At 42.1% G+C, this 56,504-nt stretch carries 61 protein-coding genes, 9 tRNA genes, 1 other RNA gene and 1 other annotated feature (1 of these 72 running past the window's edge); of the genes, 14 read left to right on the top strand and 57 right to left on the bottom strand.

Annotation, left to right across the window (positions count from 1 at the left end; genetic code table 11):
- The 5 genes from rsmA to metG form a co-directional block, all read right to left on the bottom strand.
- A protein-coding gene (rsmA, locus tag ciss_RS00360) for a 16S rRNA (adenine(1518)-N(6)/adenine(1519)-N(6))-dimethyltransferase RsmA (protein ID WP_075864347.1) crosses the window boundary here: on the bottom strand, window positions 1-772 show its 5' portion. Its footprint begins 104 nt before the window's first position; the window shows 772 of its 876 coding nt (coding positions 1-772); its start codon is at window positions 770-772; its stop codon lies beyond the left edge, outside the window.
- Between the two features lie 135 nt (window positions 773-907).
- Window positions 908-1,915, bottom strand: coding sequence for a resuscitation-promoting factor (locus tag ciss_RS00355; RefSeq protein ID WP_077177370.1), 1,008 nt, complete (start codon window positions 1,913-1,915; stop codon window positions 908-910).
- Window positions 1,916-2,228: 313 nt separating this feature from the next.
- Entirely contained in the window at window positions 2,229-2,753 is a 525-nt protein-coding gene (gene cobO / locus ciss_RS00350) for a cob(I)yrinic acid a,c-diamide adenosyltransferase (RefSeq protein WP_075864346.1), read from the bottom strand.
- A gap of 63 nt (window positions 2,754-2,816) precedes the next feature.
- On the bottom strand, window positions 2,817-3,581 hold the full coding sequence (locus tag ciss_RS00345) for a TatD family hydrolase (protein WP_075864345.1): 765 nt from the start codon (window positions 3,579-3,581) through the stop codon (window positions 2,817-2,819).
- A 19-nt stretch (window positions 3,582-3,600) separates the two neighbouring features.
- The gene (metG, locus tag ciss_RS00340) at window positions 3,601-5,562 is read right to left on the bottom strand and encodes a methionine--tRNA ligase (RefSeq protein WP_075864344.1); all 1,962 of its coding nucleotides are present in this window, start codon (window positions 5,560-5,562) and stop codon (window positions 3,601-3,603) included.
- A 186-nt stretch (window positions 5,563-5,748) separates the two neighbouring features.
- Between metG and ciss_RS00335 the strand changes: the two genes are divergently transcribed.
- Entirely contained in the window at window positions 5,749-6,006 is a 258-nt protein-coding gene (locus tag ciss_RS00335; RefSeq protein ID WP_439951258.1) for an AbrB/MazE/SpoVT family DNA-binding domain-containing protein, read from the top strand.
- On the opposite strand, the gene ciss_RS00330 is transcribed toward ciss_RS00335, so the two are convergent.
- The 6 genes from ciss_RS00330 to scfA form a co-directional block, all read right to left on the bottom strand.
- Entirely contained in the window at window positions 5,954-6,787 is an 834-nt protein-coding gene (locus ciss_RS00330; RefSeq protein WP_075864342.1) for a gluzincin family metallopeptidase, read from the bottom strand. The two genes, ciss_RS00335 and ciss_RS00330, sit on opposite strands and share 53 nt — an antisense overlap.
- Window positions 6,788-6,868: 81 nt before the next feature.
- Window positions 6,869-7,456 carry a tetratricopeptide repeat protein gene (locus tag ciss_RS00325; protein WP_075864341.1) on the bottom strand — a complete coding sequence of 196 codons (588 nt, stop codon included), beginning with the start codon at window positions 7,454-7,456 and terminating at the stop codon, window positions 6,869-6,871.
- Window positions 7,457-7,657: 201 nt separating this feature from the next.
- Window positions 7,658-8,302 carry a M23 family metallopeptidase gene (locus tag ciss_RS00320; protein ID WP_075864340.1) on the bottom strand — a complete coding sequence of 215 codons (645 nt, stop codon included), beginning with the start codon at window positions 8,300-8,302 and terminating at the stop codon, window positions 7,658-7,660.
- Between the two features lie 95 nt (window positions 8,303-8,397).
- On the bottom strand, window positions 8,398-8,940 hold the full coding sequence (locus ciss_RS00315) for a hypothetical protein (protein WP_075864339.1): 543 nt from the start codon (window positions 8,938-8,940) through the stop codon (window positions 8,398-8,400).
- Between the two features lie 92 nt (window positions 8,941-9,032).
- On the bottom strand, window positions 9,033-10,409 hold the full coding sequence (gene scfB / locus ciss_RS00310) for a thioether cross-link-forming SCIFF peptide maturase (RefSeq protein ID WP_075864338.1): 1,377 nt from the start codon (window positions 10,407-10,409) through the stop codon (window positions 9,033-9,035).
- A 70-nt stretch (window positions 10,410-10,479) separates the two neighbouring features.
- Window positions 10,480-10,611, bottom strand: a complete 132-nt coding sequence (gene scfA / locus ciss_RS00305) for a six-cysteine ranthipeptide SCIFF (protein WP_011345494.1) — start codon at window positions 10,609-10,611, stop codon at window positions 10,480-10,482.
- A 233-nt stretch (window positions 10,612-10,844) separates the two neighbouring features.
- On the opposite strand from scfA, the gene ciss_RS00300 reads away from it, so the two are divergent.
- A complete protein-coding gene (locus ciss_RS00300; RefSeq protein WP_075864337.1) occupies window positions 10,845-11,174 on the top strand; it encodes a hypothetical protein in 330 nt (109 codons plus the stop codon).
- Between the two features lie 142 nt (window positions 11,175-11,316).
- On the opposite strand, the gene ciss_RS00295 is transcribed toward ciss_RS00300, so the two are convergent.
- The 11 genes from ciss_RS00295 to dnaX form a co-directional block, all read right to left on the bottom strand.
- A tRNA-Gly gene (locus ciss_RS00295) sits at window positions 11,317-11,391 on the bottom strand.
- A gap of 8 nt (window positions 11,392-11,399) precedes the next feature.
- A tRNA-Glu gene (locus ciss_RS00290) sits at window positions 11,400-11,474 on the bottom strand.
- Between the two features lie 9 nt (window positions 11,475-11,483).
- Window positions 11,484-11,559 (bottom strand) — tRNA-Lys (locus ciss_RS00285).
- Between the two features lie 77 nt (window positions 11,560-11,636).
- Window positions 11,637-12,107: an HAD family hydrolase gene (locus ciss_RS00280; protein ID WP_075864336.1), complete on the bottom strand. Its 471-nt coding sequence runs from the start codon at window positions 12,105-12,107 to the stop codon at window positions 11,637-11,639.
- A 1-nt stretch (window position 12,108) separates the two neighbouring features.
- Window positions 12,109-12,966 carry an aminotransferase class IV gene (locus ciss_RS00275; RefSeq protein ID WP_075864335.1) on the bottom strand — a complete coding sequence of 286 codons (858 nt, stop codon included), beginning with the start codon at window positions 12,964-12,966 and terminating at the stop codon, window positions 12,109-12,111.
- 1 nt (window position 12,967) lies between these two features.
- Entirely contained in the window at window positions 12,968-14,251 is a 1,284-nt protein-coding gene (locus ciss_RS00270) for an adenylosuccinate synthase (RefSeq protein ID WP_075864334.1), read from the bottom strand.
- A 14-nt stretch (window positions 14,252-14,265) separates the two neighbouring features.
- Window positions 14,266-15,651, bottom strand: coding sequence for an NAD(P)/FAD-dependent oxidoreductase (locus ciss_RS00265; protein ID WP_075864333.1), 1,386 nt, complete (start codon window positions 15,649-15,651; stop codon window positions 14,266-14,268).
- Window positions 15,652-15,753: 102 nt separating this feature from the next.
- Window positions 15,754-15,957: a pro-sigmaK processing inhibitor BofA family protein gene (locus ciss_RS00260; protein WP_075864332.1), complete on the bottom strand. Its 204-nt coding sequence runs from the start codon at window positions 15,955-15,957 to the stop codon at window positions 15,754-15,756.
- A gap of 41 nt (window positions 15,958-15,998) precedes the next feature.
- A complete protein-coding gene (gene recR, locus ciss_RS00255) occupies window positions 15,999-16,598 on the bottom strand; it encodes a recombination mediator RecR (protein ID WP_075864331.1) in 600 nt (199 codons plus the stop codon).
- A 15-nt stretch (window positions 16,599-16,613) separates the two neighbouring features.
- The gene (locus ciss_RS00250) at window positions 16,614-16,943 is read right to left on the bottom strand and encodes a YbaB/EbfC family nucleoid-associated protein (RefSeq protein WP_075864330.1); all 330 of its coding nucleotides are present in this window, start codon (window positions 16,941-16,943) and stop codon (window positions 16,614-16,616) included.
- A gap of 2 nt (window positions 16,944-16,945) precedes the next feature.
- Window positions 16,946-18,484 (bottom strand): DNA polymerase III subunit gamma/tau, encoded by a 1,539-nt coding sequence (gene dnaX, locus ciss_RS00245; RefSeq protein WP_075864329.1) that lies wholly within the window; start codon window positions 18,482-18,484, stop codon window positions 16,946-16,948.
- A 102-nt stretch (window positions 18,485-18,586) separates the two neighbouring features.
- On the opposite strand from dnaX, the gene ciss_RS00240 reads away from it, so the two are divergent.
- A complete protein-coding gene (locus ciss_RS00240; RefSeq protein ID WP_075864328.1) occupies window positions 18,587-18,868 on the top strand; it encodes a DUF503 domain-containing protein in 282 nt (93 codons plus the stop codon).
- Here ciss_RS00240 and ciss_RS00235 read toward each other — a convergent pair.
- From ciss_RS00235 to dnaA, 35 genes are all read right to left on the bottom strand, one after another.
- The gene (locus tag ciss_RS00235) at window positions 18,861-19,058 is read right to left on the bottom strand and encodes a hypothetical protein (RefSeq protein ID WP_075864327.1); all 198 of its coding nucleotides are present in this window, start codon (window positions 19,056-19,058) and stop codon (window positions 18,861-18,863) included. The genes ciss_RS00240 and ciss_RS00235 overlap by 8 nt on opposite strands.
- 18 nt (window positions 19,059-19,076) lie before the next feature.
- Window positions 19,077-19,619 (bottom strand): gamma carbonic anhydrase family protein, encoded by a 543-nt coding sequence (locus tag ciss_RS00230; protein WP_075864326.1) that lies wholly within the window; start codon window positions 19,617-19,619, stop codon window positions 19,077-19,079.
- 120 nt (window positions 19,620-19,739) lie between these two features.
- An RNA gene (gene ffs, locus ciss_RS00225) (signal recognition particle sRNA large type) lies at window positions 19,740-20,003 on the bottom strand.
- Between the two features lie 28 nt (window positions 20,004-20,031).
- Window positions 20,032-20,125, bottom strand: a tRNA-Ser gene (locus ciss_RS00220).
- A gap of 84 nt (window positions 20,126-20,209) precedes the next feature.
- Window positions 20,210-20,303 (bottom strand) — tRNA-Ser (locus ciss_RS00215).
- A 51-nt stretch (window positions 20,304-20,354) separates the two neighbouring features.
- Window positions 20,355-20,816, bottom strand: a complete 462-nt coding sequence (gene tadA, locus ciss_RS00210) for a tRNA adenosine(34) deaminase TadA (protein ID WP_075864325.1) — start codon at window positions 20,814-20,816, stop codon at window positions 20,355-20,357.
- Window positions 20,817-20,838: 22 nt separating this feature from the next.
- Window positions 20,839-20,915: transfer RNA gene (locus ciss_RS00205), tRNA-Arg, on the bottom strand.
- Window positions 20,916-21,003: 88 nt separating this feature from the next.
- Window positions 21,004-22,320 carry a YeiH family protein gene (locus tag ciss_RS00200; protein WP_077177369.1) on the bottom strand — a complete coding sequence of 439 codons (1,317 nt, stop codon included), beginning with the start codon at window positions 22,318-22,320 and terminating at the stop codon, window positions 21,004-21,006.
- 22 nt (window positions 22,321-22,342) lie between these two features.
- Window positions 22,343-23,533 carry an aminotransferase class I/II-fold pyridoxal phosphate-dependent enzyme gene (locus tag ciss_RS00195; protein ID WP_075864323.1) on the bottom strand — a complete coding sequence of 397 codons (1,191 nt, stop codon included), beginning with the start codon at window positions 23,531-23,533 and terminating at the stop codon, window positions 22,343-22,345.
- 15 nt (window positions 23,534-23,548) lie between these two features.
- A complete protein-coding gene (locus ciss_RS00190) occupies window positions 23,549-23,779 on the bottom strand; it encodes a sulfurtransferase TusA family protein (protein ID WP_075864322.1) in 231 nt (76 codons plus the stop codon).
- Entirely contained in the window at window positions 23,766-25,040 is a 1,275-nt protein-coding gene (locus tag ciss_RS00185; RefSeq protein WP_077177368.1) for a ferredoxin-like domain-containing protein, read from the bottom strand. The genes ciss_RS00190 and ciss_RS00185 overlap by 14 nt, the downstream gene beginning before the upstream one ends.
- A 1-nt stretch (window position 25,041) precedes the next feature.
- The gene (locus ciss_RS00175; RefSeq protein WP_075864321.1) at window positions 25,042-25,848 is read right to left on the bottom strand and encodes a HesA/MoeB/ThiF family protein; all 807 of its coding nucleotides are present in this window, start codon (window positions 25,846-25,848) and stop codon (window positions 25,042-25,044) included.
- Complete coding sequence (gene thiS / locus ciss_RS00170) at window positions 25,835-26,053, bottom strand: sulfur carrier protein ThiS (protein WP_075864320.1); 219 nt, start codon at window positions 26,051-26,053, stop codon at window positions 25,835-25,837. The genes ciss_RS00175 and thiS overlap by 14 nt, the downstream gene beginning before the upstream one ends.
- 19 nt (window positions 26,054-26,072) lie before the next feature.
- Window positions 26,073-27,218, bottom strand: coding sequence for a sulfate adenylyltransferase (gene sat / locus ciss_RS00165; protein WP_075864319.1), 1,146 nt, complete (start codon window positions 27,216-27,218; stop codon window positions 26,073-26,075).
- Window positions 27,219-27,220: 2 nt separating this feature from the next.
- Entirely contained in the window at window positions 27,221-27,490 is a 270-nt protein-coding gene (locus tag ciss_RS00160) for a 4Fe-4S dicluster domain-containing protein (RefSeq protein ID WP_075864318.1), read from the bottom strand.
- Complete coding sequence (locus ciss_RS00155) at window positions 27,471-29,057, bottom strand: adenylyl-sulfate reductase subunit alpha (RefSeq protein ID WP_075864317.1); 1,587 nt, start codon at window positions 29,055-29,057, stop codon at window positions 27,471-27,473. The genes ciss_RS00160 and ciss_RS00155 overlap by 20 nt, the downstream gene beginning before the upstream one ends.
- 17 nt (window positions 29,058-29,074) lie before the next feature.
- The gene (locus ciss_RS00150; protein WP_075864316.1) at window positions 29,075-29,821 is read right to left on the bottom strand and encodes a sulfite exporter TauE/SafE family protein; all 747 of its coding nucleotides are present in this window, start codon (window positions 29,819-29,821) and stop codon (window positions 29,075-29,077) included.
- Between the two features lie 49 nt (window positions 29,822-29,870).
- A complete protein-coding gene (gene cysC, locus ciss_RS00145) occupies window positions 29,871-30,464 on the bottom strand; it encodes an adenylyl-sulfate kinase (protein WP_075864315.1) in 594 nt (197 codons plus the stop codon).
- Between the two features lie 175 nt (window positions 30,465-30,639).
- Window positions 30,640-30,716, bottom strand: a tRNA-Arg gene (locus ciss_RS00140).
- A 15-nt stretch (window positions 30,717-30,731) separates the two neighbouring features.
- Window positions 30,732-30,826: transfer RNA gene (locus tag ciss_RS00135), tRNA-Ser, on the bottom strand.
- 15 nt (window positions 30,827-30,841) lie between these two features.
- A tRNA-Ser gene (locus ciss_RS00130) sits at window positions 30,842-30,931 on the bottom strand.
- Window positions 30,932-31,010: 79 nt separating this feature from the next.
- The gene (hepT, locus tag ciss_RS00125; protein ID WP_075864314.1) at window positions 31,011-31,439 is read right to left on the bottom strand and encodes a type VII toxin-antitoxin system HepT family RNase toxin; all 429 of its coding nucleotides are present in this window, start codon (window positions 31,437-31,439) and stop codon (window positions 31,011-31,013) included.
- A complete protein-coding gene (locus ciss_RS00120) occupies window positions 31,429-31,866 on the bottom strand; it encodes a nucleotidyltransferase domain-containing protein (RefSeq protein ID WP_075864313.1) in 438 nt (145 codons plus the stop codon). Before ciss_RS00120 ends, hepT begins: the two co-directional genes overlap by 11 nt.
- An 11-nt stretch (window positions 31,867-31,877) precedes the next feature.
- Window positions 31,878-33,152, bottom strand: a complete 1,275-nt coding sequence (gene serS / locus ciss_RS00115; RefSeq protein ID WP_075864312.1) for a serine--tRNA ligase — start codon at window positions 33,150-33,152, stop codon at window positions 31,878-31,880.
- Window positions 33,153-33,241: 89 nt separating this feature from the next.
- Complete coding sequence (gene serA / locus ciss_RS00110) at window positions 33,242-34,819, bottom strand: phosphoglycerate dehydrogenase (protein WP_075864311.1); 1,578 nt, start codon at window positions 34,817-34,819, stop codon at window positions 33,242-33,244.
- The gene (locus ciss_RS00105) at window positions 34,819-35,967 is read right to left on the bottom strand and encodes a pyridoxal-phosphate-dependent aminotransferase family protein (RefSeq protein WP_075864310.1); all 1,149 of its coding nucleotides are present in this window, start codon (window positions 35,965-35,967) and stop codon (window positions 34,819-34,821) included. Before ciss_RS00105 ends, serA begins: the two co-directional genes overlap by 1 nt.
- Before the next feature lie 141 nt (window positions 35,968-36,108).
- Window positions 36,109-36,321: a binding site (T-box leader), on the bottom strand.
- Between the two features lie 143 nt (window positions 36,322-36,464).
- Window positions 36,465-37,040: a pyridoxal 5'-phosphate synthase glutaminase subunit PdxT gene (gene pdxT / locus ciss_RS00100; RefSeq protein ID WP_075864309.1), complete on the bottom strand. Its 576-nt coding sequence runs from the start codon at window positions 37,038-37,040 to the stop codon at window positions 36,465-36,467.
- A gap of 52 nt (window positions 37,041-37,092) precedes the next feature.
- Entirely contained in the window at window positions 37,093-37,977 is an 885-nt protein-coding gene (pdxS, locus tag ciss_RS00095) for a pyridoxal 5'-phosphate synthase lyase subunit PdxS (protein WP_075864308.1), read from the bottom strand.
- A gap of 178 nt (window positions 37,978-38,155) precedes the next feature.
- Window positions 38,156-40,594 (bottom strand): DNA gyrase subunit A, encoded by a 2,439-nt coding sequence (gyrA, locus tag ciss_RS00090; protein WP_075864307.1) that lies wholly within the window; start codon window positions 40,592-40,594, stop codon window positions 38,156-38,158.
- A 24-nt stretch (window positions 40,595-40,618) separates the two neighbouring features.
- On the bottom strand, window positions 40,619-42,526 hold the full coding sequence (gene gyrB / locus ciss_RS00085; protein ID WP_075864306.1) for a DNA topoisomerase (ATP-hydrolyzing) subunit B: 1,908 nt from the start codon (window positions 42,524-42,526) through the stop codon (window positions 40,619-40,621).
- A gap of 92 nt (window positions 42,527-42,618) precedes the next feature.
- Window positions 42,619-42,885, bottom strand: coding sequence for an extracellular matrix regulator RemB (gene remB / locus ciss_RS00080; protein ID WP_075864305.1), 267 nt, complete (start codon window positions 42,883-42,885; stop codon window positions 42,619-42,621).
- A gap of 11 nt (window positions 42,886-42,896) precedes the next feature.
- The gene (recF, locus tag ciss_RS00075) at window positions 42,897-43,958 is read right to left on the bottom strand and encodes a DNA replication/repair protein RecF (RefSeq protein WP_075864304.1); all 1,062 of its coding nucleotides are present in this window, start codon (window positions 43,956-43,958) and stop codon (window positions 42,897-42,899) included.
- A gap of 1 nt (window position 43,959) precedes the next feature.
- Window positions 43,960-44,181: a S4 domain-containing protein YaaA gene (yaaA, locus tag ciss_RS00070; protein ID WP_075864303.1), complete on the bottom strand. Its 222-nt coding sequence runs from the start codon at window positions 44,179-44,181 to the stop codon at window positions 43,960-43,962.
- An 8-nt stretch (window positions 44,182-44,189) separates the two neighbouring features.
- On the bottom strand, window positions 44,190-45,305 hold the full coding sequence (dnaN, locus tag ciss_RS00065; RefSeq protein ID WP_075864302.1) for a DNA polymerase III subunit beta: 1,116 nt from the start codon (window positions 45,303-45,305) through the stop codon (window positions 44,190-44,192).
- Between the two features lie 204 nt (window positions 45,306-45,509).
- Window positions 45,510-46,871 carry a chromosomal replication initiator protein DnaA gene (gene dnaA, locus ciss_RS00060; protein ID WP_075864451.1) on the bottom strand — a complete coding sequence of 454 codons (1,362 nt, stop codon included), beginning with the start codon at window positions 46,869-46,871 and terminating at the stop codon, window positions 45,510-45,512.
- Window positions 46,872-47,319: 448 nt separating this feature from the next.
- Between dnaA and rpmH the strand changes: the two genes are divergently transcribed.
- The 11 genes from rpmH (at window position 47,320) to ciss_RS00005 (ending at window position 56,355) form a co-directional block, all read left to right on the top strand.
- Window positions 47,320-47,454 carry a 50S ribosomal protein L34 gene (gene rpmH / locus ciss_RS00055; RefSeq protein ID WP_075864301.1) on the top strand — a complete coding sequence of 45 codons (135 nt, stop codon included), beginning with the start codon at window positions 47,320-47,322 and terminating at the stop codon, window positions 47,452-47,454.
- A 66-nt stretch (window positions 47,455-47,520) separates the two neighbouring features.
- Window positions 47,521-47,871: a ribonuclease P protein component gene (gene rnpA, locus ciss_RS00050; protein ID WP_075864300.1), complete on the top strand. Its 351-nt coding sequence runs from the start codon at window positions 47,521-47,523 to the stop codon at window positions 47,869-47,871.
- Window positions 47,864-48,091 carry a membrane protein insertion efficiency factor YidD gene (yidD, locus tag ciss_RS00045; protein WP_075864299.1) on the top strand — a complete coding sequence of 76 codons (228 nt, stop codon included), beginning with the start codon at window positions 47,864-47,866 and terminating at the stop codon, window positions 48,089-48,091. Before rnpA ends, yidD begins: the two co-directional genes overlap by 8 nt.
- 7 nt (window positions 48,092-48,098) lie before the next feature.
- Window positions 48,099-48,755, top strand: a complete 657-nt coding sequence (locus tag ciss_RS00040) for a YidC/Oxa1 family membrane protein insertase (protein ID WP_075864298.1) — start codon at window positions 48,099-48,101, stop codon at window positions 48,753-48,755.
- A gap of 1 nt (window position 48,756) precedes the next feature.
- Window positions 48,757-49,377 carry an RNA-binding cell elongation regulator Jag/EloR gene (gene jag, locus ciss_RS00035; RefSeq protein WP_075864297.1) on the top strand — a complete coding sequence of 207 codons (621 nt, stop codon included), beginning with the start codon at window positions 48,757-48,759 and terminating at the stop codon, window positions 49,375-49,377.
- A gap of 76 nt (window positions 49,378-49,453) precedes the next feature.
- Window positions 49,454-50,839, top strand: coding sequence for a tRNA uridine-5-carboxymethylaminomethyl(34) synthesis GTPase MnmE (gene mnmE, locus ciss_RS00030; protein WP_075864296.1), 1,386 nt, complete (start codon window positions 49,454-49,456; stop codon window positions 50,837-50,839).
- Between the two features lie 9 nt (window positions 50,840-50,848).
- Entirely contained in the window at window positions 50,849-52,744 is a 1,896-nt protein-coding gene (gene mnmG / locus ciss_RS00025) for a tRNA uridine-5-carboxymethylaminomethyl(34) synthesis enzyme MnmG (protein ID WP_075864295.1), read from the top strand.
- Window positions 52,728-53,435 carry a 16S rRNA (guanine(527)-N(7))-methyltransferase RsmG gene (rsmG, locus tag ciss_RS00020; protein ID WP_166503954.1) on the top strand — a complete coding sequence of 236 codons (708 nt, stop codon included), beginning with the start codon at window positions 52,728-52,730 and terminating at the stop codon, window positions 53,433-53,435. The genes mnmG and rsmG overlap by 17 nt, the downstream gene beginning before the upstream one ends.
- Window positions 53,436-53,576: 141 nt before the next feature.
- Window positions 53,577-54,341, top strand: a complete 765-nt coding sequence (locus tag ciss_RS00015; protein ID WP_075864294.1) for a ParA family protein — start codon at window positions 53,577-53,579, stop codon at window positions 54,339-54,341.
- Complete coding sequence (locus tag ciss_RS00010) at window positions 54,331-55,191, top strand: ParB/RepB/Spo0J family partition protein (protein WP_075864293.1); 861 nt, start codon at window positions 54,331-54,333, stop codon at window positions 55,189-55,191. Before ciss_RS00015 ends, ciss_RS00010 begins: the two co-directional genes overlap by 11 nt.
- Before the next feature lie 12 nt (window positions 55,192-55,203).
- Window positions 55,204-56,355 (top strand): aminotransferase class V-fold PLP-dependent enzyme, encoded by a 1,152-nt coding sequence (locus ciss_RS00005; protein ID WP_075864292.1) that lies wholly within the window; start codon window positions 55,204-55,206, stop codon window positions 56,353-56,355.
- The last annotated feature ends 149 nt before the right edge of the window (window positions 56,356-56,504 follow it).

The raw sequence follows: 56,504 nt of genomic DNA, 5'->3' as shown, positions 1-56,504 counted from the left end.
CCTCCACATAATGCCGCTCTAAATTTAAGGCCCCGGCTAAAGATTTGGCAACAGTTTTCCGGCGGGTAGCAAACGCCGCCCGCACTACCCGGAAAAATCTTAGCCGTTCTTCGGAGCTAAGACAATTTTCTTTTAAAGTAAACCTTACCACCGCCGACTCCACTTCCGGCGGCGGAAAAAAGACCGTCCGCGGTACTTTTAATACGATTCTCGGTTCCGAAAAGTACTGGCAGGCCACCGATAAACTCCCGTAGGCCTTACTCCCCGGTTTTGCCGTTATCCTTTCCGCAACTTCCTTCTGCATCATTAAGGTCATGGAACTTACCCTGTAGCCTTCCTCAAACACCTTAAAAATTAAGGGACTGGTAGCGTAATAAGGCAAATTGGCCACAATTAAGTAGGGTTTCCCCTCAAAGCCAAATTCGCCGCCGGTTCGTTCCGTCATCACCCGGTCAAAATCAATCTCCCGGGCATCGGCATTTACTACCACTACATTCCCCAGGTCTCCGGTGGTTTCCGCCAGTACCGGCAGAAGCTTTTTGTCTATTTCAATCGCCACCACGTATTTAGCTGCTTGGGCTAACAGCCGGGTAAGCACCCCGGCGCCGGGACCGATCTCCAGTACGGCATTATCGGAATTAATTTCTGCTTTCTCCACTATTTTAGCTAAAATCCCAAAATCCGTCAAAAAATGCTGTCCTAACCCGTGGGACAGGGTTAGATTATGTTTTGCTAAAATTTCTTTTAAAGTAGTTGGCGACCAGAGATTCATGGCATACTCCTTTATACGTTTTTAGGTCTACGATAGTGGTGGTCAGTTGTCGGTCGTCGGTGACAACGACCAACCACGTACCACATATCACCTACTACCTTTTATTATAAACAAAAAAAAGGCAGTTTCCTGCCTTTATTCTAACACATATACGCGGGTATACCTTCGACCCCAGCTAATCGCTTCTCCGTAAGTATCAAAGAAGAGGTCAATCCTTGCTCCGCGGATAGCACTACCGGTATCCAAAGCAGTACCGTAACCGTAACCATCGATATAAAGCCTGGTACCGTAGGGTATAACGTCCGGGTCCACCGCCACCACTCCCCGGTGGGGATAAACACCGGTTGCCGTCCGGTAACCGGTATGGGTATAAGCAGTGGCCACAACATCAATTACCCGGGAAAATCTTATAATTTTTCCCCCCCGGGAAACGGTATTTTTGGTACCAACCAGTATTACTTCATCTACAGGCTTTTTTACCACTTCCTGCTTAACAACTTCTTTTTTCACTACTTTACCATCATAGTAAGTAATTTTATAGTAGGTGCGGGCAAGACCCGTCTTTCCTTTGGTTAAAACTTTAGTCCGGCCTTTAAAAAGGTTGCTGGAAGGCCTTTTAATTGTCCGGTAGGCAAGAACAACCTCCTCTGTTTTTTCTTCCACCTTAACCCGAATTATTTTTACTTCGGTATTTAACCCAACTAATTCCGCAGGAGAAGGCTCCACAATGTCCTGAGGATTTACGGTAACTCCCGCTTCTTTAATAGCATCGGCAATGGTTTTGGCCACCGTCAGGATTTCAATTTCCCGGCCATCTACTTTTATTTTTACCGGCTTCGCCCGGTTAATAACAATCTTTGTTCCTTCTTTTAACTTTGCGGTTAAGGGCATATTAATGGTATCCTTCAGCCCTAAAGTCCGTTTAGTTTCGGTTAAAAGTTCCTCTACAGTTGCTGCCTTTGTTTTTAAAACCACCGTTTTTCCGTCATCAATAATGGTAACTTCCTTAACAAGATAAAAATAATAACTCACACTTAAAACCAAGATTAAAATTAGCCCCAACGCCAACCACAGAACTCCGGTTTTTTTGCGGTACCGGGGAATAACTGCGGCTTTAACATCGGGTATATACCAATCTTTCATCGATTCACCACCTTATGTTAGAAGAGGTTGGAAATTTAGCACTCCTTTTAAATTATTCTTCTAACTGCCAATTAATTCCTGCTTTTGCAGGCAAAAAACCTTACTACATTATATGCCATTCTTTTCGGTTTTACAACCAAATATCTAACCACGTATGCAAAAGTATCAAGTAGCTTAACAATGTTAAAAAGCTTTTCTCAGGTGATTTTAGCAATTCACCTTGCAAAGAAGCCTTATTTCCTCCAAAATGCTGTTTTTTAAGCAAAAAAAATTTAACCCCTAAACCTTAAACATAAGGCTTAGGGGTTATCTTCTAAAACTCTATTCCTTTCTGGGCAGGAATACCCTTTTGGTAGGGATGCTTTATTTCCCTGATTTCCGATACTAAATCGGCAGCTTCAATTATCCGCTCCGAAGCATTCCTTCCGGTTAAAACCAGGTGCAGTTTTTCCGGTTTAATTTTTATTAAATCCAGCACCTGTTCTTCATCTACAAGGCCGTAGCCAATGGAGTAAATAATTTCATCAAGGATTATCATATCCCAGTTCCCCGACAAAATCTCTTTTTTTGCTTCCTCCAAAGCTTCCTGGGCAGCTCTACGGTGCTCGTCAAATTTTTCTTCGGATAAAAAGCCTTCCCCCATCTGGCGCATAACAAAGCGCTCGCCTAAAGCTTCGGCAGCTTTTAGTTCCCCGTATTTCCAGCCACCTTTAATAAACTGTAAAACTAAAATCCGCATTCCCTGACCCCAGGCCCTTAGAGCCATCCCGAGAGCCGAGGTGGTCTTCCCCTTACCATTTCCGGTAAAGACCAGGACAAGACCTTTTTCTTTCCCCATGTACCATCCATCCCCCCCAAATTAGAAGTTAGAAGTCAGAAGTTGGAAGTTAGTATAAAAACATTATAAATAAAATAACTTTACCGTGTTTTCGGTTAAAGCCCGGAAGGCTTCTTCTTTGGCAATGCCTTTAATCCGGGCGATTTCTTCGGCCACCAACGTTACCAAACCAGGCTCATTTCTCCTTCCCCGAAAGGGTTCCGGAGTAAGATAAGGGCAATCGGTTTCTACCAGTAGATACTCCAGTGGCACTTTTTTGGCAACTTCTTTACCTTTGACGTTGTTTTTAAAGGTAAGCGGTCCCGCCAAAGAAATGTAAAAGTTAAGCTCTTTAATATACCTTAGAGCAAGCTCTGCCGAACCGGAATAGCAGTGCATCACCCCGGAAAGCTCCAGGGCATGTTCTTTTAAAGTATCAAATACCTCCTGGTGAGCTTCCCGGTCGTGAATTATTACGGGCTTTCTTTTTTGCCGGGCAAGCTTTAGCTGGCGGATAAAGGCTTCTCGCTGTACCTCCCGGGGAGATAAATTCCGGTAAAAATCAAGGCCTATTTCCCCTAACGCTACTACCCGGGGATGGTCTAAAAGGGCCTCAAGACGCCCAAAAACTTTATCATTTAAAGTTTTGGCATCATGGGGATGAATGCCAACAGCAGCATAAATTTCCGGATATTTTTCCGAAAGTCTAACCGCTTCTTCCGAAGATGGAAGATCATAGCCCACGGTAATAATCTTTTCCACCCCGTTTTGCCGGGCGCGTTTTAATACTTCTTCTATATCATCTTTAAATTTGGGATCATTTAAATGAGCGTGGCTGTCTATAAGCATAAACCTCTTCCCCTGTTTTTTACTTTACTTTACTCCCCGGAGGAATCTGATCGTCAACAAATAATACCTGGAGATTGCCATTACCGGATGCTGCCAAAACCATCCCCTGGGACTCAATACCCCGAAGTTTTGCCGGTTTTAGGTTGGCAACAATCACTAACTGTTTGCCGACCAGCGCTTCCGGTTCGTAATACTGGGCAATGCCTGCCACAATCGTTCTCTCTTCGTCTCCGAGAGTAACCTTGAGTTTCATGAGCTTATCCGTCTTGGGTACCCGCTCGGCCTCAAGAACCCTGGCTACCCTTAAATCAATTTGGGAGAATTCCTCTATGGTAACGAGAGATTTTTCTTCCGCGTGTTCGGTCACGGTCTTTTCCTCCTTTTTGTCGGTAGCAGCCGATCCTGCATTAATAGTTGTCAGTGGCTGGTCGTCGGTGGTCTTTAATAAAATTTCCGGGTCCAGGCGGGGGAACAACGGCTCGCCTTTTTTGGTTTTTACCCCCGCCGGTAGTCGTCCCCAGTTGGAGAGCGACTCCCAGGTAAAGAGAGCTTCATCGTTAACTCCTAATTGAGCCGCTACTTTCGCAGGAAAGTTGGGCATTACCGGTTTTAATAGAACCGTAATAAACCGGTAGCCTTCCAACACGACATAAAGAACCGTTTTAAGCCGCTCAATTTTACCTTCTTTGTTTAAACTCCAGGGGGCTACTTCGTCAATATACTTATTAAGCCTGGTTACCAGCCGCCAGATATTAGCAAGAGCTCCGGCAAGGTCAAATTTATCCATTAATTTTTCGGTTTCTGCCGGCAAAGCCAATGCCAGTTCGATTACTTCCCGATCAATTTCCTCATATTCATAAGGAAGGGGTATCTCTCCGCCAAGGAACTTTTCTAACATAGACAAGGTTCGGTTTAAAAGGTTGCCCAGGTCATTGGCCAAATCAACATTTATCCGGTTGATTAACGCTTCTTCGGAATAAACCGCATCAAGACCCAGAGGCATTTCCCGAACCAAAAAGTAACGGACCGCATCCACTCCGTATTTTTCCACCAGCTTTACCGGGTCAACCACATTACCTTTGGATTTGGACATCTTGCCCCCTTCCAGAACAAACCAGCCGTGTCCCACTACTTTTTTGGGAAGCTCAACTCCTAAAGCAAGAAGAATTATAGGCCAAATAACGGTGTGGAAACGCACGATGTCTTTCCCAACTAAATGAACGTCCGCCGGCCAGTATTTCTGGAAAAGATGGTCATCATCGGTGCCGTAACCCAGAGCGGAAATGTAGTTGGTAAGGGCATCTACCCAAACATAGACCACATGCTTTTCATCAAAAGGCACAGGTATTCCCCAGTTAAAAGTGGTCCGGGAAACGCATAAGTCTTCTAACCCCTGCTTTATAAAATTTATCATTTCGTTACGCCGGGATTCGGGTACTATGAACTCCGGGTTTTCTTCAATATGTTTTAAAAGCCGGTCGGCATACCTGGACATTCTAAAAAAGTAGCTTTCTTCTCTGGTCCACTCTACCGGGCGCCCGCAGTCCGGACATTTGCCGTCAACAAGTTTGCCCTCGGTCCAGAAAGCTTCGCAGGGCGTGCAGTACCATCCTTCATAGGCAGACTTATAGATATCGCCCTGCTCGTAAAGTTTTTGAAAAATTGCCTGTACCACTTTTTTGTGCCGCTCTTCGGTGGTACGGATAAAGTCGTCATAACTTATATCTAAAAGCTTCCACAAATGTTTAAAACTATCGACGATGGGGTCAACGTATTCCTTGGGAGAAAGTCCCTGGCTTTTAGCCTTTCTTTCTATTTTCTGGCCGTGTTCGTCGGAGCCGGTTAAGAACCAGACATCATAACCGGTCATCCGCTTAAAGCGAGCCATCGTATCTGCCGCCACGGTGGTATACGCATGGCCAATATGTAGATTATCGCTGGGATAATAAATCGGTGTGGTTATATAAAAGCTTTTGCCCATTTAAAACACGCCTCCTGCCTTACCGGTACTTTTTGGTGATATCGTACCAAACTTAAAATTAACCGTCAACTGCTAAGAATTTTTTAAAAAAAATTGGACAAACCTTATTGACTATTAGAGTTAACTTTGGTAATATTTAGTTGAAAAAATTTTGTCGAAAATTGCAATAATAAAGGAGGAGAATTTATAATGAAATCTACCGGAATAGTCAGAAAAGTAGACGAGCTCGGCCGGGTAGTAATCCCCATTGAGCTGAGAAGGACTTTGGGCATCGAAGAAAAAGATGCTCTGGAAATTTACGTAGACAACGAAAAAATCATTCTCAAAAAGTATGAACCAGCGTGCATTTTCTGCGGTAATGCCGCAAACGTGCACCATTATAAAGGAAAGCTCATTTGCACCGATTGCTTAAAAGCAATTTCCGAGGAAGCAAAAGCCATTTAAAAAGCGGAGCTAATGCTCCGCTTTTAAACTTTTGGTACCACTTTAAGAACTTAGAAAAAATCTCTTCTTCTCTCTGGCCGTAAACTTTCATAAAGGCTTTTTCTTTCCCGCTTCGTTTTGTCTCCTCCAGAAAACGTAATATACCTTCTTTACCTTTTTTTGCTTCCAAAAACTTAACAAAATAATAACTCTGGCGATACGCTGCATACTGGTTTTCTTTATCATCAAGATTTTTTTCTAAGGCAGCAATACTGGAAAACACATCTACCTCACTCCCCCAAAAGGCCGGTACTCCCCCAAAGGCTACTTCCGCCCACTGGGCCAGTCCCTCGTGTAAATAGCGGGAAAGTTTCCCTCCGGTTTTAATGTCGATTAAAAGGTGGGATATCTCATGGGCTAAAGCCGGGCTTTCCAGATCGTTTGTAAGATAAATAACCCCTTCCCAGTAGTAGCCCTGGGAGGGCAGGGCCAAAAAGCTATTAGAATTAAGATTAGACGTTAATACAATTACCACCCGGCTCTTCCCTTGATAGGAAAAATATTTTTTCTCCTTCAAAAAAAGGTCGTTTGCTCCGGGTAAAAAACGCCGGGGAAGAGGGCTTTTACTTAATACCGTTACCTCTCGGTAGTTATAAACATTATATCCGAGTAACTTAAAGCCAAAAACCGCAAAACTCTGTTTTAACGAGTGTTTTGTTTCGAAAGGTATCTGGCTTAAAAAGAGTAACACCAGTAACAATAACCCAATTATTCTTTTTCGGGCAAAAAATAAAGCCCGCATGGGGATCTCCTCCTCTACGGGGCCTTTTTACTCAATTATAAAATATTTTAAATTTTAATTATAGTTTAAAATTCTGGTAATTTACTTTTTGTCAAGATTCTTTTTAAATTCTTCTATGATTTTTTTCGCATTTTGAGCATCTGCGGAAGTTGGACCCGCCAAAGCTATAGCTTTTTCCAGTTCAGCAATTCCCTCTTTGTATTTTTCTTTACCATAACCTAAAAAAATACCATAGTTAAAATGAGCTTTAACGTGATTTGGGTCAATTTTTAAGGCATCTTCTACCTGTTTTATCGCATCATCCACCTGGCCCAGATAAAAAAGCGCAATAGCCCGGTCCACCATTACCGGAACGTTGGTGCTATTGAGCTCTAAAATTTTCCCAAAGTAATACGCAGCTTTTAAGTAACCTTCGGGAGTACTTTTATCAAATAGGGTAACGGCCAGTTGATACATTTTATTAACATCGGTAGGATTTGCCAGAACCTCCGCCTCTAAAGCAAGCGCCGGATCTATTACCTGGTTATTTGGGAGTTGATTAAGATTTGAGCTATTACCAATTGTCCAGGCAACGGAAGAAGCTATCAGACCCAGACCAAGCACCACCGCAACGGTCCATAAAATTATTTTTTGCTGCCGCTTTTTAGCTCTTAATTGCAAAATACTCATATTATCTCCCCTTGCTTTGGCATTTTACTTATATAATTCTTTTTTCTTTTCGTTAATCCTGCAAGAAAAGTTAAAATTTTAACAAAGAAATAAATCAATCCGGCAGGAGCCGGCCATAATTGTCGTCAGTGGTTAGTGGTAAGTCGTCGGTAATTAAGAAATAAAAAAATATAACAGCCGGCTCTTGCCGGCCCATCGTTCTTAAGGTAAATATTTTAACGGATTTACCGGGTTCCCATTGATGAGGATTTCAAAGTGCAGGTGCGAACCGGTAGAACGGCCGGTACTGCCAATTAATCCAATTATCTCTCCCGCTTCTACTCTTTGGCCTTCGCGAACCAAAATTTTCGATAGGTGGCCGTACTTGGTTTTATAGGGTCCCGCATGGTCTAAGACAATAAGCTTACCATAACCGCTTTCCCAGCCGGCAAAAGTTACCACACCATCCCGGGAGGCCCGTACCGGATCACCGGTGGAGCCATCAATATCAATGCCTTCATGCATCCTGCCCCAGCGCTCGCCAAAGGGGGAGTTAATTCCTCCCCGGGCAGGCCAGATAAATCTTTCCGCTTCGTCCCGGGAAGCTATTAACCTGGATTTACGGGAAATTTTTTTGGGCTTTTGAACAACTGCTTTGGATTTTCGAGGAGAAGTCCTGGTTTTCAAGGTATTTTCTTTTACTTTAGTTACCAAAGTAAGCTTTGGCTCTATACTGGCCAACAACGCAGTGGAAAAACTATTTACTTTGGCTATTTCTCTATTTTCTTCAAAACTTAGTCCCAGGATAAATAAGCTAATTGTTATGATAAGTGCTGGCAAAAGTAAGCCTTTTCTTAAAAACTTCATTTATAACCTCCACTTGCCAAGAATCTTTTAATATTTTACCAAAAATTTTCGACTATGTCCAAGCAAAAAATGTAAAAGGCAGGGAAAACCCTGCCCTAAACACTTGATAAAACAAATTGTTTATGAAGAGCGGTATAAATTGCTACTACCTCCAGCGGTTGAAAATCTTTCAAGCAACTTACGGTTTTTGGAAGTTCGATCACCACAAAGCCTTTTAATAAAGTAACTGGCGGAAGAGTTTTTCCAGCAAGGAGATTATTTACAATATCGCTACAATCGATTTCCAGTGCAGCGTTGGGAAGTAATGTTTCTGTTATTTTATCCCCAATTATTGGATAATTGTGTGCTCCTTCCGGTAGTGCGATTACCGCCTTTTTAGTAAAGGTGACTGTATGATCGGTCAGGTTTATTACATTGATCGCCGTGGCATAATTTGCAGGCTTTAAAGGTGGCTCTTCACCCGGTGGTAATGTTGCCTCTGTAATTTCCGAAGGGTTTGGAATAAAGCCGCAAATAAATTTTACCGGATAAACTAAAATTCTCCGGCCGCTTAATATCTGTTCCCGGGGTTTAATGTATTCAACATCCAGGGAAAGTCCTGCACCAACTGAAATTGGGAGGGGATTCGAAATAACCAACTTTATTACCTCCTTTTTAAAAGAATTTAGTCTCACCTACTATTAAGTTATGAAATCAGCTCCAAAAAGGTTAAAGCCCCATTTCTGGGGCTTTAAATAAGACCTTCTTTTTTCAAGGTAAGATATAAAGCTATTTCTACCCTTTTTCTCATCATTTCACAGGAAGTTTTATAGGGCTTTAGAATGTCCCCGGTCATATTTAAATTATTGGCGTGACAGCCGCCGCTGCAGTAATACCGGGCCCAGCAGGAAGCACATTCGGTTTTATTATAGATATGAGCATTTTTAAAGGTTTCCGGAATATCCTTGCGAACTATACCTTCCTCCACATTACCCATGCGGAACTCTTCTTTACCCACGAACTGGTGACAGGGATAAATATCCCCTTCCGGTGAAACCGCCACATACTCAAAACCGGCACCGCAGCCGGAAAGCCGTTTATGAAGGCACGGCCCTTCGTAGGGATTTAAATTAAAGTGGAAAAACTCTACGTTTTTTCCTTCCTGCCAGAGCTTATAAAGATATTCTCCAAGTTCATCGTACTGCGCCTTTAAAACAGGTAAAAGTTCTTCTCTTAAGGCAAGGGGAGAAGAATCCGGTAATACCACCGGTTCTAACGAAATGGACTTAAAACCTTCCCGGGCTAAAGCCTTAAAGTCTTCGGCAAAGTCAGGATTTTGGGCAGTAAAGGTACCCCGAATATAATAAGGGCGTTCTCCCCACTTTTCCAGGAAATTTTTAATGTTGGTAAGAACCGTCTGGTACGATGCTTTCCCCCCGGGCAGCGGACGCATCCGGTCGTGAACTTCTTCCCGGCCATCTAAGCTTAAAACAATCCCCATATCGTGCTCCGCTAAAAACTCCTGGATTTCATCGGTAAGAAGGAGAGCATTGGTAGTAAGGGTAAAGCTAATATTTTTACCAAGAGCTTTAGCTTTATCTTTGCCGTATAAAACGGTAGCTTTAACCACTTCCCAGTTTAAAAGCGGCTCGCCTCCAAAAAAGTCCACCTCAAGGTTTTTCCGGTGCCCACTGTTTTCAATTAAAAAATCAATGGCTTTTTGAGCAATTGTAAGGGGCATAAGCCCCCGTTCATGCCCGTAACTTCCGGTACCAGCAAAACAGTAGCGACAGCGCATGTTGCAGTCATGGGCAATGTTTAAACACATGGCTTTTATTTCTGTTTTCGGAGGTTTATAATACTCTTTAAACTTATCCTCGGAAAAAAGCTGGCCTTCGGCAATCAAGGTTTTTATTTCCTCCAATGCTTCCATCACTTCGGCAGGGGAATAACGTCCTTCTAATTTTGGTAAAACTTTTTCCAAAGTAAGATCTTCTAATGGAGCTTTTCCCTGGTAGCCGTCATATTCTTTTAATATTTCGTAGGTAATTTCATCCAAAACATGGATTCCCCCGGAAAATTCGTCTACAGCAATATTAACTCCTTTATAGCGGTAAATGTGCATCATAGACCCTTCCTTTTTTATTTTAAATAAATAAAAAAATTAACCTAACCCAAAGGATTAGGTTAATCTCAGGTTAGTTCTTGCATACCTGATTTCCCACCGTGCAGGAAGTTTTGCAAGCCGACTGGCAGGATGCCTGGCAATTGCCACAGCCTTTACCTTCAAAATGACCAAGACTTCCTTTTAAAGATTTAATATGCTTCATTTTAAAACCCCCTTTGCCAAACTTTCCTTGATTATTATAGCTTAAATACTTTTGTAGCGTCAAATTTTTATTTTTTTACGACATTTCTATTTTAAACCAGTACTATTTTATGATAAGATTTTATTAAAGATAATTTTAAAGCCAAACCTCATAGCCAAATCAAAGGACTAACCATAAAAAACTCGCTTAAGTCTATTGGAAGAAGAAAATAACTACCGGTAGGTGATGATTACATGGATATTACCAAAACCGAAGCCCGCTTAGATCAAATTACGGACATGCTCACTGAATTAATCCGCATAGTCGGCAATACCAACGCCGTAGTAGAAGGGCTTAGAAAAGATGTAGAAGGGCTTGGAAAAGAGGTAGAAGGGCTTAGAAAAGATGTAGAAGGACTTAGAAAAGATGTAGAAGTGCTTAGAAAAGATGTAGATGAACTTAAAAATGATATGAAAGAAGTTAAACAAACACTTAAAGAACACACAGAAAAGTTAGATTACGTCCTGTTTAAACTTGCCCATCACGATGCCGATATATTCAATCTCAAGCGTATTAAACCATAAAGCGATATTTACTCGCAGGTTACCCTTGAGGTTAAAAAAACTACTACCGCCAAAATAGATAAGGCATTAAAAAATGACACCAAAATGGCATCAAAAAAGGGTTCCGGCACCAACTAAAAGTTCCGGAACCCTTTCCTTCTTCTGGAGCGGGAAACGGGATTCGAACCCGCGACCCTCGGCTTGGGAAGCCGATGCTCTACCCCTGAGCTACTCCCGCAAAATAAATGGTGACCCCACCGGGATTCGAACCCGGGTTACCGCCTTGAAAGGGCGGTGTCTTAACCACTTGACCATGGGGCCAAAATAAAATGGTGAGCCATGGAGGACTCGAACCTCCGACACCCTGATTAAAAGTCAGGTGCTCTACCAACTGAGCTAATGGCTCATCCGTGCAGAAATTATATTACAATAAATCCTTCACAGTGTCAACAACTTTTTATTAAGAATTTATACTGTTAATTATTAACAACGAAGAGTAGCCACCAACCGGTCTTTATTCGTTAATAACTTTAAAGCATCTATCGGCGATTTTACTACGATATCCGCATTAAGTAATGCCTCAATATTTGCTCCTTCTTCTTCAATGACTAAAATCCCTAAAGCCGCTTCCTTTAACATCAGTCGGTCATTGTAACCATTACCAATAGCCACCGTCTTTTCCGCCCCAAGTTTTTTTATAAACTCAAGTTTTTCTTGGGCACCGGGCTCTCCTACTATCACCACTTCCACATAAGGAAGAAAAGATAGCTCTTCCTTTACCTTACCAAAGGTATCGCGGGTTAAAACGTAAATTTTTAAGTACTTACTAAGTTTTTCCAAAAGCTCTATCACCCCGGGCAATAGCTTTCCGTCCACGGCAATAGTACCATTATAGTCCAGTACCAAATACGCAAAATTTAATGTAAATCTTCCCGGAATCTCGATAGTTAACATTTTATTCTTCGCTCCCGTTTTCCAGTATGTATTTTTCTAAATAAGCTTCATAAAGAGCCCATAATCGATTAGTTACCGAATAGTCATGGAATTCCCGCTGGTCGAACTGACCTACGGGAATAATCCCCCGCACCGAATTGGTAAAAAATATTTCCGTTGCCCCTAATATTTCTTCGGCAGGATATTTACCTTCAGATACCGGAATGCCGGCAACTCGGGCCAGTTCTAAAATAAGTTCCCGGGCAATTCCGGGTAAAACCAGATTTTTCTCCGGGGTTTTCAACACCCCATTTTTAACCCAGAAAAGATTCGCCATACTGCCTTCAGCCAAATAACCTTCCACAGTAAGCCGGATACCTTCCACAATACCTTTTTTCTGACATTCTTTAGCCGCCAACACCTGGGGAAGCTGGTTTAAAGTTTTAATCTGTCCTATAACCAGTTTAGGCGGCAGTACCGGTACCGAAAGAAAAGAAGTTTTTATGGGCTTAAATTCCCGTGGAGGCAGGGGAGATAAACTCATTAAAACCGTTGGCTCTAAATCTTTAGCCGGCAAAAGACCCCGCTCGCCTATGCCGCGGCTTACGATAATTTTTAAAACTCCGTTAACCACTTTATTTTCGTTAAGATACTCCCCTATCTTCAATATCAATTGTTCTTTACTGTAAGGTAGCTTTATTTCTAATAACTGCAGCCCCAGAAATAGCCTTTGGAGATGCTTTTCCAGTAAAAACGGTACTCCGGAAAAAACGCCAATAGTCTCGAAAACTCCATCACCATAGGAAAATCCCCGGTCAAAAGGGGAGATAACCGCCTTTTCCCGGGGAAGAATTTTACCGTTAATAAATACCTTATCCATTTTAAAAAACCTGGTCCAAAATAATAGTTTGATCCCTACGGGTTCCCACCGAAATAATTTTAATGGGAACACCGGTAATCTCTTCAATTTTTCTTAAATAGTTTCTGGCGTTTTCCGGAAGGTCGGTAAGTTTCCTGGCCCCGGTAATATCCTCACTCCACCCGGGAAGCTCCTCATAAACCGGTTCACACCGGGACAACTCTTTTAAACTGGCAGGAAATTCATTTATGACCTTTCCATTGAACCGGTACCCTACCGCTACTTTTATAGTTTCAAGCCCGGTTAAAACATCAAGCTTGGTAACCGCAAGGCCGGATAAACCGTTAACCCGGGCGGCATAGCGAGCAATTACCCCGTCAAACCAGCCGCAGCGGCGGGGCCGTCCGGTGGTAGTGCCAAATTCGTACCCCTGTTTTCTTAAAAACTCGCCGGTTTCATCTAAAAGCTCGGTAGGAAAGGGACCACTTCCTACCCGCGTGGTATAGGCCTTTACCACCCCAATTACTTTATGGATTTTTGTTGGTCCAATACCGGCACCAATACAAGCAGCTCCAGCCACCGGATGGCTGGAAGTAACATAGGGATAGGTTCCGTGATCTAAATCTAAAAGGGTCCCCTGAGCTCCTTCAAAGAGAACTTTTTGACCCCCTTCAATGGCATCGTTAATCAACCGGGAAGTATCGGTAGCGTAAGGTCTAATAACTTCCGCATATTCTAAATACTCGTGGTAAAGTTCATCATAGGAAAACCCTTCCACTCCATAAATTTTTTCCAAAAGATTATTTTTTTCTTTTAAATTTAAAGCCAATTTCTCCGCAAATAGTTCCTTATCTAAAAGGTCACATACCCTGATCCCTGTCCTTGCTGCTTTATCCCGATAAGCGGGACCAATACCCCGTTTGGTTGTACCTATTTTGTTTTCTCCTTTATCTTCCTCTTCCAGCTCATCAAGTTTCTTGTGGTAGGGCATAATAAGATGAGCCCGCAAGCTTATCTTTAAATTATCAGTAGCAATCCCCCGTTCTCTTAAGTATTCCAGTTCTTCTTTTAAAACCTTAGGGTCAATTACCACTCCATTGCCGATAACGCAAATTTTGTCGGGGTACAAAATCCCTGATGGTATAAGATGAAGCTTAAAAGAATTTTCCCCTACCACTACCGTGTGTCCGGCATTATTTCCTCCCTGGTAACGAACCACCAGGTCAGCTTTTTCTGCCAGAAAGTCAGTAATCTTTCCTTTCCCTTCGTCCCCCCACTGGGTTCCAATTAAAACTACAGTTGTCAATTATAAACTCCCCCTTAAAAGCGTTTTGCCAGCTCACGGCCTATAAGTACTCCCGAAGCGGAAGCCTGAATAAGTCCCCGGGTTACCCCTGCACCGTCGCCGGCAGCAAAAAGATTTTGAATTTTAGTTTCCAAAACCGGACTCAACTCCAAGCGGGAAGAGTAAAACTTTACTTCCACCCCGTAAAGCAAGGTATTTCTATTAAACACCCCGGGAGCAATTTTGTCTAAAGCCTGGAGCATTTCAACCAGAGCCATTAAATGGCGGTAGGGAAAGACCAAACTTAAGTCTCCCGGAGTAGCATCTTCCAGAGTCGGCCGCACCAAACCTTTTTTAAGCCGTTCCTCGGTAGTCCGGCGACCGTCCATTAAATCCCCCAGCCGTTGTACTAATACCCCACCTCCTAATAAGTTAGCAAGCCGGGCAATGTACTTGCCGTAGGCAATAGGTTCTTTAAAGGGATGGGTAAAGGTTTTGCTAACAAGCAGGGCAAAGTTGGTGTTTTCCGTTTTCTTATGGGCATGAGAATGACCGTTAACGGTAATAATCCCATCGTTGTTTTCCTGTACCACTTCGCCGTAAGGATTCATGCAAAAAGTCCTTACTTTATCTTCGAAAGTCTTCGAGTAGTAAATAAACTTCGATTCATAAACTACTCTGGTAATTGGCTCCAATACCACAGCGGGTAGCTCAACCCGCACCCCGATATCCACGGGGTTAACGGCCGTTTTAAGCCCAAGCTTTAAAGACTCTTTTAAAAGCCATTCAGCCCCTTCCCGGCCAGGAGCAACTATGACTGCCTCACCTTCATAATATTCGCCGGAAGTGGTCTGAACTCCTTTTACTTTCCCGCGATCAGCAATAATTTCTGCCACCGGAGTATTGGTAGCTATATCCACCCCCCGCCGCAAAAGCTCTTCTTTCATTGCGGCAACTATTTCCAAAGCGCGACCGGTTCCCAGGTGGCGAATAGGCGCCGGAACCAACCTTAAATCGGCTAAAATCGCTCTCTTTTGAATTTCCCGGATTTCCTCTTCCCGATCAACACCATAAACCTCGTTCGGAGCGCCAAATTTAAGATATATATTATCAACGTATTTTATGAGCTCGTTTAATTCCTTTTCGCCAATGTACTCACCCAGATGTCCCCCCACTTCGGTGGACAGGGTAAGCTTACCATCGGAAACCGCTCCAGCCCCGCCCCAACCGGTTACAATCGCGCAGGGCTTACAATTAATACACGGTATGCCTCTTTCTTTTGAGGGACAAATCCTTCTATTGACGTCAGGACCTTTTTCCAAAATAAGCACTTTAGCTTCGGGCTTCAGCGAGGTAATCTCCAGGGCGGCAAAAATTCCCGCCGGACCTGCCCCGACAACTATCACATCATATTTTTTCATCAAAAATACACCTCCTTAAAAACCCAGTTTATGATAGCAGGTAGGTATCAATGTGTCAAGAAAAAAAAGGGCTTCTAAAGCCCCTTTTTACATGTATACTTTTTAAAAAACAGTTACAAGATACCTAAATGCTGTTAATAATATTATTCCCGGTAAATCCAAAACCCCAACAATCACCACAGTTACCGGATTTATCGGTATATGCCAGCCAATCTTATCACCAATTAAATTAAATACTCCAAGTAAAATAAAGCCAATAACAAACCAAAAAAGGATTTTTTTAAGCACCAAACCCAAAAGCTCCACCGGATATCCCCCCGGTAATACTTATGAAGCTTTTGGACAACTTATTCCAAAACTCTTCGACCTTCCAAGGCTTTTCGGATAGTTAATTCATCGGCATACTCAATATCGCTTCCCACCGGTAAACCGTGGGCAATTCTCGTTACTTTAAAATTTAAGGGTTTTAAAAGGGATGCTAAATACATGGCCGTTGCTTCCCCTTCAACCGTCGGATTGGTGGCAATTATTATTTCTTCCACCGGCTCCCGGGAAAGCCTCAATAACAACTCTCTTACTTTTAAATCTTCCGGCCCTATTCCTTTTATTGGCGATAAAACTCCGTGAAGAACATGATATATCCCGTTAAAGCTTCCGGTTCGTTCCATAGCTGCCACATCTTTTGGTTCTTCTACCACCATTAAAAGCCGGTGATTGCGACCGGGATTTTGGCAAATGGCACAGGGGTCAGTATCGGTCAGGTTAAAACAAACGGAGCAGTATTTGGTATTTTTCCGGGCAGTTATTATCGCTTCCGCTAAAGCCCGTGCTTCTTCTTCAGGAATTTCTAAAAGATAGAGAGCTAATTTTTGTGCTGTTTTTGGACCAATCCCCGGAAGTTTACCAAGATGTTCGATTAGTTTTGCTACCGGTTCTGCAAAATACAATTTCCCGCTTCCCCCTTAAAACAATCCGGGAAGGTTTAAATTAAGGCCGCCGGTAATCTTATTCATCTCTTCCGCTACCATATCTTTTGATTTTCTCAAAGCTTCGTTCACGGCAGCGGTAATCATATCCACCAGCATTTCCACATCTTCCGGATCTACCGCCTGGGGATTGATGGTTAAGGATACCAATTCCTGTTTGCCGTTCACCACGGCCTTAACCATACCACCACCGGAGGTAGCTTCAACGGTTTTTTCATTTAGTTCTTCCTGAAGCTTAGCCATATCCTGCTGCATTTTCTGTACCTGCTTTAACATTTTTTGCATATTACCCATGTTACCAAACATCTTTATTCCTCCTCTTTATTGATAATGACAACTTTATCTTCACCAAAAAGCTCTTTCGCTTTAGTAAGAGCTTTTGGTTCATCCGTTTTTTCTTCTACAGAATGTTTTTTTACGTTAAAGGTAATTTTTAAACCTTCCCCCAGCGCTTCGGTAAAAACTTCTTTAATTATCGCTTTGACCTGAGAACCTTTTTTATAGTGAATAATCCAGTTTAAGGGTTCTTCGTCGGTAAAAACTATTTTTATGCTATCGGCAGTTTTAAAGGGAATACCTTTACTTAAGTGAATAGCAAGAGAGGGAGAAATTTCCCGGGTTTTTTGTAAAACTTCCTGCCATTCGGGAGTCTTTAAAAGATTGATGGCACCAACGGTGGTTTTTTCTTCACTTGTTTTTTTGCTTTCCTTTTTATTTTCCTCTTTATTTTCCTTTACCGGCTTTAGAATATTTGCAACCTTTAATGGTTTTAATTCCAAATTTCTTGCCACTTTTAAAAGTCCTACTTCCGCCCAGATCCGGGGGAAACTTGCATAACGGATTTCCCGCTCAAGACGAGCTATATCATCCCATAAGTGAAAAAGTTTATCTTCCTCCCAAAAGGTAGCTTCCTCTTTTAATTTTTCCTGTATTTCAGGCATTAGTTCTTCAACTTCTATACCGTTTTTTAGTAAATTCAAATAACGAACATACTGTAAAATTTGCTGAACAAAAAGCTTGACATCAAGCCCCCGATCCACCACTTCCGCTATTTCGTTGATTATTTTTACTTGGTTATTTTCCCTGATAGCAGAAATAAGTTCTAATATTTTCCTCCAGCTGACAAACCCCAGGACTTTTAAGGTATCTTCCACCGTAATTTTCGGATTAAACACCAGCACCTGGTCCATTAAGCTTAAAGCATCCCTGAGCCCACCTTCCGAAGCTTCGGCAATTAAATGTAGGGCTTCCGCTTCATACTGAAGCTTTTCTTTTTCCGCAATATTCTTTAAATGCTCCCAGATTGTTTTGGTGCTGATTCTTTTAAAATCAAAGCGCTGGCAGCGGGAAACAATGGTTACCGGCACCTTGTTAAACTCGGTGGTTGCTAAAATAAAAATAACATGTTCCGGCGGTTCTTCCAAGGTTTTTAAAAGGGCGTTAAACGCTTCATTAGTCAGCATATGTACTTCATCAATGATGTATACTTTATATTTACCCTGAGCCGGAACTAATTTGATAGATTCCCGCAATTCCCGGATTTCATCGATCCCCCGGTTGGAAGCGGCATCTATTTCAAAGACATTTAAAAGGCTCTGGTTGTTAATCCCTATGCACGAAGGACATTGGTTACACGGTTCTCCATCTACAGGGCGTTCGCAGTTTACCGCCTTAGCTAAAACCTTGGCGGTAGTGGTTTTCCCCGTTCCCCGGGGACCGGAGAAAAGGTAAGCATGGGCCACCTGCATTGTGGCCACCGCATTTTTTAAGATTTTCACAATGGTTTCCTGTCCGACAATCTCCGAAAAGGTTTTGGGCCGCCATTTGCGGTATAACGCTAAATACATAACTTTCCCCCGAAAAATTTAGTCTATAGCTAAAACCTTAACTCTTCACTATAATATTATTGTAAAAAGCTTGACTTTGGCTGTAACGCAAAGGAGACTACCATGATTATCGGCGTCCTTACTTTAGAGCTTTACATCCCTCAATCCCAATCGTTAAAAGAAAAGCGGATGGTCTTAAAAAGTATCACCGAAAAAATAAAACATAATTACAACGTTTCCATCGCCGAAGTAGGAAATCAAAACCTCTGGCAGAGGTCTACCCTGGCTTTAGCAGCGGTATCTTTAAAAAAAGACGATTTAGAAAAGGTTTTTGCGAAGATCGAAAACATCATCGAACAAAACGGCAACGTCTTAATTACCGAAAGAGTCAAAGAGTTTATTTAAGTTTGGGTCGAATAAAAATAAGATAAACTATTATTCCCAGGGGAAAGGTAACAAATAAAAGAACAGTGGCAATTAATCCTAAAAAAAAGCCTTTTTTATTGCGAACCCCTAAACCAATGTAGAGGGCAATAAAAAAGTTTAACAGAATAATCCAGGGATTAGACCACAAAATAAGGTATTTCGTTAACATTTTTCCACCTTTGCTTTCTTAGCGTTTTAAAGTTAAATACCCATTAGCCAAAAGGACGTTCATTTGCTGAACTTTTTTAATAAAGTCCTTTTGTTCTCCTGTTAATTCAGGTAAGAATGATTCTTTGGTTACAACCAAGCCAGCAGGAATAAATTTTTCCACTTTAATTTCCATATCCTGAACAATCGCTCTATGGCCTACAAAAACCCATTCATTTAATACCGCTTTAAATACCACCGCCCCAAAACCAATAAAGCAGTTTTCCCTGATATCTACCGGGCCATGAATAATTGCACCGTGGGCTATTGATACGTTACTGCTAATTTTTACTTCCGTTCCCGCTAAAGCATGGATTATGACCCCATCCTGAACATTTACATTATTACCAATTGTAATCGGGCTTACTTTGCCGTTTTCGGGCTCATCGGCCCGGATAACCGCGTTGGGACCGATAAAACAATTGTCCCCGATTATCACCTTACCAATTATTTGAGCCGAGGGATGAATATAAGTATTTTGCCCAATCACCGGAAAATCGCCAAAGGGGTTAGAATATAACACTCAAACCCTCTCCCTTCTATGTTTATATATATTTTAATATTTTTCGGTAAAAAAAAATAGCCTTTAAGCTTAAAATTAAAAGGAGGTACCGCCATCCGATACCTCCTTTTAATTTTAATGCCGTGCAACTGCCGTCGAGTTTATCGTACGAGCGTTACCCCGGTAGTTGGCTCGATTCAGGCACCCTTGCGGCACCCGGAGGGATTTCCCTTAGTGCTGCTTCCTTCCGGACCTGACACGGTTCGGGAGTCTCCGCTGCGCAAGACCCAAATCTCATTGCTACTTGCCGGGGCCGGTCCTCACAAGGTAAACCCTCGGGCAGTCTTCGGCCCCGCTATAGCGGATTGCGGGTACAGGGCACCGCTACCTCCCCGCCTAGCACGGCAAATTTTAACATCTTTAATTAAATTAATGGCGGAGAGGGCGGGATTTGAACCCGCGAGACAGGGATTGACCCGTCTACTCGCTCTCCAGGCGAGCGCCTTCAACCACTCAGCCACCTCTCCGCGTGCTTGAACCTAAAAAAATATTTAATTCCATGCAGAAGATATTATACAACTATTTTAATCCTCAGGCAAGAGGAATTAAACTGGCGGAGAGAGTGGGATTTGAACCCACGAGGCGGGTTTTGGCCCGCCTACTCGATTTCGAGTCGAGCGCCTTCGACCTCTCGGCCATCTCTCCGCACTTTTTATGCTTAATTATTTTAGCATAATTTTACCTGATGGACAATAATTAAAATTTTCCTCTGTTCCTTTTTTCCCTGAAAAAGTCTGTTATTATTTTACTCGCCTCAGCAGCAAGTACCCCGGATATCACCTCTACCCGGTGGTTTAAACGAGGATTTCGCACTAAATCGAATAAGGTATCCACCGCTCCCGCTTTAAGGTCAGGAGCTCCGTATACCAGGGTTTTAATTCTGGCCTGGTAAATCGCTCCGGCACACATGGGACACGGTTCTACGGTAACATAAAGGGCACAGTCCTTTAACTGCCAGTTTTTAAGTTTACCGGCAGCTTCTCTTAAAGCTACTATTTCCGCATGGGCAGTTGGGTCAGAAAGGGCCTCCCGGAGATTGTGCCCCCGCCCAATGATTTCCCCCTTATATACCACAACGGCGCCCACCGGGACTTCCCCTTGGAGCGCCGCTTTCTCTGCTTCCTTTAAAGCTTCAGCCATAAACTTTTCATGGTCCATGGAATCACCTGAAGAAATAAAATGGTGCGCCCGGGAGGACTCGAACCACCGACACGCGGTTTAGGAAACCGCTGCTCTATCCACCTGAGCTACGGGCGCACTTTATTTGCAAAAAATATTTTATGTCAAACTAAAATGACTGTCAAGTTGGTAAAATTTGCAAAGTTATAGCAAATCAGCGATGTATTTAAAGTTTATTCCAGTAATCTCCAAAAATCTTTACCGAGAAAGTATAACCCAGGATAACATTGACAATAACTCCAATTAAAAATGCACCCAACGGTCTCCAGCTAAAAGTTAACAATTCCCTCACTCGAGTAGTAAAACCAATACTTAAAAAACAAAAAGTAAAAACCCAGGTGCGTAAAGTTTTAATCGGTTTTATTACCAAAGGAGTTAATATTTCTTTTGAAGTTTGAGCTGAGAGATTTGCATCAACAAGGCTTATGATTATTGTTGCAAGAAAAAATCCAACTACAAATTTTGGAAAACGCACCCATATTTCTTTTAATGAAACCGAAGCTTCGTGGGAACGTTTTTCCCACTTGGTTGCTGCCACTAACGATAAAATAAGACACCAAATCCCTATCCAGATATCCCGGCCAATAACTTTCACTAGCGTAAACGCTTTAATTGCCATTTCATCTCCAATCGTCGAAGCAGCTGCAAGTCCTGCTGCATCGGCAAACTCCGAGGATCCAATCCAGGCACCGGCCTGCCCTGCTGGTAAGCCGAGAGCTTTGCTGGCAAACGGTAGAACAAAAATCATAATTACTGCAAAAAAAGTAACCAGTGCAATAGAAAGGGATACATGTTCTTTTTTGGCATTAACCGCCCCACCCACCGCAATTGATGCGGAAACACCACAAATTGAACCGCCAGCTCCAAGTGTAGCCCCAAAGGTTTTTTCTAACCCAAAAAGTCGGGTTGCCGTATAAAAAATCGTCAGCCAGGTAAGCACCGAAATAACTGTCGCCTGGAAAAGTGCAATTGGGCCAGCTTTTAGAATTAACGTAAAGGGCAGGGTAGCACCAAGTAAGACAATACCTGTTTTAATGTAAAATTCCGTCCTAAAACTAGTATCTAACCATTTAGGAAGTTTAAAAAAGTTGCTGACTATTAAACCCAGCAACAGAGCTAAAAGTGGAGGCTCAAGATTATACTTTTCTGAAACTTTAGACGAGCCCAAAACCATTACAACTATGGTGATTAGGTAAAGAATGGAAAAACCTTTAACAAATTCAGTTATCTCAAATCCCATAAACTTAATGCTTATGCTAAATAATACTAAAAACAGCAAGTAAAGATACACATACTTTAAACCATTTCCAGCAAAGTAGTCAATTACTTCCGAAAACGACTCCCATTTTGGGGGCGATACGGCAATAAAGTTAATTGAAAGTCCCATTTTGTATAAAATAAGTGCCACCAAAACAAGCCCTATTCCAATATATACTGCCCACCAGTCTTCTTTTTTGAGAAATTCTAAGTTACTGTTACTCATCATACCCCTCCTCCTTTTTACCTCATTTAATACTTTTTACAAAATCTTCTTTTAAATCTTCAATATTCTCAATCCCCACGCTAACCCGCACCTGACTGTCTGTTATGTTAAGAATTTTCTTTTCATCCGGCGGTATCTTTTGGTAAATGGTAGAATCCAGATGACAAACCAGGGTCCTGACATCGCCGATGTTGGTGGCAAGCCGCGCTATGTTAAGTTTTTTTATAAAATTAAAAGCCGTTTCTTTATCTTTAAAACTTAATACAATTAAATTTCCGCCCTTGCCGCCAAGGTATTTATGGCAATTTTGCCATTCCGGACTATCTTCAAACCCAGGATAATTAACTTTTATTGCTGCAAAACTTTTTAAGTACCTGGCAAGCTCCCGGGCATTTTCCACCATACGTTCCATTCTTAAAGCCAAAGTTTCACTTCCAATTAATACCTGCCAGGCGGCAAAAGGAGATAAACACATCCCTATGTCGGTTGCTAATTCCTTTTTTACATAAGCCGAAAAGGCAAGGGGTCCAGCTTCCCGCACTAAAGGATAAAGATTCTGGAAGCGTTCGTCCCATTCAAAGTTTCCGCCATCGACAATACACCCACCAATAACCGTTCCCTGACCGGATATATATTTCGATAAGGAATGAATAACAATATTGGCCCCCAAAGAAAGGGGTTTCACCAAAAGAGGGGCTACAGTATTGTCCACCACCAGAGGTATTCTGTGCGCCTTTAAAAGAGAAGCCAATCCCGCAAAGTCCGGTACTTTCAGGGTAGGGTTGCCAATAGATTCCACAAATACCAGGCGAGTACGGGGGGTTAAATGCTTTTCTATTAATCCGGGGTCAGGAGAAGGCAACAGTTTATAGGTTAGTCCACAGGTTTTAGCTAAGCTTCTTAATAAATTTAATGTCCCGCCAAATAAACCAGCACACACCAAAAATTCGGCCCCGGGCTGGGCAAAGGCCATAAAGGTAAGGGTTAGGGCCGCCATCCCGGAAGAAGTGGCCGTCGCCATTATTCCCCCCTCGAGCCGGGCAATCTTTTCTTCTAAAGCTGCCACGGTAGGGTTTGCAACCCGGCTATAAAAAAAGCCGGGGGCTTTTCCTTTAAATATTTGTTCAAGCTTTTCCGGTTCGGTGTAAAAATAAGCAGTCTGTAAGCTCGGACCTTCCACCGCCCGGTTTACCAGAAAAGTTTCAATGTGCACTTTTCCCCAACCCCCTTATTTCACCGTAATAATGATTTTATAAATTTCCTCTCCTTCTTCCTCAATCTTCTCTACCCGGTAGCCATCCATTTTAAGGCTTTTGGTAACATCCGCTAAAGTGTTTTTCCCTGCCAAAATTACTGCAATTTTATCCCCGGAATTTAAATAAGCAATTTCCGCTTGCAGGATTACGTACGTCATCGGGCAAACGTATTCCCTTAAATCAATAGTTTTAATTACCTCCATTTTCCCTTTCCCCTTCGCGCAAATATTGTTCTAACTTAGCAAAACCTACCCTCTCCAAAGTTTTATAAAACCGTTCGCCTGTTTTTCCTTCCTTCCGGTAAAACTCCAGGGTTTTATCAAAAATGGTAAACATTTTTTCTTTTGAACTTATAAACGGAATTAATTTTTTCCCAATATTAATTTTCCGGCCAAAGCTTCCCCCAAAGCTTAAACTGTAACCGTATTCTCCTTTATAAGCTTCAAAGGGACAGGCTTTAACGCAATCGCCACAACCGATACATACCTCATAATCAACACTTATTTCCTGCTGGTTTAAGGTAATGGCATTAACCGGGCAAATTTTAGTACAAAGCCCACAGGCAGTGCAGTTATCCTTTAGCCAGAGCGGCCTGCAAACCCCTTTTATCCCCAGGTCGTTTTCCTCGGCCTTTAAACAGTTGTTGGCACAGCCGGTAATGCCAAATTTAAATTTATGGGGAAGAGTTTGGCCGTAATAGCGGGCAGCAATTTCCCGGGCCAATTCCTGGGTTTCAATACAGCCGTTGGGGCAAATACTTCGTCCCTGGCAGGCGGTAACCGTCCTGACCCTTGGCCCACAGGCTCCCAGTTCTAAGCCATAGCTTTTAAGTTTCTCAATCACTTCTTCTAAATCGGCAATATGGATATAAGGTATCTCAACCCCCTGCCGGGCGGTTAAATGAAGAGTACCGTTTCCGTACCGGGAAGCTACCTCTTCTAATCCCTTTAACTGTTCAATACTTAAATTTCCTCCCGTTATCTTTAGCCGGACCGCAAAATACCCATCTTCCGTCTGCCGCATGATGCCGCCGCTTTTTAACGTTTTATAATCAACTTTTTTTACCGTAATCTCTTCTTCACTAACCTCTCCCCGGGAAACTTTAAACCCTTTGAAAGTTGGGGGATTGTCTTTCAAAGAAAAAATTACATAAACCAAATTAGGGTCTAACATCAATTCCCTGTCCTCAGCAGAAGGTCTTGCCGGAGTCTTTGGATGACTGTGAAAATTCCCTAAAAGCACCTCGTTTTTCGCCCGCATTTTTTTAATAATTTCGTACTGTTCTTTGGCCTCAATATCAAAACGGCTTTCCGATTGGGCAATATTTCTGGCAAAATAAACCGATTTTACAATCTTAACTCCGTTTTCAATCTTTCCTCCAAGTAAACCGCAGGCCTCAATGGGATACTGTTCCCGGCAGAATTTAACAATTTTTTCTATTTGAAATTCAAAAAATACCAGCATTTTAATTTTCCCCCTTTAAGTCGCATACCGGCTGGCTGTAATCTAACAAAATAATCTGTTCGGGGTCTTTTGCACAAAGACAACTCTGTCTTTTCTTTAATGGAATTTTGTTAAATTCCATTGATTTTAAATCAACAAACAATAAATTCCCAGCTAAAGTATCCATTCCTAAAAGATACTTGATACACTCCGTAACCTGAAGAGAGCCAATAACTCCCGCTACCGCTCCAATAACCCCCGCTTCTTTACAACTGGGTACGCTCCCCGGGGGCGGTGGTTCTTTAAAAGCACAGCGGTAACAGGGTGTTTTCCCGTCGGGACGATAGGTCAAAGTCTGGCCCCAGAACCGCAAAATTCCACCATGGGAAAAAGGTTTTTTAGCTTTAACACAGGCATCGTTAATCAAAAACTTGGCGGGGAAATTATCGGTGCCATCGATAATAAAATCATACTGCTCGATAATACTTAAAATATTTGCGGAAGTTATCGGTTCATTATAGGTAATCACCTGTACCTCCGGATTAAGAGCTTCAATTTTACTTTTTGCCGATAAAACTTTTTCGGTCCCCACATCCCGGGTAAAGTGAATTATCTGACGCTGCAGGTTGGTCAAGTCCACTACATCGTAGTCGGCAATACCGATGGTCCCTATCCCGGCCGCTGCCAGATACAGGGCCACCGGTGCCCCAAGTCCCCCGGCCCCTATTACCAGAACTTTAGAATTTAAAAGTTTTTCCTGCCCTTTTACCCCTACTTCCGGCAAAAGAATATTGCGGGAATAGCGGAACAGCTGTTCACGCGAAAGCATATCCGCCACCTCCCATGAAATACATCCATTCTATTTCGTCTCCTTCGGAAACTTTTACGCTACTAAACTCTTCACGCTTTACAAACTCTCCATTTAGGACCACCGAAACATAATTGGGCATCTCCACCTGAAAGTACTCTAAAAGTTCCGCAATTGTAAAGCTTTGGGGAATCTCTTTTTCCACTCCATTTACCACTATCTTCATAGCCTACCTCTCCTTTCCTTTAAAGACTTTGATAATAACGACTTAAAACTTCCGCTACCTCCGGACGGGTAAACTCATCCGGAAGGGATTTGCCTTCTTTAAGCATTTCCCGGACTTTAGTACCGCTTAAGTTTAAATGATGTTCAGGACCGTGAGGGCAGGTTTTTTTCGTAGCCATTTGTCCGCATTTATAGCAGTAAAAAGCGTTATCAAATTTTACAATCTTAATTTCCAAAGCATTTTCTGGTAAAGTGTTAAAAATCTCCTGCGCTTCAAAGGGACCGTAAAAATTCCCCACCCCGGCATGGTCCCGGCCGACAATAAAATGGGTGCAACCGTAATTTTGCCGGATAATCGCGTGGTGAACCGCTTCCCTGGGTCCCGCATAACGCATAGGTGCAGGTAACGTAGCAAAGACAAACCGGTCTTTAGGATAATAGTTGTTCAGTAAAGCTTCATAACACTTAAGCCGAACATCGGCAGGAATATCATCCCCCTTGGTTTCACCCACCAGAGGATTAACAAAAAGCCCGTCAAAAATCTCCAGAGCGATTTTTTGCAAATATTCATGGGCCCGGTGGATGGGGTTTCTTGTTTGAAAGCCAACTACCGTCTTGTAATTCCTGCTTTTAAATATTTCCCGGGTTTTCTGGGGGAAAAGAGAGAGATTTAAATCAATCTCCCTGAAAGCCGGCGGATAAATTTTAACCTTACCGGCAACTGCCCATTTGTTCTCTCCGAGAATTTTTTGCACTCCCGGATGCTCAGGGGAAGAAGTTTTAAATACTTTTTCCACTTCTAAAATTTTATTTAACTTAAACGCCCGGGGACTTTCCAAAAGACCTAAAAGCTCACCGTTTGCAGCAGTTAGTAAAATTTTTTCTCTGCCGTCGTAAAGCCGGGCTTCTTCTTCACTGACCCTTAAGACTATGGGAATCGACCATAAAACCCCGGAACTTAAGGTAAACTGTTCTAAAGTTGAATAATAATCGTCTTCATCCATAAACCCTTCTAAGGGAGCATAAAGCCCAACCCCCAAAAGAAATAAATCAAAATATTCGGTTTTTGAAACCGATAGCTTTAAAAAGTTTTGCCCTTTTAGCTCTTCATATTCTTCTGACGTTAAGATATTACTTACTTCTTTTCGCCCGTGATAATTAACCATAGTTACTCCTCCTCCAGATCTTTAAATTTAAACCCTTTATCGTAAAACAATTCTGCATTAACCAGGGCTACCGAAGGATGCAAAGCAAGGGATATAGCTTTTTGAGGGCACTTTTTGACGCATGCCGCACAGTCGTAGCAAAAAGCTTCATGATAAATAAACACTTCACCCCTATCTCGATAAAGTAAGTTTAAAGGACAAATCGCTTCGCAGGGAGCTACTTTTGCTTTAGGGCAACCGTTACACCGCTCCTTATAAAAGCGCGGAGGCATTTAACTTCCTCCTTTCCACAACAGGCCTGCCCTCTTCTAATTTGGAGATAAGAAGGTAGTCTTCCGGCGCTTTACCGGGGTAGTCCACCCGCTCCTGATAACAGGGCAAACGGCTTTCAGTCCTAAAAGCCATATGTTTAATAAGAAAAGTCGCCAGTAATATTTGATTTTTTACCTCAAAAAATTGCAGTAAATCAAAATCACCGGTAATTTTTGCAAGTCCTAATTTTTCCTTTAAAGAGTAAAGCTTTTCTTCTCCAATTTCTAAACTTCGAGCGGTATACCGGTAATTAGTTTTCTTACCACCGGCATACTCTTCCATGATTACGTTTAAGCCGTACTTTAAAGATAACGGAGTAACCAAACCTTTAAAGTTACTGGTAAGGTTAAAGACAATTTCCTGAATCTCAAGTCGACCTCCACCTTCTTTCCCCGCTACGTCCTCTGCCGCAATTAATCCTTCAGCCATAGCTCCGGTAACGTATTTCTTGGGTGAACCGGCGGCAATATCCCCGCAAGCCCAGAGGTTTTCCACCGCAGTTTTCCGGTTTTTATCTACCATGACTCCTGAAAGCCCATGTCCACCGTTAATCAGGGGTTCAAAACCATCTACCTCCAGGTAAATTTTTTCGCCTTTATCTTCCCGTAAAAGTAAAGCTGCACCGGGACGCATATCAAAATAAGCCCTTATGAGTTCATCCCGGTAAACACCCTCAACCACAAAAACCGGAACTTCCCCGGCCTGCCTTTCCTCTATAACAGCTTTAAGCCGTTCGGCGGTATTGGCCGGTTGATGTTTTGTTTTTAACTCTTCACCTTTTTGATTAACAAGCTTGCCTTTAACATTCATAGCCAAAGTTCCGGTTGGAGCGGCCACTCCTTTAACTCTTAGAGGAATAAAACGAATTTCTAATGATTTTAAATAAGCACCGGCCTTTACCGCCAGTACATGCCCAACTCCGCTGTTAGATAGGGGATACCAGGTACTCCCGGGATGATAGGGATTTGCCCCCTGGTAAAGTCCAGTAGCACCCCCGGTTGCCAGGATGTATTTATCTCCGGCTATTCTTAAAAACTTCCGGGAAGTTAAGTCATAGGCCAGTACTGCAACTATTTGATTTTGATCCGTTTCGACATCAAAAACAAACGTACGGTTAAAAATCTTTATTCCGGTTTTTAAAGCTTTTTGGGCAATGACTTCTTTTAAGTTTTCCCCGTAAACAATAATGCTCCGTTTTCCCCGGCGTAAAAATTTCCCATTGTCTTTGGGAATATTTGCTCCCCAGCTTTCTAAAAGATCCACCGTTTCGTTTAACCTTTTGGCTAAACTTAACGGTAGTTCATCCTCAATTAAACCGGGAAATTCCTTTTTTAAAAAATCTACATAACTTTCCGGGGTGTCATCGAGTAAAACGTTGTTTAAAGCATTAACCCCGGCAGCTAAGCATCCACTTCTTAAAACATGAGCCCGCTCCACCACCACCACTTCTTCCCGGGGTAAAAGCTCTTTTAGTCTTATCGCAGCAGTCAGCCCAGCAACACCACCGCCTATTATTACCGTGCCCACTAAACCCTCCTCCTCGTTTAAATAAGTATTTTTAGCGAAAGAGCCGTTGTCATGGTAAGAAAAATTACCCGTACCACTTTCGGGGAGAGATAAAAATTTAATTTTCCGCCAAGTAAAGCACCAGGAATAGACCCTAAAATTAGATAAATTAGAATTTTCGGATTAATATTACCGAATTTAAAATGGAAAAAACCAAGAATCAAAGCCAGTATTAGGCCGTGAAAAATATCGGTACCAACTAATTCCCGGCTATCAAACTTTCCGGTCATATAAAGGTATAAACCTACCAAAATACCTGCACCGACAGAAGTTAGGCCTACCATTATTCCAGTAACAAATCCCGTTAAAATAACTCCCCAGTTTTCCGGGGGTAAACTCAGTAAACTTCCTTTAAAATTCAAAAATTCTTTTAATAAAGAAATAATACTTACAGCAATTATTAACCCTGCTAAAACATGGGTAAGCAAAGCGGAACTGCCAGCGGTTTTTTTTAAGTGTTCTAGTATTAAAACCCCAGTAATTCCTCCGGGAATGCTTCCATATAAAAGTTTTTTAGCGGTAGAAAAATTGATTTTATTTTCTTTTTTATATGGATAAAGGGCTATTCCCTTGGTGATCGAGGCAAAAACCAGATCATTTCCCACCACTTGCCCCGGGGCCACTCCCAATAGCAGTAAAAGGGGTGCCAAGATAGAACCTCCACCCACTCCCGTTAGCCCAATAGATAAACCGGTAATAAATCCGGCTAAGATAAATCCAACCATGAAAAATTCCCCCAGGGATATTTATTAAATCATATCGGAATACTTATATTTAAAGGTATAAATTTTTGCGTAAATAAGTGAGAATTATATCCACACACTCTTTTAACGATTGCTCGGCGGTTTTCAACGTAATTTCCGGTTTTAGCGGCGGCTCATAAGGAGAGGTGATCCCGGTAAATTCGGGTATTTTCCCTTCCCGGGCCTTCCGGTAAAGACCTTTAACATCCCTTGCTTCACACACTTCCAGTGGGCAGTCTACAAACACTTCAATAAATTTCCCCTCCGGCAATAAAGACCGAACCTTATCCCTATCAGCCCGGAAAGGTGAAATAAAAGCAGTGATGATAATAACGCCAGCGTCTACAAAAAGTTTGGCTACTTCCCCGATCCGGCGAATATTTTCCTGGCGGTCTTTTTCGGAAAAGCCCAGGTCTTTATTTAAACCCATGCGGATATTATCGCCATCTAAAACGTATGCAAGCTTACCTTCCCGGTACAATACCGTTTCCAGTTCCCGGGCTATCGTTGATTTTCCCGAACCGGAAAGACCGGTAAGCCAAATAACCACTCCTTTTTGCCCCAATAATTTTTCCCGATCTTCCGCCGTTATTTTACCTTCCTGCCAGAAGAAATTATTTGCCACAATAAATTACCTCATTTCCGATTTGCTTATATGTATTTACTTTTATTTTATTACTTTTTGTCGTATTGTCAAGTATTTTTACCGGTTTTTATGGGATTAAAAAAATAAACGGGTTGTAAACCCGTTTTGAAAAAATAAAAAACCGGGAATCTTTACCCCGGCTTTATTTACCAAATGGCGCGCCCGGCAGGACTCGAACCTGCAACCTCCAGATTCGTAGTCTGTTACTCTATCCAGTTGAGCTACGGGCGCCTGTATAAAATTAAATGGCGGAGAGAGCGGGATTCGAACCCGCGGTACAGGTTTTAGCCTGTACAATCGCTTAGCAGGCGACCGCCTTCGACCAACTCGGCCATCTCTCCGCAACCAAATCGCCATGGCGGAGGGGGTGGGATTCGAACCCACGGCTCGCAGGGCGAGTCACCGGTTTTCAAGACCGGCTCCTTAAACCACTCGGACACCCCTCCCTGCCCGCCACTTTCTGCGATAGCATAAATAATATATCACAGCCCAAATAATAGTGTCAAGTAAAGGATTTTTGTTAAATTATTGTAATTTATCAAGATAATTCCGGATTGCTTTAACAAAATTAAGTAAATCCTCTAAATCATTTTGAATTATCTCATAAAGTTCTTCATCGGTAACCAGTGAATACAGGTGAACCAAACGGTTTCGGTAGCCAGCCATTTGGATTAATTTTTGGCCAAGCTTTTCATTTACAATACCCAATTCTACCATACCCCGGGCAATTGCTTTATACTCTAAGCTTAAATCTTTGCCGCGATTTTTTGCCAAAATATGCCTGCCAATATCAAATACCGCCTCCAGGGCTCTTCTCAGATAACTTTCTGCAGTTGCCGGGTTTCGGTAATCTTCTAAAAATTCTTTAGGCGGCAGAGATTTTAGTTTCTTTAACCGATCTACATATTCGATAATTAAATTTAACTTTCCTTCAATTAGCACTTTATTTACCATCCTGCAGTTCCTCCAGCATTTCTTCGTAAAATTTATCAAGATGGTATTTAAAATCAAAGGCCCGGGCTAAGATTCGTTCTTCATATTCCTCTTTTTCTTTTTCATCGGCAAAATAAATAACTTCCCCCTGTAAAATGGCCTGGCTTTGAAAAACCGAATGGTTTTCTTCCAAAAACACTAAATCTAAGGTAAAGGGGAAAAAAATATCTTCTAATTCATTATAGATATCCGCATATAAAATAGTCCTCTTTCGACCCGCAGGAAGTTCTCGCAAAAAAACTGCCCCGATATCAAGGTCGTTATTATTATAAATTACCTCTTCCCCCTGTAATATTTTTTTGGCCTTATCGCAATTAGAACCAAAAGCATATAAAATTTTTATGTCGAAATTCTCACAAACCTCTTTTAAGCGGAAAAATTTTTCCATAAAACCACGCCTTATTTTTTATAAATCCTATCCACTCCCATATAAGGCCGTAAAACTTCCGGTACCGTTACCGAGCCGTCTTCATTCTGGTAATTTTCCAAAATAGCCGCCACCGTCCGGCCCACCGCCAGGCCAGAGCCATTTAGGGTATGGACAAACTCCGGCTTGGCCTTGGGATGCTCTTTATAGCGAATCTGAGCCCGCCGGGCCTGAAAATCCTCAAAATTACTGCAGGAAGATATTTCTTTATAGTCGTTGTAGCTGGGAAGCCATACTTCTATGTCATAAGTTTTGGCCGAACTAAATCCCAGGTCCCCGGTGCAAAGCACCACCACCCGGTAAGGTAGTCCTAAAAGTTGCAGAACCCTTTCCGCATCCCGGGTAAGTTTTTCCAGCTCCTCATACGAATTTTCCGGTTTGACGAACTTAACCAACTCTACTTTATTAAACTGGTGCTGGCGGATTAAACCCCGGGTGTCCCGTCCGGCCGCTCCCGCTTCCGCTCTAAAGCATGCACTGTAAGCACAGTGGTAAATGGGAAGCTTATCCCCGTCTAAGATTTCTTCCCGGTAAAGGTTGGTTACCGGTACTTCCGCCGTAGGAATAAGATAATAATTTAATCCCTCAAGTTTAAACATATCTTCGGCAAACTTTGGCAACTGCCCGGTACCCACCATCGAATCGGCATTGACGATAAACGGTGGAAATACCTCGATATAACCGTGTTCCCGGGTGTGGAGATCAAGCATAAAGTTAATGACCGCCCGCTCAAGCATAGCTCCAAAACCCTTGTAGAAAGTAAAGCGGGTTCCGGTCACCTTACTCCCCCGGGCAAAGTCCAGGATATCTAACTCTTCCCCAATTTCCCAGTGGGCCTTGGGAGTAAAGGTAAACTTTCGCGGCTCGCCCCATCGCCGCACTTCAACATTTTCGCTACTGTCTTTACCAACCGGCACCGACTCGTGGGGGATATTGGGAATAGTAAGGAGGATAGCATTTAATTTTTCTTCAATTTGGGCCACTTCATCATCAAGTTTTTTAATTTCATCGGATAACGCCCGCATTTCCAGGATTAACTCTTCCGCCGGGAGCCCCTGTTTTTTAAGCCTGCCAATTTCTTCGGAAACGGTGTTTCTTTTAAATTTTTTTTGTTCAACATCCACCAAAAGTTTTCTTCGCTTCTCATCCAAGCGCAAAAACTCATCAAGGCTTAAGTTTGCCCCCCGTTTTTTTAACGCTTCCACTACTATTTCCGGGTTTTGCCGTACTTTTTTAATATCGAGCATTTACAAATCCCCCTATTACTTCCGTTTTGGTAAATTTTTCACGTTCATTATAACATTTTTTACGGCATTTGAAAATTTTAAAAGTAAAGTTATAAACTCACCGCTTTTACTTCATAAATCCCCGGAATTTCCGCAATAGCTTTAATGCTGTCACCATCCGCCGGATGATCCAGCGATAAAACCATCACCGCATCGCCACCGGGAGTTAATCTTCCCAGCTGCATTCCGGCAATATTAATTCCCTTTTCTCCTAAAATTAATCCAACTCTCCCAATCATTAAAGGTTGGTCTTTATGGGGCACAAAAAGTTTATATCCTTCGGGTACCACATCAACCCGATACTGGTCTATTTGCACAATTCGCGGTTCATTATTTCTAAACAAAGTTCCGGCAATAATTCGTTCACCTTTTTCGGTAGTTACTTTCAAGGTAATGAGGTTGGTGTAGTCCGCACCGTTTTCCATTACCGTTTCCCTGACTTTAATTCCTCTTTCTTTGGCAACTACCGGTGCATTAACATAATTCACCTTTTCCATGAGAAGAGGATCTAACAATCCCTTCAAGGCTGCCAGGGTTAGAGGACGGGTTTCCTCTTTAAAAGCCAAACCATTGTAAACTATTTCCGCGGCTAAAAGCCCTCCCGATAAAATCTGGGCTAAGAAGTTGCCAAGTTTTTCTGCAAGATTAATGTAAGGCTTAAGCCGTTGATAGCTTTCCTTATCCATTGCCGGGAAATTAACGGCATTCTGGGCAAGGCCGCCCTTTAAAACGTTAGCAATTTCCCGGGCCACATCAATAGCGACGTTAATCTGCGCTTCCTTTGTCGAAGCTCCCAGGTGGGGAGTTACAATCACGTTTTGGAGCTCAAATAAAGGAGACTCGGTAAGCGGCTCCTTGGCAAAAACGTCTAAAGCTGCTCCGGCAATTTCTCCGGCTTTTAACGCTTCATATAGCGCTTCTTCGTCAATAATTCCTCCCCGGGCGCAATTTATGATAAATGCTGACTTTTTCATGAGCTTTAACCGCTCCCGGTTGATTAAATTCCGGGTTTCGTTGTTTAAAGGAAGGTGCATGGTAACAATATCAGCGTTTTGTAAAAGTTCTTCTAAAGGCATTAAAGTTATCCCGAGCATTTGCGCCCGTTCTTCGGAAATAAAAGGATCATAACCGATTACCCTGGTTTCAAAAGCTTTAACCCTTTTAGCTACCGCCGTTCCTATCCGGCCAAGGCCAATAATCCCAACCGTTTTGCCCCGCAGCTCATAGCCGGTAAACTCCTTTCTCAGCCATTTTCCTGCTTTTAAAGCAGCATGGGCTTGAGGTATGTTTCTAAGTAAAGCCATCATCAGGGCAATGGTATGCTCCGCCGCCGCAATGGTATTACCTTCCGGAGAATTAACCACAATAATTCCTTTTTTGGAAGCAGCTGCTAAGTCAATGTTATCTACCCCTACCCCGGCCCGTCCAATTATCTTTAAGTTTTCTGCCGCTTCAATAATTCTTGCGGTAACCTTTGTTTCGCTCCGAACAATTAACGCGTCGTACTGGGGAATAATTTTAATCAATTCTTCTTCCGAAAGCTTTATTTTTTCGTCAACGATAAATCCTTCTTCCCGCAAAATATTTAAACCTTTTTCCGCTACCGGGTCAGAAGCCAGAATTCGCACTACCCCTCACCTCCGGTAATTATTTCCATTGCCTTTTTAACGCCAGCACCCAGTTCCACCGGATAGCCAATTTCTTTTAAGGCCATTTCCAATGCTCCTATTGCCACAATAATATCAAGCTTATCAACATAACCCATATGGCCAATTCTAAAAATCTTACCCTTCAGGTCTTTTTGACCACCGGCAAAGGTTACACCGTATTTGGTTCTTAGTACTTTTCTTAACTGTTCCGGATCATACCGGTCATCCCCGGCTACCGCCGTTACCGTATCGGAAGCATTTTCCTCCGCCGGGAAAAGTTTTAGACCTAAAGCTTTTACTCCTTCCCGGCAGGCCCGGGCCAAGAGTTTATGCCGCTTAATTACATTATCCAAGCCTTCCTCCAAGATTAAATCAAGAGCCGCTTCCAGCCCGAAGAACAGTGACACTGCCGGTGTATATGCGGTATTCCATTCCGCCAAAGCTTTCTTAGCCGCCGGTAAGCTAAAGTAAAATTTCGGGTTTTTGTTTTCCTGAGCCGCCTCTAAAGCTTTTTGACTAAAGGAAATAAACGCTAAGCCCGGCGGCAACATCAGTGCTTTTTGGGAACCAGTAACTACCACATCCACTCCCCAGCCATCGGTGTCAAACTCCATGCCTCCTAAACTTGAAACCGCATCCACAATTAAAACTGCCCGGTGGTTTCTGGTTAAAGCCGCAATCCCAGCGATATCGTTTTTAACCCCGGTGGAAGTTTCATTGTGGGTAGCCAAAACTGCTTTGTAATTGGGATTCTGCTTCAACTTCTCCTCAACCAGCGCTAAATCCACCGCATTACCCCAGCCAAAATCCACCATGTCGACCTTAGCACCGTATTCTTTGGCAATCTTGGCAAATCGCTCACCAAAGTTACCGGTAGATAGAGCCAAAACTTCGTCCCCAGGATTTACAATGTTGGCTACGGCCATTTCCATTCCTCCGGTACCGGAGTTGGTGAGAATAAAAATATCATTTTGCGTTTTAAAAACCTGTTTTAACTTTGCCACCACCCGCTCATGCAGTTTGGCAAAATCACCGCTCCGGTGGCCAATCATCGGCCGGCTCATGGCCAGCGTTACCTCCGGCGGAATAGGTGTAGGCCCGGGAATCATAAGATATTTCTTTTGCATAAAAACCCCTCCCTTTAAAATGTAAAATTTTTAAAATTTATGCTTTAATGATAAATATTTACTTTTGATGTTTAAAAATTATCCTTTTCTAATCTCCTGCCTCAAACCCCCAACCCCTAAACAAAAAACTCCTTTCATCCCTTAAGGGACGAAAGGAGTCCTTTCGCGGTGCCACCCTTCTTGGCAGAATAATCCTGCCCACCTCGTTTGGTTAACGGCATGGCCGTTACCGGCTACTTTACTTTCGCCGGTACCTCTTGGGGGCGGATTCACAAAGCATTCCCACCGGTTTCCACCAGCCACCGGCTCTCTTCAGGGAAGAGGCTTGCTACTACTCCCCGGCATTGAGTTTACAATTTATTTTGCTTATTAATCTAAAAGATTGTAAACAGTTTTGTCAAGGGGGTATTTGTGTATACATTTTTATTTTTTTATTTTTTTAAAGATTGGTCTTGGGGAAAAAATTAAGCGCACCAAAATGTGCGCTTTGCCATTAACTATAAGCCTTTACAAACTTTTTCAATAAAATACCGGTGAATCCGCAAGTCGTCGGTTAATTCCGGATGGAAGGCCGAAACTAACATGTTTTCCTGCCGGGCCATAACTATTTTATCCTCTACTTTAGCCAGTATTTGAACGTTGGGCTTCACCTCTAAAATATACGGCGCCCGGATAAAGACCGCCCGCACCGGCTCCTGACCCACTTCAGGTATTACCAGGTCTATTTCAAAACTATCCACCTGCCGGCCAAAAGCATTTCTGGCAACTTTTATATCCATAGTTCCTATTCTCGGCTGGTTGCTGTTTTCTATTTCCTTGGCCAAAAGAATCATTCCGGCACAGGTTCCAAACACCGGAAGGCCCTTTAAAATTTTTTCCCGCAAGGGTTCCATTAAATTAAAGTCCCCTAAAAGCTTGCCAATAGTAGTGCTTTCACCGCCGGGTATAATTACCCCATCTACCTGAGATAGCTGTTCGGAGCGTCTAATCCTTAACGTTTCAACTCCCAACCGGGCCAGGGTTTGTTCATGTTCACGAAAAGCCCCCTGCATTGCTATTACCCCGATTTTCATCTCCTTTTCCTCCCTCTATTAATTAGCACGTTAACAGAACCGTCCCTAGAGGTTACCAGCCCCGTTCGCTCATTCTTTCGGCTTGGGCAATGGTTTTAATATCAATACCGGGCATAGCTTCTCCCAAGCCTTTGGAGACTTCAGCCAATACCTTGGGGTCGTCATAATAAGTAGTTGCGGCTACGATAGCTTTTGCTCTACCTACCGGATCCTTGGATTTAAAGATGCCCGACCCTACAAAAATACCGTCAGCACCAAGCTGCATCATTAATGCCGCATCGGCAGGAGTTGCAATTCCACCGGCAGCAAAATTCACCACCGGTAGCCGACCATGTTCATGAACGTATAATACCAAATCATACGGAGCGCCCATTTCTTTAGCTGCGGTCATTAACTCCTCCCTTGGCATGTTTTGAAGCCGCCGGATTTCTCCCATTACCTGCCGCATATGGCGAACCGCCTCAACTACGTTTCCCGTGCCCGGTTCACCTTTGGTCCGGATCATCGCTGCCCCTTCGCCAATCCGCCGTAAAGCTTCACCCAAGTTCCGGGCTCCGCAAACAAACGGCACTTTAAAAGCATGCTTATCGATATGGAAAAGTTCATCGGCAGGAGTTAAAACTTCACTCTCGTCAATGTAATCGACCCCGAGAGCTTCTAAAATCTGAGCTTCAACAAAATGTCCTATGCGCACTTTGGCCATTACCGGTATGGTTACTGCGTCCATGATTCGCAAAATTACGTTAGGATCAGCCATCCGAGCAACTCCTCCCGCCGCCCGGATATCCGCCGGCACCCTTTCCAAAGCCATAACCGCACAGGCTCCGGCTTCTTCGGCAATTTTAGCCTGTTCGGGAGTGGTGACATCCATTATGACACCGCCTTTTAACATTTCCGCAAGACCCTTTTTAACCACCCATGTCCCTTTTTCACCCATTTTATGACTCCTCCTAATACGGTATTAATTTTTATCTTAACTTAATTTTTGTTTTTTCTGCAAGCCTCAAACTTTTTGCCAAGCAAAAAACATACCAAAGTTAAAAATCTTCCCGTACCTTATCTTCCTTAAAATTTTTCACTGTTAAAGCCGATTTTTGGGCAGTCAATAACCTATTTTAGGCATTTTCTTCCTCTTCCTGGGCAGCAATCTTAGCTACGGCCGTTAACTGATCATCTTTATTGAGTTTCATTAAAGTAACCCCCTGAGTTGCCCTGCCCTGGGTCGATATTTCCGCAGCTTTTACCCGAATCATTATCCCTTCCCCGGAAATAGCCATTACTTCATCTTCCGGACGTACGGCAACAATACCCACTACTTCACCATTTTTCTGGGTAACTTTCATATTAATAATACCCTTACCACCCCGGCTCTGAACCCGGTACTCGCTAAAAGGAGTCTTTTTTCCAAAGCCTTTAGAAGTTACCGTTAGAAGTTCCGCCTGCTCGTCCACCACTTCAAGACCAATTACCTCATCCCCGGGGCTCAGGGTTATTCCTCTTACCCCCTTAGCAGTGCGGCCCATGGGGCGAACATCGGTTTCCGAAAATCTTATGGCCATTCCTTTTTTTGTTCCAATAATTACTTCTTCCTGCCCGGTGGAAAGCTTAACATCAATTAGCTTATCCCCTTCTTCTAACGATAAAGCAATAATTCCGTCTCTTCTGGAGCTATCGTATTCGGATAAAACGGTCTTTTTCACAATACCGTTTTTCGTCACCATTAAGAGATAATGGTCATCGCTAAACTCTTTTACCGGAATAATGGCGGTAATCCTTTCATCCTGGTCAACATAAAGTAAATTTACGATAGGAGTTCCCCTGGCCTGTCTTCCGGCTTCAGGGATCTCATGGACCTTTAAACGATACACCTTTCCTTTATTGGTAAAGAACAGTAAGTAATTATGAGTAGAAGTGACAAATAAATGCCGCACAAAGTCTTCTTCTTTGGTAGCCATGGCGGTAACCCCGCGGCCACCCCGGCGCTGATTTTTATAGGTATCCACCGGAAGCCTCTTGATGTAACCCTGGTGGGTAATGGTTATTACCATGTCCTCTTCGGCAATTAAATCTTCCTCATCGAAGATAGATTCTTCATTGGTGATTTGCGTCCGCCGGGCATCACCGTATTTTTCCTTAATTTCTAAAAGTTCCTGACGGATTACCCCTAAAAGTACCCTCTCATCGGCTAAAATTGAGTTAAAATATTCTATCTTCTTAATTAATTCCCGGTACTCTTCATCAATTTTTTCCCGCTCTAAAGCAGTAAGCCTTTGGAGCCGCATATCGAGGATGGCCTGGGCCTGTTTTTCGGTAAGCCCAAAGCGGCTCATTAATCCCTGCCGAGCGGTATCCACATCTTTGGAGCCGCGAATGATTTTTATAACCTCATCCAAGTTAGCAAGGGCAATTTTCAACCCTTCCAAAATATGTGCCCGCTCTTCGGCTTTATTTAAGTCATACCGTGTTCGCCGGGTTACCACATTTTTTTGATGCTCCAAGTAGTAAAAAAGAATTTCCTTTAAATTTAAAATCTTAGGCTGATTGTCTACCAGCGCTAACATGATAATACCAAAGGTATCCTGGAGCTGGGTATGTTTAAAGAGCTGATTTAAAACAACCTGGGGGTTTGCATCCCGCTTTAATTCAATAACAATGCGCATACCCTTTCTGTCCGATTCATCCCGTAAATCCGCAATTCCATCGATTTTCTTATCCCGGACCAGGTCGGCTATCTTTTCAATAAGCTTGGCTTTATTAACCTGGTAGGGAAGCTCGGTAACAATGATTGCCGTTTTTCCCCCGCTTAATTTTTCAAAAGTGGTTACCGCCCGAACTTTAATCGTTCCCCTACCGGTAGTATAAGCCTGCCGAATTCCCTGCCGGCCCATGATCTTACCGCCGGTCGGAAAATCGGGACCTTTGATGATTTTCATAAGCTCCCCGATCTCCACTTCCGGGTCATCAATCATTTTCACAACCCCGTCGATCACTTCTCGTAAATTATGGGGCGGAATGTTGGTGGCCATACCTACCGCAATTCCTGAAGAACCATTGACCAAAAGATTGGGAATTCTGGACGGCAGTACTACCGGTTCTTTGGTGGAGTTATCGTAGTTCGGCATAAAGTCAACGGTATCCTTGTCAATATCCCGCAGCATCTCCACCGTAATTTTTGCCATGCGGGCCTCGGTGTATCGCATGGCCGCAGCGCTATCGCCGTCTACCGAACCAAAGTTACCGTGTCCGTCAATTAAGGGATAACGGGTGGAAAAATCCTGGGCCATTCGTACCATAGCATCGTAAACCGCAACGTCACCGTGAGGATGGAATTTTCCCAAAACCTCCCCCACTATGTGCGCCGATTTACGGTGGGGTTTGTCGGGAGTCATTCCCAAAATATGCATGGCATATAAAATACGCCGGTGAACGGGCTTTAACCCATCCCGGACATCGGGTAAAGCCCGACCGACAATTACACTCATGGCATAATCCAAATAACTTGACTTCATTTCCTCTTCCAATTTAACCGGTAAGACTTTCCCAATACTAAACAAAATAAATCACCTCAAAGTTAAGAATTAAATATCGAGATTTCGGACAAGTTTGGCGTTCTTTTCAATAAATTCCCGCCGCGGTTCAACTTTATCACCCATTAAAATAGAAAAAATCTCGTCCGCTTTAGCTGCATCTTCCAGGGTAACTTTTAAAATAGTTCTTGTTTCGGGATTCATCGTAGTTTCCCAGAGCTGCTCCGGATCCATTTCCCCAAGACCTTTGTATCTTTGAATGGTAACGCCTTCCCGGCCTATCTCGTTTAAATATCTTTCCAGTTCATCGTCACTGTACAGGTACTTTTCTAACTTCCCTTTTTTTACCTTATAAAGGGGAGGCTGAGCTATATAAACGTAACCATTTTCTATTAACGGTCTTAAGTACCGGTAAAAAAAGGTTAAAAGAAGGGTTCTAATATGCGCCCCGTCGACATCGGCATCGGTCATGATAATTAACCGGTGGTAACGGGCTTTTTCAATATCAAAATCCTTGTCAACCCCCGTGCCTAAAGCGGTAATCATCGCCCTTATTTCTTCATTGGCTAAAATTTTATCAAGCCGCGATTTTTCCACATTTAAAATCTTACCTCGAAGCGGTAGTATAGCCTGAAATCTGCGGTCCCTTCCCTGCTTGGCCGAACCTCCCGCCGAATCCCCCTCTACCAGGTAAAGCTCGCAGAGGGAAGGATCTTTTTCCGAGCAATCGGCGAGTTTCCCGGGGAGGGTGTTGGATTCCAGGGCTGTTTTCCGGCGGGCAAGCTCCCGGGCTTTCCTTGCCGCTTCCCGGGCCCGGGCTGCCCGGACAGCATTTTCAATTAACTTCTTTCCTACAGCGGGATTTTCTTCCAGGTAAGTGGAAAGGTAATCGGAAACAATGCTATCGACAATGCTGCGAACTTCCGTATTTACTAATTTTGTTTTTGTCTGACCTTCAAATTGCGGATCCGGTACTTTTACGCTGATAATCGCCGTTAATCCTTCCCGGATGTCTTCCCCCTGGAGGGAGAGGTTGTTTTCTTTAATTAAGTTGTATTTTTTGGCATAATCGTTAATCACCCGGGTAAGGGCTGTTTTAAAACCAATCTCGTGGGTTCCACCCTCGGTAGTGTTGATGTTGTTGGTAAAGGATAGAATATTTTCCGAAAAAGAGTTACAGTATTGCAGGGCCACTTCCACAACTACTTCGTCTTTTTCTTTTTCAAAATAGATAATTTTGTGAAGAGGCTCTTTATTTTTATTTAAATATTTTAAGTAATCCTTTATACCTCCTGAATGCTCAAAAACTTCTTCTTTATTAGTCCTCTCATCTTTTAAAATTATTTTGACGTTTTTATTTAAATAAGAAAGTTCTAAAAGCCTTTTCGCTAACGTATCGTAGTTGAATTCCACCGTTTCAAAGATTTCGGCATCGGGTTTAAAGGTAATAATTGTTCCGGTAGACTTACTTTTACCAATAATTTTTAATTCGGTAATCGGCTCGCCTCTGGAAAATCTTTGGTAATACAGGTTACCATCTCTTTTTATCCTAACTTCAAGCCACTCGGAAAGGGCGTTTACTACCGATACCCCAACGCCGTGCAATCCCCCGGATACTTTGTAACCTCCACCACCAAATTTTCCGCCAGCGTGAAGCATGGTTAAGACAACTTCTACTGCTGGTCTCCCCACTTCCGGGTGGATATCAACGGGAATGCCCCTACCGTTATCGGCTACGGTAATACTCCCATCTTTATGAATAATAACTTCTATACGATTGCAAAACCCGGCCAAAGCTTCATCGATTGAGTTATCTACTACTTCATAAACTAAATGGTGTAAGCCCTTTTCGTTGGTACTACCGATATACATTGCCGGCCGTTTTCTTACGCCTTCTAAACCTTTCAAAACCTGAATTTCCTCGGCACTGTACTTAACCCCGTTTTTTTCTAACTCCATATAAAACCTCCACTTTTTTAAATATCCTCATCTTATTTATTATAACATAAAAATTAAAACTGCAGCAAAGCTGCAGTCCGGACGAAATAATGTTAACGATGATCTTCTTCTTCGTAAAACAGTTCTAAGTTTTCCCACCGTTTTTTTAGGGTAAGGGAGGAAATTTGCGTAAGAAAAATTTTACCGTTGGTTAAAACTAACGACTTAAAGGGTTCTTCACCAATTTTTTCTACCGGAAGTTTAAACGAAAAATGGCTTAAAATTCTACCATAATCTTTAGCGGAAAAGGTTTCAATATCGAAAATTCCAATAACCTCTTTTCCCGGCACAACGAAATCGCTTCCCAAGTGTAAAAACATAACTATTCCCCCTAAAATACTTTACCGTTCTCAATGAAAACTACCTGATGATAGTTTTTTAAATCAATGGGTTCGGTAGCAGTTATAAATACCTGGTCACTGTACTTTAAGAAAAAACCCTCAAGGGTCTCTTTTTTTTCCTTATCAAATTCACTATAAAGGTCATCTAATAGTACCACCGGTCTTTCCCCGGAAATCTTTGCCATATATACCGCCTGAGCAAGTTTAAATAATAAAAGTGCGCCTTTTTTCTGGCCCTGAGAGCCAAATATTTTTAAATCTCTTCCGTTTACGTAAAAATTTAAATCATCCCGATGGGGTCCAAATAAAGACTGCTTTTTGTCCTTTTCTTCGGTATATCTTTGCTTTAAGAGTTCAAAGATTTTTTCTTTATCATCTGTTCCGGTAGTTTTATAAGAAACCTCGATTTTTCCGGGTAAAAACCTTAATTGAGCGTTTAGTTCCTTTATTATATCATTTAAAATCTTTAAACACTTTTCCCTTTCCTTGATAATTTCCGCACCAAACTCCGCTAACTTATAATTCCAAGCCTCAATTAAATTTTCCACATCCCGTGATTGTTTTAAAAGAGCATTTTTATTGGTTAAAACTTTCTGGTAATAAATTAAACTTAATAGGTAAGTTTTACTGGTTTGAGCTAAAAATAAGTCTAAAGCTTTTCTTCGATTTGCCGGAAATCCAAAAAAAACCACCGGCTCATCCGGAGTAAATAACACGCCCTTAAGATTCCCCAGAATACTGCTAAAACTTTTTTGTTTTTGACCGTTTTTTAAAAAAAACTTACCTTTTTCCGAGTATTCTACCCCTAAAGTTATTTTTTGGTCGTTTTTACTGATTTTTGCTCCTATTTGAAAGCTTTCCGCTCCAAAACGGATTAAAGAATTATCTTTTCCGCGAAAAGACTTACCGATTACCAAGTAATAAATTGCTTCAATCAGATTTGTCTTACCCTGACCGTTGGCCCCATAAATTAATATCTTCCCCGGAGAAAAATCTACTAAAAGTTCGTCGTAATTGCGAAAATTTACAATCTGGAGTCGGTCGACAAACACGTTACCGCTCCTCTTTTTCCACAATTAATGCAGGGCCTCCGGCAATTTCCACCCGGTCACCGGGATATATTTTTTTCTTTCGCCGGGTTTCAACCACGCCGTTTACTAAAACCATGCCACTTCTTATCATTTTTTTGGCTTCGCCGCCGGTCATGGCTATGTTTGCCCACTTCAATAATGAATCCAATTCAATATATTCCGTATGGATGTAAATTTTTACCATAATATCACCTATGAAGGTCTAACCGGAAGTACCAAACAGAGGTAGTTCTCGTCATTAACCGGTTTTACCACCCCTGGATTAAGTGGTCCGGTGAGACTTAAATAAATTTCCTCCGTTTCTAATACTTTTAAAACATCAATTAAGTACCGCGTATTAAAAGCTACGGTAAACTCTTCCCCCTCTAACGATATCGGTAATTCCTCCCGGATGGAACCGGACTCGGACTGGCTTGTAATGATCATGTTTTCCTTTTCCAAATAAAACTTGGCAACGGGAGTTTTGTCTTTATCCCGCGGAAGTAACGCTGCCCTTTCCAGTGAATCCAAAAAATATTTTTTATTTACGAGAATGTTAGACTTAAAAGCAGTGGGAATTACCTGTTGATAATTGGGAAATTGTCCTTCAATTAAACGGGATGTAAGTTTAATACCGTTTCCGGAAAATTCTACCTGCCCTTCGCTTATTTTTATTAAGATTTCTTCAACGGTCCCAAAAATTCTTACTGCCTCGTGTAAGGTTCTACTGGGAATAATCACATTAATATTTTTGCCGGTATCTTCTCTTTTAATAAATGTTTTCCTAAAAGCAAGCCGGTGGGTATCACTGGCTACTAACCTTAGTTCCGGACCAACTATTTCAAATAAAACCCCGGTAAATACCGGTCTTGATTCATCGGTTCCGGTGGCAAATAAAACCTGTTTAATAAAGGTAGAAAATTCTTCCCCGCTTATATAAAAGCTTTCACCGTCAATAACCTCTTCATTTTTAGGAAACTCCTCCGACCGGTAAGTGGCCACCGATAATTCCGACGAACCGTATTTTATCACGCATTTTCCTTCATTTGGTAAATATTCAAACATTAACTCCGTTTCCGGAAGTTTTTTAATAATATCCCCGAGAAACTTTGAAGCAAGAACCACACTGCCTCCATTAATTATCTTTGCCGGAAAGGAAGTTTCAATGGACATTTGTAAATCGGTGGCAGTCAGGGTAATGGTACTATTTTGTTCGTCGGCTACGAAAAGAATACCGGTTAAAACGGGAAATGGACTTTTGATAGAAACTGCCTTTTGCGCTAAAGAGATATTTTCCGAAAGAATTGAAGTTGGGCAGGTAAACTTCATTCCTTATCCTCCTTTTAAAAACTAATTATAGGATCGTAGTAATAATCAGGATTGTGGAAATTGTGGAAAACTTAAAAAAACCTCTTTAAAAATTAAACTATCCACTTGTGAATAAACTGTTTAAAAACAAAAATCTTATACACAAAATTAAAAAAGAAAAAACGTTTTAAGCAGAAGTTTAAATTTTATGTTAAAAGTTGTTCATCAAGCTTTGTGGATTTGTTCGGTAAGCTGTCTTATCACGGTTTTTAAGTTTGGGTCTGATTGAAGGTCTTGTTGAATTTTTTCGTGCGCATGAATGACGGTGGTGTGGTCACGGCCGCCAAATTCCTCACCAATTTTAGGCAAGGAGGCGTCCGTAAGTTCCCGGCATAAGTACATAGCAACCTGACGGGGAAATGCCACCGACTTGGTTCGTTTTTTCGCTTTTAAGTCGTCCACGGTCAGGCCATAAAAGTTGGCTACCACCTGTTGAATCAAGGGAATAGTTATGGGTTTAACGTGATTTGAAGGAAGTAAATCTTTTAAGGCCTTTGCTGCCAGATCAACGGTAATTGGCTCGCCGTGCAGGCCGGCATAGGCCACAACCCGGATTAATGCCCCTTCCAATTCCCGAATGTTAGAAACAATCTCATTGGCAATGAAATTTAAAACCGCATCGTCTACATGAAGATTATCAAGCTGGGCTTTTTTTCGCAGAATAGCAATTCTCGTTTCTAAATCCGGAGGTTGAATATCGGTAATAAGACCCCATTCGAACCTTGATCTTAAGCGATCCTCTAATGTTGATAGTTCTTTGGGTGTTCGGTCACTGGATATGACAATTTGTTTATTCGCTTCGTATAAAGCGTTAAAGGTATGGAAAAACTCTTCCTGGGTTCGTTCTTTTTTCTCTAAAAATTGAATATCATCTATTAGTAATACGTCTATACTCCGATATTTGTTTCTAAATTCTTCGGTGGTATCGTCCTTAATTGAGTTTATCAAATCATTGGTAAACTTTTCAGTGGTAACGTACGCTACTTTCATTTCCGGCTTATTTTTCAAGATATAATGGCCGATAGCGTGCATGAGGTGGGTTTTACCCAGACCAACGCCACCGTAGATAAAAAGTGGATTATACGCTTCAGCGGGTGACTCGGCTACGGCAAGACAGGCGGCATGGGCGAAACGGTTGGAGTTACCCACCACAAACGTTTCAAAGGTATATTTGGGATTTAAGGTAAAAAAGATGCCTTCTTCAAAAAATTTGCTTGGTTTTTTGGGAGAATTTTTCTTTACTTTTGTTTTTCCTTCGCTTTCTTCTAATGCCGATTCACTGGGTACAACTAATTTAAAGTTAATATCTTCATTGGTTATTAAGCTTAAAATATGTTTAATTAAGCTGGCGTAGTGCTCTTCTAACCAATCTTTGGCAAATTTATTGGGAACCTCTACTAATATGGTGTTTTCTAAGAATCCCAGGGGCCTGATACTTTTAATCCACATGTCCCAGCTTGGTTTGTTGACGTGATTTTTAAGTACTTCCATTACCTGTTCCCAAAGCTCTTCAACCGGATTTTTCAACATCATTACCCTCCCGGAATAAAAACGTCTATAAGGCATTAAAAACCAGGAAGGAAAAAAAATCCTACCTGGTTGATGTAAACACTATCCTAACAGTTTTTCCACAACTTATTCACAACTTGTGCATATCTTATTGTAAAAAATTATCCACAGGATGATTAGTTCATTAAAATAATAGCATAACTGAAGATATACCTGCAATAATTATTTAAAAAGTTATTCACAACCTGAAAAAAATGTGAAAAAAATTTTGTGGATTTGTGGATAAAACAAGGTTTTTACTATTTTTTGCTAATAAAAAAGTTTTATAAACAGCCTGGTGAAAGTAAGGGTTGTGGATAAAGAAAAAATCAAGAAAAATTTCTTGACGGGTCTTATCCCATCTTCTATAATTTAGGTGTATCTATGGGGGATAAAGGCTTTTTTAGATAGATTAGGAGGTGTGAAAATGAAAAGGACCTATCAGCCAAAAAACCGGCGACGGAAAAGAGTACACGGTTTCTTAAAGCGGATGCGAACCCCAGGCGGGCGTAGAGTTATTAAAAGACGGCGGCTTAAAGGTAGAAAGAGACTTACTGCATAAAGGCCCAACGGGCCTTTATTCTGTATAAGCTTCTCTAATTTGGGAAATCCTTTTAAAAGATGTGCTATGAAAAAATGCCAGTTTCTTTCTAAAAACGAAGAATACCGTAATATTTATCAAAATGGTCGTTCCATAGCATCCCGTTACTTTGTTGTTTATTACTTAAAAAACGATGATGAGAGCAAAATACCCTCTTTTGGTGTTTCGGTGAGTAAAAAAATTGGTAAAGCAGTTGTTCGGAATCGTTTACGGAGAAGATTAAAAGAAGCTTTAAAAAGACTATGCGTTGAATTTTTACCCGGATATGATTATGTAGTTATACCCCGGGTATCCTTTAAAAATGATGAATTTTCTGTGATTTTGGAACAGCTATTATATATAATTAAGTTATTGAAGCGGTCGATTAATAATGCGTAAAATTATCTTACTTCTTATTCGTTTTTATCAAAAATTTGTATCTCCTATTTTAGGTAGTAATTGTCGTTTTTACCCAACCTGTTCCCAGTATACTTATGAAGCTATTGAGCGGTATGGAGTAATCTACGGCAGCTACCTGGGTATTAAAAGAATCCTGCGCTGTCATCCTTTTAATCCCGGAGGCTATGATCCGGTACCCGAGAAAAAGCTAAGGAGGTAAAAATGATTTGCAGCCTTTAATTGATGCCATAACCTGGATTTTAAATAACCTTTACTTATTTACCAAAAGCATAGGAATACCGAGTTATGCCCTGGCTATTATTTTGCTTACTATTTTGATAAAAATAATCTTATATCCTTTAAATCATGCACAAATGAAGTCAATGAAAGTGATGCAGGAACTGCAACCAAAAATGCAGGAAATACAAAAAAAATATAAAAATGACCCGCAAAAGCAGCAGCAGGCTTTAATGGAATTGTATAAAGAATACGGGGTTAACCCGATGTCCGGTTGTCTGCCATTATTAATTCAATTACCTATTTTGATAGCGTTGTATCAAGCGCTTTATCGTTTTCAATATCTAAATCCGGCACATGCCAAATTTTTCTGGATTTCCAATATAAGTCATAAAGACCCGTATTTTATTTTACCGATACTGGCTGCTCTTACCACTTACATCCAGAGTAAAATGACTATGCCGTCGGGCAATGACCCCAATCAAAAAGTTATGCTTTACGTTATGCCGTTAATGATTGGCTGGATTGCTATGACGTTGCCGGCAGGATTGGGTATTTACTGGGTAATGTTAAATATCATGGGCATTATTCAGCAATATTTTATTAACAAGAGCACCCATAAGAACGGTGAAAGGGGTACCTTGTAAAATGCGGGAGATTGAGGTTACCGGCAAGACTGTCGAAGATGCGATAAGTTTTGGTTTAGAGCAGCTTGGGGTCGAACGCTCAGACGTGGAGATTGAAATTTTGGAGCAACCTTCCAAAGGTATTTTAGGTCTTTTTGGACAGAAACCGGCAAAGGTAAGACTTACTATTAAAAGCAGGGTTATTGAAAAGGCCAAAAAATTTTTGGATGATGTTATTGCGGCCATGGGTGTTAAAGTTAGTTATGAAATTTTACAGCGGGAAGACCACCTGTTAATTAACCTCTATGGCAATGATGTTGGTATATTAATTGGGTACCGGGGGGAAACTTTAGATGCGTTGCAATATATAACTAATTTGGCTGCCAATAAAAATGAAATAACTCCCCGGCGGATTATTTTAGATGCCCAGGGATATCGCGAGCGACGGGAAAAAACTTTAATCCGCCTTGCTGAAAGAGTGGCGGAAAAGGTCCGGCAAAAAGGACGTCCTTTTGCTTTAGAACCTATGACCCCGCAGGAACGAAGAATTATTCACACTGCTTTACAAAACTTTGAAGGAGTTTATACCTACAGTGAAGGCGAAGATCCCAACCGTAAAGTAATAATAGCACCTAAAAGATAGGCAGGTCTAACACCTGCCTTTTTTCATCGTTTAAATGTTGTTATAATTTTTTAAAAAGCTCTTAGGAGTGAAAGACATGATGGAAGATACTATCGCAGCCATTTCTACCCCTTTAGGGGAAGGAGGCATTGGAATCGTACGGGTTAGCGGTCCGCAAGCTATTGAGGCCGTTAAAAAAGTTTTTGTACCGCGAAAAAACAAGGATTTGGCCAAGGTTCCAGGCTTTACTCTCCATTATGGAAAAATTATTGACCCTGCTGACGGTAAAATCGTGGATGAGGTTTTGGTATCGGTTATGCGGGCCCCTAAAAGCTATACCGGTGAAAATGTGGTAGAAATTAACTGTCACGGCGGAATTGTGGCGGTGGAAAAAGTATTGGAACTTATTTTAAAGCAAGGGATACGTTTAGCCGACCCCGGGGAGTTTACCAAAAGGGCTTTTTTAAACGGGCGCATTGATTTATCCCAGGCCGAAGCGGTTATTGATATTATCCGGGCCAGGACCGATGCAAGTTTGAAGCTTGCGGAACGACAATTATCTGGCGAACTTCGGGAAAAAATAAATGCTGTGCGGCAAAAAATTATCAACATTTTAGCTTTTATCGAAGTAAGCATTGACTATCCGGAATACGAGTTTGATGAAGTAAGTCCCGATTCCGCCCTTAAAAACATTGATGAAATTATAAGTGACATTCAAAAACTTCTCTCTTCGTATGAACGGGGACGGATTTTAAAAGAAGGTATTACGGCGGTTATAGCCGGAAAACCCAATGTAGGAAAGTCGTCTTTATTAAATGCTTTATTGCGGAAAAAAAGGGCTATAGTTACCGATATACCCGGCACTACCCGGGATGTGATTGAAGATTATTTGAATTTAAAAGGAATCCCGGTTAAAATTGTCGATACAGCGGGTATCCGGGAAACGGAAGATTTAGTGGAAAAGCTTGGAGTAGAAAAGACCCGGGAATATTTAAATCAGGCGGATGTGACATTATTTGTTATCGACGTTAGTATGGGGATTGATGAAAATGATGAGAAGATTTTAAGTTTAATAAATAAAGATAAAAGTTTATTGGTAATTAATAAAATTGACTTACTGCCGGGTAAGGTAAATTTTGAACACTATGCGCAAAAAACCGGAATTAAAAATTACGTTCCTTTTTCCGCCAGGAACTTTGAAGGACTGGAAACTTTAGAAAATAAGCTTTACGAACTATTTCTTCCCGAACAGGAAGGAGGCGGTGAATCCGCTTTAATTTCCAACCTTCGCCATAAAAATTACCTGGAAAAAGCTTTAAATTCTTTATTAAGTGCCAAGAAAAATATAGCTTCTGGGGAGCCGGTAGATCTTGTGGCCATTGATTTAAACGAGGCCTTAAGGGAATTAGGAGCAATTACCGGCGATACTATTGGTGATGAGATCATAAATGAAATATTTTCCCAATTTTGTGTAGGAAAGTAGGGGTGTGAAATGGAATATCATGCTGGTGATTATGATGTGATTATAGTGGGAGCCGGTCATGCGGGAGTGGAAGCGGCGCTGGCTTCTGCCCGGATGGGACTTAAGACTTTGCTTTTAACTTTATCCCTGGATAATGTGGCTTTAATGCCCTGCAATCCTGCTGTTGGCGGTCCCGCAAAAGGTGTGGTGGTTCGGGAAGTGGATGCTTTAGGCGGAGAAATGGGAATTAACACCGACAAAACATATATTCAAATTAGGATGCTTAATACCGGAAAAGGACCGGCTGTTCGCACTTTGCGCGCTCAAGCGGATAAACGACGTTATCAGGAAGAGATGAAGAAAACCATTGAGCGTCAGGAAAACCTTTATTTAAAACAGGCAGAAGCCATCAAAATCTTGGTCGAAGGGGAAAAAGTTAAAGGAGTACTTACCCGGACCGGGGCTATTTTTACTTCGCGGGCAGTCGTCGTCACCTCGGGAACTTATTTAAGTTCAAGGATTATTATTGGAGATGTTCACTATCCTTCCGGACCGGCAGGATTTCCCTATGCAACTCTCCTATCCAGGAGTCTGGCCGATTTAGGATTTAAATTGGGGCGTTTTAAAACTGGAACTCCTGCCAGGGTTGACAAAAGAACCGTTGATTTTTCCAAGATGATTGAACAACCGGGCGATGACCGTCCCCTTTATTTTTCTTATATGACCGAAGGAATAAAGCGACCCAATGTATCCTGCTGGCTTACCTACACCAATTTAGAAACTCATACCATTATCTTAGAAAATTTGCACCGGTCCCCTCTTTATTCGGGGGAAATTAAAGGAGTTGGCCCCAGGTATTGTCCTTCAATTGAAGATAAGGTTGTGCGTTTTTCCGATAAACCAAGACATCAGGTGTTTTTAGAGCCGGAAGGGCTTGATACTTATGAAATGTATGTCCAGGGCATGTCCACCAGTCTTCCTGAAGATTTACAAATAAAAATGTTACGTACTTTACCGGGACTTGAACATGTAGAAATTATGCGACCTGCCTATGCAATCGAGTACGACTATATTGATCCAACTCAGTTAAAGCTTACCTTAGAAGCAAAGCACATTAAAGGACTTTTCTTTGCCGGGCAAATTAACGGGACTTCCGGTTATGAAGAAGCTGCCGGTCAGGGGATAGTTGCCGGAATTAATGCTGCTTTATACGTTAAAGAAAAAGAACCGTTTATTTTAAAAAGATCTGAAGCTTACATCGGGGTCATGATTGATGACCTCGTAACCAAGGGAGTTACCGATCCCTACCGGCTTTTAACTTCCCGGGCGGAATATCGGCTAATTTTGCGCCATGATAATGCGGATCTTCGCCTCACCGAAAAAGGTTATAAAATTGGTCTTGTTACCGAAGAGCGGTGGCGAAAGTTCAATGAGCGGGTTGAGAAAATCAATAAGTTGATGGAATTTTTGGAGGAGAACCAGGTAACCCCTACTAAAAGAAATCTTGAAATCATGGAGGAATACGGTACCTCTCCACCCAAACATGGAATTTCCGGTAAAGAGTTTTTACGACGACCGGAAATTAACATGGATGCCATTGAAAAAATTTTTGCCATCGAAGGGCAGTTTTCCGACGATGTAAAGGAGCAGGTGGAAATCTTAGTAAAATATGAAGGTTACATTGAAAAACAACTAAAGGAAATCGAGCGTTTTAATAAATATGAAGGTAAAAAATTACCTCCCGATTTTGATTACAGCAAGGTGAAAGGTTTATCGGCAGAAGCGGTGCAAAAACTTAATGCTATAAAACCGGAAAATATTGGACAGGCTTCGCGGGTTTCCGGAGTGACTCCTGCCGATATTTCGGTATTACTAATTTATTTAGAGAGTAAAAAAAGTGAGGATGGAAATGGAAACGAAGCTTAAAGCTTTTTTTGCCGAGTTTGGACTGACAATTGAAATGGAAAAAATCAAACTCTTTGAGTATTATTATCGCTTATTAATATCTGAAAATGAAAAATACAACTTAACCGCGGTAACCGGTGAAGATGAGGTTATAGTAAAGCATTTTCTTGATAGTACGGCTGTGCTGCTTTATCGCGACCTAACGGATTTAAAAGCGGTGGATATTGGAACCGGTGCCGGTTTCCCTGGTATTCCCCTAAAAATTATGGTTCCGGGTTTAGAAATACTGCTTTTGGATTCTATAAAAAAACGGTGTCAATTTCTTGAAAGGGTTGTACGGGAATTGAACTTTAAAAACGTAGTGGTGTTAAACGAACGTGCGGAAAACGTTGGCCAGCAAAAGCTGTATCGGGAAAATTTTGATTTAACCTTTTCCCGGGCTGTGGCTGAAGTTAGAATCTTACTGGAGTTTCATGCTCCCCTATTACGCGTGGGGGGAGAAGCTATCCTGTTTAAAGGCCCCGAGGTAGATGAAGAGTTAAAAAAGGCCGAAACGGCTGCAAAACAACTGGGCTTGGGGTTAATGGATGTATTTCACTATCGACTACCGGGAAACTTTGGAGAGCGCTCTTTGGTGGTATATAAAAAATTAAAAACCACTCCGGAAAATTATCCCCGGCGTCCGGGTATTCCGGAAAAAAGACCTTTATAATTTTAAATGTTTCACGTGAAACATACGACTGATCTCAAAGGGTAAAAAAGAAAAATTTAATGTTTCACGTGAAACATTAAGAAACAAACCGAAAATTATGTTAAAATATGATTAGTTAATTCACACAGCGGAGAGGATGTTATGGGAAAGATTATTGCCGTTGCCAACCAAAAAGGTGGCGTTGCAAAAACGACTACAGCAATAAATTTAGGGGCAGCCCTGGCATTAGCAGGGAAAAAAGTCCTTTTAGTGGATACCGATCCCCAGGCAAATTTGACCAGTGGTCTGGGATTTCCAAAGGAAGGACTGCCGGTAACAATTTATGACATGCTGGTGGACGGCGTTAAGGAAGAAGGGATTTTAGAAACGGAAATTTCCGGGCTCTATCTCATTCCGTCTACGGTAGAGTTGGCTGGCGCTGAAATTGAACTGGTCATGCTGGAAGAAAGGGAGCTTCGCTTAAAAAAAGTGTTGCTTCCCATTAAAGATAAATACGATTACATCTTAATTGACAGCCCACCATCCTTGGGCCTTATTACCTTAAACGGTCTGGCAGCGGCAGATACCATCCTTATTCCCATTCAGTGCGAGTATTATGCTTTAGAGGGGGTAACCCAGTTAATAAATACCATTGATCTTGTAAAAAAACGTCTAAACCCGGATTTAAAAATTGAAGGGGTTTTACTTACCATGTTTGACGGTCGGACCAATCTATCAATTCAGGTAGTAGAAGAGGTTAAGGGATTTTTCAAGGGGTTAGTTTACGGTACGGTAATCCCGCGCAATGTCCGTTTATCGGAGGCGCCGAGCTACGGAAAACCCATCTTTTTGTATGATCCAAAGTGCCGCGGAGCGGAGGTATATCATGAACTTGCCAAGGAAGTGATGGAAAGAAATGAAAAATAAGAAAGGTTTGGGTCGAGGGTTAAATGCATTGATTCCCGAGGGAAAATTAAATTTAGAGCGGAAAAATGGACTTTTAGAAATTGCTGTTGAAAAAATAATACCAAATCCCAGACAGCCCCGCACGATTTTTAGCGAGGAAGCTTTAAAGGAGCTGGCGGAATCAATTCAAAAGCACGGGGTTTTACAGCCTATCGTAGTTCGAAAAATTGATGAAGAAAAATATGAATTGGTGGCCGGTGAACGGCGCTGGCGGGCAGCCCAGTTAGCGGGGCTAAAACAAATTCCTGCGGTAGTAAAGGATTTAAACGATGAAGAAGCAACCGTAGTAGCATTAATGGAAAATCTCCAACGGGAAGACTTAAATCCCTTGGAGCAGGCCAAAGCTTTAAAGCGTCTTATTGAGGAGTTTGGCTTAACCCAGGAAGAGGTAGCTGAAAACCTGTCTAAATCCCGCACGTACGTGACGAATCTCTTGCGCCTGTTAAATCTTCCCCCGGTAATTCAGGAAATGGTGGAGAAAGGTGAATTGAGTTACGGTCATGCCCGGGCTCTATTAGCTTTAGAAGACCCAATTAAAATGAGTGAAGTTGCCCGCAAGGTGAAAAATGAGGGTCTTTCGGTGCGGGCAACGGAAGAATTGGTGAAAAAAATAAAAAATAGCCCTGAAGAAAAAATAAGAACCAAACGGCAGGTAGCTCCGGAAATCCGGGAAATTGAAGACAAGTTACGAGCCTTCTTTTCTACTAAAGTAGAAGTAAAAAATACTGCTAAAGGGCGGGGAAAAATAACCATTGAATATTATTCGCCGGAGGAGTTGCAGCGGATTCTTGATTTATTGTATATCGAATGAGAGGTGAATTATATGTCACCAATTTACTTTGACAACAGTGCCACAACCTACCCCAAACCCCCGGAAGTAATGGAAGCAATGATATATTTTGCCGAAAAAGTAGGAGCAAACCCCGGAAGAGGAAGTCATCAAAAGGCTTTAAAAGCTGCCCAAATAATCCTTGAAGCCCGGGAAGCTATAAAAAAATTAATCAATGGAGTTTCGGCAGACCGGGTAATTTTTACCGCCAATGCAACGGAAAGCTTAAACTTAGCCTTAAAAGGCCTTCTTCAAGCCGGAGATCATGTCATAGCATCGCCTTTTGAGCATAATGCGGTTCAACGACCTTTAAACCGCTTGTGCCGGGAAGGAGTTGAGGTAAGTTACTTATCATCATCACCCAAGGGAGAAATCGACCCTAATGAAATAAAAAAGCTTTTAAAGCACAATACCCGGGCGGTGGTTTTAACCCATGCTTCAAATGTTTTGGGATGCATCACACCGGTAGCGGAAGCAGGAAAGATTTGCAGGGAAGCGGGAATTGCTTTTATTGTAGATGCGGCACAATCCCTGGGAACGATACCGGTGGACGTCCAGAGCTGCAACATTTCCCTGCTGGCTTTTACCGGTCATAAAGGATTATACGGTCCTCAAGGAACCGGCGGCCTCTATATCGCGCCGGAATGGGAAAAGGTGGTAAGAACCTTAAAAGAAGGCGGGACCGGGGGGCATTCGGAAGAAGAGCTACCGCCGGAAATTTTGCCGGATAAATACGAGAGTGGTACCCTCAATACGATTGGTATTGCGGGACTAAAAGCCGGGGTGGAGTTTGTTTTAAAGACAGGTGTGGAGAAAATTTTTCAGCATGAAAAGAAACTTACCCAGAAGCTTTATCAGGGGTTAAAGGAGCTGGGGGCGGAAATTTTGGGTCCGGATCTGGAAAACGACCGGGCACCGCTAATATCTTTTAATTTACCCGAAGCCGATGCGGCAACGGTAAGCTTTATGTTAGACAAGCTTTACGACATAGCCACCCGGCCCGGACTTCACTGTGCTCCTAAAGCCCATGAAGTTGCCGGAACCCTGGAGCGGGGGGCGGTGCGGGCAAGCTTCTCATATTTTAATACCGAAGAGGAAGTAGAGAAATTTTTAGAAGCAATAAAGGAGATAAAAGATGAGTTATAAAATGAGCCAAATTTTTGGCTCATTTTTTATGTGCGCCCGGCATGGGTGTTGCCTATAAGGTGAAAGTCCTGAACGGCGAAGGTAGTAGTAGCCGTTAGCTTAAGGCAAGGGTGTCCATCGCGAGGTGGAATCTGAAGGAAGCCGGCGGC

It is taken from the genome of Carboxydothermus islandicus (assembly GCF_001950325.1).
Lineage (GTDB): Bacteria > Bacillota > Z-2901 > Carboxydothermales > Carboxydothermaceae > Carboxydothermus > Carboxydothermus islandicus.
Note: the sequence above shows the minus strand (reverse complement) of the source record. Positions and strands in the feature narration are given on the sequence as shown.

Excerpts from the sequence above, each read along its gene's own strand:
- ciss_RS00355 (WP_077177370.1), bottom strand. The coding sequence starts at position 1,915 with ATGAAAGATTGGTATATACCCGATGTTAAAGCCGCAGTTATTCCCCGG.
- cobO (WP_075864346.1), bottom strand. The coding sequence starts at position 2,753 with ATGGGGAAAGAAAAAGGTCTTGTCCTGGTCTTTACCGGAAATGGTAAG.
- ciss_RS00345 (WP_075864345.1), bottom strand. The coding sequence starts at position 3,581 with ATGCTTATAGACAGCCACGCTCATTTAAATGATCCCAAATTTAAAGAT.
- metG (WP_075864344.1), bottom strand. The coding sequence starts at position 5,562 with ATGGGCAAAAGCTTTTATATAACCACACCGATTTATTATCCCAGCGAT.
- ciss_RS00330 (WP_075864342.1), bottom strand. The coding sequence starts at position 6,787 with ATGCGGGCTTTATTTTTTGCCCGAAAAAGAATAATTGGGTTATTGTTA.
- ciss_RS00325 (WP_075864341.1), bottom strand. The coding sequence starts at position 7,456 with ATGAGTATTTTGCAATTAAGAGCTAAAAAGCGGCAGCAAAAAATAATT.
- ciss_RS00320 (WP_075864340.1), bottom strand. The coding sequence starts at position 8,302 with ATGAAGTTTTTAAGAAAAGGCTTACTTTTGCCAGCACTTATCATAACA.
- scfB (WP_075864338.1), bottom strand. The coding sequence starts at position 10,409 with ATGATGCACATTTACCGCTATAAAGGAGTTAATATTGCTGTAGACGAA.
- scfA (WP_011345494.1), bottom strand. The coding sequence starts at position 10,611 with ATGAAGCATATTAAATCTTTAAAAGGAAGTCTTGGTCATTTTGAAGGT.
- ciss_RS00300 (WP_075864337.1), top strand. The coding sequence starts at position 10,845 with ATGGATATTACCAAAACCGAAGCCCGCTTAGATCAAATTACGGACATG.
- ciss_RS00280 (WP_075864336.1), bottom strand. The coding sequence starts at position 12,107 with ATGTTAACTATCGAGATTCCGGGAAGATTTACATTAAATTTTGCGTAT.
- ciss_RS00275 (WP_075864335.1), bottom strand. The coding sequence starts at position 12,966 with ATGGATAAGGTATTTATTAACGGTAAAATTCTTCCCCGGGAAAAGGCG.
- ciss_RS00265 (WP_075864333.1), bottom strand. The coding sequence starts at position 15,651 with ATGAAAAAATATGATGTGATAGTTGTCGGGGCAGGTCCGGCGGGAATT.
- ciss_RS00250 (WP_075864330.1), bottom strand. The coding sequence starts at position 16,943 with ATGTTTGGTAACATGGGTAATATGCAAAAAATGTTAAAGCAGGTACAG.
- dnaX (WP_075864329.1), bottom strand. The coding sequence starts at position 18,484 with ATGTATTTAGCGTTATACCGCAAATGGCGGCCCAAAACCTTTTCGGAG.
- ciss_RS00240 (WP_075864328.1), top strand. The coding sequence starts at position 18,587 with ATGATTATCGGCGTCCTTACTTTAGAGCTTTACATCCCTCAATCCCAA.
- ciss_RS00235 (WP_075864327.1), bottom strand. The coding sequence starts at position 19,058 with ATGTTAACGAAATACCTTATTTTGTGGTCTAATCCCTGGATTATTCTG.
- tadA (WP_075864325.1), bottom strand. The coding sequence starts at position 20,816 with ATGGACCATGAAAAGTTTATGGCTGAAGCTTTAAAGGAAGCAGAGAAA.
- ciss_RS00200 (WP_077177369.1), bottom strand. The coding sequence starts at position 22,320 with ATGAGTAACAGTAACTTAGAATTTCTCAAAAAAGAAGACTGGTGGGCA.
- ciss_RS00190 (WP_075864322.1), bottom strand. The coding sequence starts at position 23,779 with ATGGAGGTAATTAAAACTATTGATTTAAGGGAATACGTTTGCCCGATG.
- ciss_RS00185 (WP_077177368.1), bottom strand. The coding sequence starts at position 25,040 with ATGCTGGTATTTTTTGAATTTCAAATAGAAAAAATTGTTAAATTCTGC.
- ciss_RS00175 (WP_075864321.1), bottom strand. The coding sequence starts at position 25,848 with ATGCTTTCGCGTGAACAGCTGTTCCGCTATTCCCGCAATATTCTTTTG.
- thiS (WP_075864320.1), bottom strand. The coding sequence starts at position 26,053 with ATGAAGATAGTGGTAAATGGAGTGGAAAAAGAGATTCCCCAAAGCTTT.
- sat (WP_075864319.1), bottom strand. The coding sequence starts at position 27,218 with ATGGTTAATTATCACGGGCGAAAAGAAGTAAGTAATATCTTAACGTCA.
- ciss_RS00160 (WP_075864318.1), bottom strand. The coding sequence starts at position 27,490 with ATGCCTCCGCGCTTTTATAAGGAGCGGTGTAACGGTTGCCCTAAAGCA.
- ciss_RS00150 (WP_075864316.1), bottom strand. The coding sequence starts at position 29,821 with ATGGTTGGATTTATCTTAGCCGGATTTATTACCGGTTTATCTATTGGG.
- hepT (WP_075864314.1), bottom strand. The coding sequence starts at position 31,439 with ATGGTAAATAAAGTGCTAATTGAAGGAAAGTTAAATTTAATTATCGAA.
- ciss_RS00120 (WP_075864313.1), bottom strand. The coding sequence starts at position 31,866 with ATGGAAAAATTTTTCCGCTTAAAAGAGGTTTGTGAGAATTTCGACATA.
- serS (WP_075864312.1), bottom strand. The coding sequence starts at position 33,152 with ATGCTCGATATTAAAAAAGTACGGCAAAACCCGGAAATAGTAGTGGAA.
- ciss_RS00105 (WP_075864310.1), bottom strand. The coding sequence starts at position 35,967 with ATGCAAAAGAAATATCTTATGATTCCCGGGCCTACACCTATTCCGCCG.
- pdxT (WP_075864309.1), bottom strand. The coding sequence starts at position 37,040 with ATGAAAATCGGGGTAATAGCAATGCAGGGGGCTTTTCGTGAACATGAA.
- pdxS (WP_075864308.1), bottom strand. The coding sequence starts at position 37,977 with ATGGGTGAAAAAGGGACATGGGTGGTTAAAAAGGGTCTTGCGGAAATG.
- gyrB (WP_075864306.1), bottom strand. The coding sequence starts at position 42,526 with ATGGAGTTAGAAAAAAACGGGGTTAAGTACAGTGCCGAGGAAATTCAG.
- remB (WP_075864305.1), bottom strand. The coding sequence starts at position 42,885 with ATGTTTTTACACTTGGGAAGCGATTTCGTTGTGCCGGGAAAAGAGGTT.
- yaaA (WP_075864303.1), bottom strand. The coding sequence starts at position 44,181 with ATGGTAAAAATTTACATCCATACGGAATATATTGAATTGGATTCATTA.
- dnaN (WP_075864302.1), bottom strand. The coding sequence starts at position 45,305 with ATGAAGTTTACCTGCCCAACTTCAATTCTTTCGGAAAATATCTCTTTA.
- rpmH (WP_075864301.1), top strand. The coding sequence starts at position 47,320 with ATGAAAAGGACCTATCAGCCAAAAAACCGGCGACGGAAAAGAGTACAC.
- rnpA (WP_075864300.1), top strand. The coding sequence starts at position 47,521 with ATGAAAAAATGCCAGTTTCTTTCTAAAAACGAAGAATACCGTAATATT.
- yidD (WP_075864299.1), top strand. The coding sequence starts at position 47,864 with ATGCGTAAAATTATCTTACTTCTTATTCGTTTTTATCAAAAATTTGTA.
- jag (WP_075864297.1), top strand. The coding sequence starts at position 48,757 with ATGCGGGAGATTGAGGTTACCGGCAAGACTGTCGAAGATGCGATAAGT.
- mnmE (WP_075864296.1), top strand. The coding sequence starts at position 49,454 with ATGATGGAAGATACTATCGCAGCCATTTCTACCCCTTTAGGGGAAGGA.
- mnmG (WP_075864295.1), top strand. The coding sequence starts at position 50,849 with ATGGAATATCATGCTGGTGATTATGATGTGATTATAGTGGGAGCCGGT.
- rsmG (WP_166503954.1), top strand. The coding sequence starts at position 52,728 with ATGGAAACGAAGCTTAAAGCTTTTTTTGCCGAGTTTGGACTGACAATT.
- ciss_RS00015 (WP_075864294.1), top strand. The coding sequence starts at position 53,577 with ATGGGAAAGATTATTGCCGTTGCCAACCAAAAAGGTGGCGTTGCAAAA.
- ciss_RS00010 (WP_075864293.1), top strand. The coding sequence starts at position 54,331 with ATGAAAAATAAGAAAGGTTTGGGTCGAGGGTTAAATGCATTGATTCCC.
- ciss_RS00005 (WP_075864292.1), top strand. The coding sequence starts at position 55,204 with ATGTCACCAATTTACTTTGACAACAGTGCCACAACCTACCCCAAACCC.